Source organism: Acinetobacter sp. CFCC 11171 (assembly GCF_003268405.1).
Lineage (GTDB): Bacteria > Pseudomonadota > Gammaproteobacteria > Pseudomonadales > Moraxellaceae > Acinetobacter > Acinetobacter amyesii.
Map to the genome: position 1 here is coordinate 57,672 of NZ_LQXP01000006.1, position 57,671 is coordinate 115,342.

Here is a 57,671-nt window from a genome sequence, read left to right on the forward strand (position 1 = left end):
TGCCATGCAGCGAACAGGTGTACGAACACTGATCCATTTATCAAGTTTAGCGGTATATGGTCAGTCGTCGGCAGAATTAAAAGAAGACACAGAAATCAATTTTACCTATCCAAATCCCTATGTGAAATCTCAACAAATGGTGGAAGAAATTATACGGGATACGGCACGTACGGATAATGAGTGGAAAATTGCGATTTTGCGTTTAGGAAACGTCGCAGGTGCTTTCGAGCATGCAGTTTTAGGTGAGTTTGTAGCGCCATTGCCAAAAAATATCGTGCCACTAGCGATGCAAGTTGGGGCTTTACAACGAGATTTTATCGAACTTCGCAAACAAGCTAAAACTGGAGATGGTACTGTGGAACGGAGTTTCTTGCATGTACTCGACTGTTGTAAGGCGGTGTGGCAATGTTTGCAATGGTTGTCGCAGCAGCAATTCGCCTGTGAGGCCTTTAATATTTCAGGTGAGTTGGTTTCGATACAGCAACTATTAGATACGCTTTCAGAAGTGACACAGGCGGAGATTAAGACGGTCGAATCTAGTTTTTACCCCAGCCATGAATATGACCAGCTTGGGGCAAGTACACAGAAAGCGAAAAGTACTTTTGATTGGCAGCCTGAACAAGATTTAAAGAAAATGCTAGAAGATGAATGGCGTTTCTATCAACAAACATTAAGAGGTAATTAACTCGTCTTGTATTGGAAAAAATCATCATTGAGTATGATTTTCCTTATAAAATCACGATAAAGATTATCAAATAAACCATTTATAATTGATAATGGTTATTATTTACAAACCTAAGCAAGTTACCTAAACTGTATTTATCAGCAGAATTTGATTCTGCACAGACGTTCAAGTTTTATAGATAAGGATATGAGGTCATTTATGCAAACACGTATTGAACATGACACAATGGGCGATGTTGAAGTACCTAGCGATGCGATGTGGGGTGCACAAACACAGCGTAGTTTGCAAAACTTTAAAATTGGTGGTGAACGTTTACCACGTCCAATGATTCGTGCAATGGGTCTCGTGAAAAAATCAGCTGCGATCACCAACGCAGCATTGGGTCAAATCCCTCAGGAACTTTCTGGTTATATCGTTAATGCAGCCGAAGAAGTGATCTCAGGGCAGTGGGATGCACAATTCCCACTGGTAGTTTGGCAAACTGGTTCAGGTACGCAAAGTAACATGAACTGTAATGAGGTAATTGCCAATATTGCCAATCAAAAACTGGGTAATCCGTTGGGCTCACAAAAACCTGTCCATCCCAATGATCATGTCAATCGTGCTCAATCGACCAACGATTCATTCCCAACCGCAATTCATGTGGCTGCAAGTCTACAAATCAATGAGCTTTTAATTCCTGCAGTAACGAAACTGCGTAATACTTTAGAAGCAAAATCTAACGATTTTAAAGATATTGTTAAAATTGGCCGTACACATTTACAGGATGCAACGCCTTTAACATTAGGCCAAGAGTTTAGCGGCTATGTTTCACAGCTCGATCATGGTTTGAAGCGTTTAAATCAAGCTTTAGAAGGGCTGTATGAATTACCACTAGGCGGAACAGCGGTGGGTACAGGTCTCAACGCACATCCTGAATATGCTGTAAAAGCAGCAGCAGAACTTGCGAAACAAACGGGTCTGCCATTTGTAACTGCGCCCAATAAATTTGAAGCACTTGCAGGACGTGATGCAGCTGTATTCGCGTCGGGTGCGTTAAAAACACTTGCTGCAAGTTTAAATAAAATCGCTAATGATGTGCGTTGGTTAGCCAGTGGCCCACGTTGTGGTTTTGGTGAGCTACGCATTCCAGAAAATGAGCCAGGCTCAAGCATCATGCCAGGTAAGGTCAATCCAACTCAAAGTGAAGCCATGACAATGGTGGTTGCTCAAGTACTTGGAAATGACACAACCATTAATGTTGCCGGTGCATCGGGTAACTTTGAATTAAACGTGTTTATGCCTGTTATTGCCTTTAACTTATTGCAATCTATTCAACTCCTCGGCGATGCATGTAATAGCTTTAATGACCACTGTGCAGTAGGCATTGAGCCAAACCGTGAAAAAATCGATCATTTCTTACATGATTCATTAATGTTAGTTACGGCACTCAATCCTGTAATTGGTTATGAAAATGCTGCGAAAGTTGCTAAAACTGCATATAAAGAAGGTAAAACTCTAAAGCAAGTTGCGGTAGAACTCGGTTTAGTCACTGCAGAGCAATTTGATGAAGTGGTTCGTCCTGAGCAAATGGTTTCACCCAATACCAAATAAATTTTTTGAGATCATTCATCTAGAGTGTTTGAAAATAAAAAGAGAAGCTAACTCATACTTAGCTTCTCTTTTTATTGGATATATGATTGAATTATTTTTCAACTAGTTATTGCCTAACACAGATTCTTTGGATTCATATTCATCTTGAAATGTATGTATATAAACAGGACTGTTTTTTAAAAATAGGGCAACGAACAAAATGCAGCAAGGCCGGAGTATGAAGCAAGTAATTCATAGGATTGGGCTTTGAATTCATTGGCACACTTGTTAAAATGCCTTTCTTTTTCTGTTTTCGTTGCTATTTGACATTTGTTTGAATAAATATTTGCAAGACAGTGTTTTATTTAAGGATTTCCCCCAATGCTCACCATCTATTTGACAGATGTCCAAAAGAACGTTCAATTTAAAGACTATCCGGGCGAGCATCCTGTTAAATTTGTTTTGAATTTTAAAAAGATTTTCCCAAGTGTTATGGAGCTTTTGCTACCAGTTTTGCCTGAGAATGAAAATCTAGAAGAAATGAGCTGGGAATCAACAACGGCAGATTTTGAAAAATTCAAATTACTACTCAGTGGTTGGGGCGTAATCGAACTGCGTTTGAATGCTATTGCGCAATATAAAGACCGTGCTTATGCAGATAACTTGGTAAAAAAAGCTCAGCAAAAGCGCAAAGAATATAAAAAAGCACAGTCAAAATTACAAACTGTTGAACTGGATTATCTATTCATGCACGAAGTTCATGGTTTGATTGATGCAGAGTTGGTTGAGCTAGGTGAAAAATTCTATCTACCGACTTTACGTGAGCTTTGGAAAAACAAAGTGTCAGCGAATGTGCTAGAAGCAAAATTCTAAACTTCATAAGGTTTTAGTCGAAAAATCCTCCGCTTAGGAGATTTTTTATATGTACAGCAGAACTTCAGATTTACTTCGACAAGTGACTGTTTCATAGTGACCCATCAAGTAACTGAAGCATTCCAACATTTGGAAAGTCGCGATACTTATCATTCCAAATGTTTCTGACTCATCTGCACATTATATTCTAAAGGATCATTTTATATGTCAAATCAGTTTATTGACCTGATAAGCAAACGTCGCACTATTTATGCTATTGGGGACAATGTAAGCCTAAGCACAGAATATTTAACTGATTTGATCCAAACAGCGATTAAACAAAGCCCGTCTTCATTTAATTCACAATCTTCTCGTGCTGTTATTTTATTTAATGGTGAAAGCGAAAAATTTTGGGGCTTAGTCGCTGACAAATTAAAATCTTATGCAAAAGATGAAGCAAGTGCTGCGAAGACCACGGCGAAAATGGCAAGTTTTGCAGCAGGTTTAGGTACGGTTTTGTTCTTTGAAGATTTAGATGTGGTCAGTGGTCTACAAGCACAGTTTCCATCTTATGCAGAAAACTTTCCAATTTGGGCAGAACACTCAACTGCCATTGCCCAATTTGCGACTTGGACTGCGTTACACACCGAAGGTTTAGGCGCATCACTACAGCATTACAACCCAATTGTGGATGAACAAGTGCATGCTGAATGGGACATTCCTGCGCATTGGAAACTTCGTGCTCAATTGGTTTTTGGTTCAGTGGAAGGTGAAGCGAAAGAAAAAGGCTATATGGATGATGCAGCTCGTTTTAAAGTCTTCCAATAATTGCAACGTATAGCACTCAATTTTGATAAAAAAGGAACGAAAAATAAGTTCCTCTTTTTATTGTAGTTTTTATTGAAATAGAAAGGGTTGGACAAGATTTTCATCCGTGAAAACCTTGTCCAGATTAGCCCATTGAGGACTGAGCTAAACGGGTGACTAGAACCAACTTTCTTGCATGTTGAGGCAAGTATCATCAAGTTCTAGCAATAACTTGGCTTGATGTTCTATTTCAGGTAACTCCCAGCGGATAAAATATTGCGCGGCTTGTAATTTACCAGCTAAGTATTGTTGATCTTCAGCTAAATCGGAATGTTCAAATTTCACTAGGGCTTGATTAGCCATTTCAAGCCATAGCCATGAAATGATGACTTTGCCCATCATGTCTAGATACAACGCAGAATTTCCCAGTGCCTGATCGACACGACCTTGGGCGAGGACTTGTCCCAAACTTTGTGTGGTTTTCTTCACCGTGTTTAAATGCGCTGAAAAAATTGCTGCAAGCGCCTGAGTTTTAGCATGTTGAGCTTGATCAATTGTATTTTGCATACGTTCTAATAACAGCATCAAACCTTTACTGTTGTGCTGCCAAAGCTTACGACCCAACAAATCCAAAGACTGAATGCCAAATGTGCCTTCATGGATCGGATTTAAGCGGTTGTCGCGATAACATTGTTCAAGCGGATACTCACGAGTATAGCCCGCACCACCTAAAACTTGGATGGCTAAATCATTGGCTTTTGGACCATAGGCAGAAGGGAATGATTTGACGACAGGGATAATCAAATCTAATAACAACGCGCTGTCTTCATTGTTAGCGGCTTGATGTTCATCAATTAAACGTGCAGCAAATAGGCATAATGCAAGTGCGCCTTCCACATAGGATTTTTGTGCCAAAAGCATCCGTTTAACATCTGTATGTTGAATGATATTGACAGGTTTAGCGGCAGGATTTTTATCTGATACTATGCGACCTTGTGGGCGGTTTTTGGCATATTCGAGTGACTCTAAATAGCCACGGTATCCAATCATGGCTGCACCTAAGCCGACACCGACTCGTGCTTCATTCATCATCTTAAACATATATTTAAGACCAGCACCTGCTTCACCAATCAGATAGCCAGTACATTGATCTTTTTCACCAAAGCTCAGCACAGTCGATGTTGTACCTCGGTAGCCCATTTTATGTAATAAGCCAGCCAGTTGAACGTCATTGGCGCCTGCAAGTGAACCATCGCTCAGGGTTTTAAACTTCGGAACAATAAACAGAGATATACCTTTTACGCCCTGAGGTGCGTCTTGTATCCGAGCAAGGACCAAATGGACGATATTTTCAGTGATATCTTGGTCACCCCCTGAAATAAACATCTTTTGGCCTTTGATGAGGTAGGTACCATCGGCTTGCGGTATAGCTTTTGTAGTCAAATCACCTAAAGATGAACCCACATCAGGTTCAGTCATAGCCATCGTTCCTGCAAAGCGACCACTGAACATATGCGATACAAACCTATCTTTTTGTTCAGTCGTACCGAAAGCTTGAATCACATTTGCAGCCGCAGCGGTTAGAAATGAATAAGCCACTGATGAAGGATTTGCTGACATGAAATAAGCATTTACAGCCATGTTAATTAAAGTCGGAAGTTGCATACCGCCTGCATCATAATCATGCTGCGCACAAAGCAAGCCGGCATCTGCAAATTGCTTCCATGCCGTTTTGACTTCAGCAATGGTTTTAACCTGTTGACCATCAAACGTAGGTTCGTTTTGATCGGCTGTTGCGTTATGGGGTGCAAAAAAGTCTTGAGCAATACCTTGTGCAGTTTCTAGGATGCTTTTGAAGGTTTCAGCATCATGCTCAGCAAAACGTGGGTAATGCGTTAAGTCTTGCGCTTTAAACACGTCAAATAGCAAAAAATTTAAATCTTTGTCATTGATTAACTGCGCCATTGATCAATCTCTAATCGGGTCGAATTTTATGGCTTAAGCCTAGCAGTTGATTTTTAGATATAGAATTGTCAATAATGACACTTAATAAGTCAAAAATGACATTTGATAATTTGAAATTTAAATGAAGAAAATCATAATTTTAGCCTTTGATGGTGCTTTGGCTTCTGCGATTACAGGGGTTGTTGATCTATTTGCAATGGCGGGAGTCAGTTGGAACCGGATTCAAAAACAAAATGTGCAGCGGCTATTTCAGGTTAAAATTGCCTCACAACATGGTCAAGCAGTGCAATGTATCAATGGCATCAAGCTTTATGCAGATTTAGCATTTTCTGAAATAACAGATGCAGATATCATCATTGTTCCAACGATAGGCGCGCCGATCTTAGATGCTTTAGCGCAAAATTCAGCACTAATCGAGTTATTAAAAACTCGGCAATTGCAGAGCGGACTGATCGCAGGAAATTGTACGGGTAATTTTTTTCTGGCAGAAGCAGGGCTTTTAGATGGTAAGCAGGCAACGACGCATTGGGGCTTTCAGCAAATGTTTCGTGAACGCTATCCTTTGGTCAAACTGAACGCAGATCAGCTCATTAGCCATGATCAAAATATTTACTGTGCTGGAGGTGGCTTAGCATGGTTTGATTTGGGACTGCACCTGATAGAACGTTTTTATGGTTTTGAAACGGCAATCCACACGGCAAAATCATTTGTATTGGATTATCGTCGTGATAGTCAGTTGTCCTATTCATTATTGAAAATATCTAAACCGCATCAGGATGGTTTGGTGCAAAAAGTTCAAGATTGGTTAGAACAGCATTATCATGAAAATATTGTCTTAGATGATCTTGCGGCGCAGTTTAATGTGACAACGAGGACATTGATTCGACATTTTAAAACGGCTTTGGATATTCCTCCCAATCAATACTTACAATCAATACGGATAGAAGCTGCACGAAAGCGTTTAGAAGAAACGGGACACGCTTTAGATCTGATTATGCGAGAGGTTGGCTATAGTGACCCAAGCTCATTTCGACGGTTATTTCAAAAAAAAACGGGGCTGAGCCCCTTAGAATATCGTCGACGTTTCAGCCGACGATTTGATGTTTAGTTATAGTTTAAGCCGTTCGAACGGTATAACGACCATGTAAAATGTAGTAAGCACCAATACATGCAAAGGCAGCAAATGCGCTATACAAATACAATTGTGAGTAACCAATATGGTCGAGCAATTTACCGATAAAGTATGGTCCAAAGCCTAAGCCTGCATCCAAAAATATAAAGAAAGTCGAAGTGGCAAAGCCCATACGTTCAAGCGGTGCACTTTTCACGGCAACTGTTTGGCAGACCGACTGAATATTGCCATAACCGAGTCCAAGTAAGCCGGCACAAAGTAAAAGCATCCATGAACTCTGTGTGATACTGAGCAGTACCAATGCTACGCCCATAATCACAAAAGCAGGGTAGATCACAATATTTTCACCTTTACGATCCATCAACGGGCCTGTAAATGGGCGAGAAATTAAAATCGCAATGGCATACATCAAAAAGAAAAACGAGGCTGTTTCAGCCAAATCGATTTCTTTGGCATAGAAGTTAATGAAAGATAAAACACCTGAATAGCAGATTGAAGCGAAAAGCATGATGAATGATATCGGTAATGCTTTAGGTTCTACAAATTGAGCAATCCAACTCGGTTTTTTGACGGCTTCAACAGTATCGAAGGGTTTATTGATTTTGGGTAAATCGGGCACTTGAATCAGCAAGGCAACCAATAGGCAGCTCAATGCGATAATCGTAGAAACGATAAAAATCGCGTGATAACCAATGTGTAACATCATCCAAATGGCAAGAAATGGCCCAATAGCTGTACCTAAAGTACTACTCATGCTGTAGTAGCCAATGCCTTCACCGCGACGTGTCGCTGGTAAGATTTGGGCAATTAAGGTACCCAGCACTGTTGATGCCATACCCATCATAAAGCCATGCATAAAGCGTATGAAGAGCAACATGCCGACGCCAGACTGAATGAAGTAAAAACCAGAAAAAATTAAAAAGCCAATTAAACCAACGATCAGTGTCGTTTTACGTCCAAAGCGTTCTAGGAATTTGCCTACCAATAAACGCCCGACCAATGTGCCGACAATGAACAAGCCTGAAACTAAACCGGCTTGAGCAGTTGTCGCACCCAATTCAGCCACCGCATAGCCCACGATCACCACAACCAAGAGATAAAAGGTTAAAACCAATTGGAAGTTAATGGCGCTGACTAAAATAAAATTTCGAGTCCAAAGTGGTGCTTTATCTTGCATGATCATCACCTACAGTGCTTTGTTCAAGTTCTTGCATGAGACGGTGTAAAATTTGAATGGAGTGTTGGATATCTTGGCTAGCTAATGGCGCGATCAGGCGCTGCTCAAAGGCATCTATGTCTTTTGCACATTGCTGAAATAACTCACGTCCAGTCTCGCTGAGCATCATTTTCTTTTGACGTTTATCGTTAGTTTGTACATGACTCAAAATATCCATCTGCGCAAGAATTTTGACACGCTTAGTGATGGATGGCTTGGATACGTTTAAATATTCAGCCATTTCAATAGATGTACAAGCGGTTTTTTCACGGATGACAAACATGACTTGCCAAAGCGAATAGTTCAATTGATAGGGCAATAAAATCGTGTTGATTTCATCACTTATGAGACGCGCACAGCGCAGAAGTGAAGAGCGGAAACCTAATGAGGTATTCATGATAGTTAACTAGGGTAACTAAATTATCGCAACTGTACGCCTAATTTATTTTCAATTCAAGTGAACAACTCAAAGCATAAAAAACAGGTATAAAAAAACTGCGCGTACACAGGTTTTTTTGTATAACATTTCATTTAAAGCTTATCGTTCAATGCATATCGTTGAATTGATAACTTAAACAATGCGAGTTTATTCTACAGAAGCTTCTGCAGCAGCAATTGCAGCATCTTCTGCTGAGCTGTCTGCATTTTCTGAAATTTCTACACTTTCACCATCTGCATAAGCAAATTCTTCACCTTCTGATTCAGCTTGCTCTAAATAAGCCGCAAGTTGTTCATCTGTTAATTCTTCAGGTTCACCTTCAGACATCATTGCTTGTTCTTGTAATTGCGCTTGTTCTAAATTGCTCATCATACTTTGCATATTGAACATCAATGGGATCATGACCAATAAATAAACAATCATCAGGATTAGATACAATGACCCAATAACTTTCTCTGTTTGTTCCGTTGGACGTTTTATGCCATATTTATTTTCACCTTCGGTGCCTTTTGCAGCCATCACATAAATGCTAAAGATGGTTCCGACCAGTGGGATGAGAAAAATTAAACAGAGCCAACCGCTTTTATTTAGATCATGTAAACGACGAATCGTAATGCAGATCATTGCGACAAACATTGCAATAATGGAAACGACAATGAGAGCGATCGCACTGAGTCCTAAGAATGAATTAAAAAGTGCTTCAATACTACGTTCTGCTGAATTGAAAAATGCAAAAAGACCTAGCGCGACGCTGATACCCAATAGGCAGGTATAAATCATACTAATGATAAATAACCACGCTAAATAGGACAGGCGGCCAAAACGTCCTTCAGGAGACAGTGGATGATCGGCTTTTTGAATTTGAGGCTGAATATTTTGATCTTGTTGAAACGGATTCAATTCGCTTGAAGTAAGTTCAGTCATTATTATTCCAATTTTAATTATCTAATGTATTTTCTATGCCCCAAAGGGCAGCATTATTGTATAGCGAAGTAAAAAAAGGTCAAATATTAGACATGGCTAAGTCATCAAATATTCCTTAGCCATGCTGTAATGTGGTCTGTTATTTATGTAATTTACGATACTCTTTAGGGCGCATTGGACGACTGGCTTTCCACAAACCTTTCTTTTGTTTACGTGCTTTACTTTGTAAATTCATCATATAGTGCAAATGCTTTTGGTCACGGATGTATTCTTCGTACACCCACGCAGCACCACGTTTTACCATTTCTTCATTCATGCATTTACGATAGCGATAAATAACCCCAACGCAGCGGCCATAACGGTCTACATCAGTGATTTTTACGCGGATAAATTTCTTATAAACCATGGATTTGATCAGGCGGGCTGACTCTTTACCGTAAGCTTGTGTCGATTCTGGCGCATCCACATAAGCAAAGCGAAGTTTGGTTTTAGAACGTCTCAGATTCATCCGATAGCAGGTGAGGGTATCGCCATCACTAATATCGGATACACGGCAGAGGTAAGATTTTCCTTTCTTAAAAGGTTGAAAAAAATCCTTTAAGAATATAGTGACTTTATAGAGAACATAGACTGTGATCAGGCACAATACTGCACCTAACGCCATGAGCCAATTCGCGGAGAGATTTGAAAGCATACAAAATGATATGAACGAGCTCATATCGCATAAAAACAGGAATTTAGATTTTATAAGAACTCATGATTTATGGCTGTCGAATAAACCGGCGGTCAGTTAAAAATACATTAAATAATCAGCATTTGATCTATAAATATACAGCAAGTTTCATCACGCAAAATTCAATCTAAACCCATTTAAATAGCCTAAGCAAATTGATATACCATCATAAAAAATAGCCTAAGCAAATATTTTAGAAATTTCGCTTCGCAAAAAGACATGCCGTGAATTTAATTCCAAATCATTATGCCAATACATCCCTAATTTAATTTTCGGCAAGTCTACAGGTACATCAAAAATATTCAGTTCGGGAGCAACCTGTAAATGCGTCAAAATATTTTGCGGAATCGTCAATATCGCCTTGGGCTGCTGTGCCAACATTTGTAGCGCAGTAGAGTAATGCTGACAGCGTAAAAAAATCTCTCTAGAGTGTTTTTTACGATTTAAATAAATATCCTCGACTAATACACCTGCACGTCGGGAAGAAACCCCAATATGAGGAGCCGAAAGATAAATATGTTCATCCATTTTGGGATGTTGACTACAAACCACGAATTGGTCTTCAACTAAGGTTTGAAAATTAATCTTTTCACCAAAGTTTTGCTCAAGGTCAATCGCAAAATCAATTTGCTGTGCAGCAAGGTCAGCCACAATGGTTTTGCGATCTAATTTGATACTGGAAAATTGGATCTGAAACTGTTGCTGTTGAAAGTGTTCAACTAACTTGGGAAAAATGATCGGTTCAATTTCATCATGTACCGCAATTTTCAAGCTCTGTACCATTGAAGGAGTAAATTGTTGTTTTTGGATAGAAATACTTTGAATCGCAATAAGCGCATTTTTAATTACAGGATAAATCTGCTCGGCAAATGGCGTAGGAAGCATTTTTGCTCCAGCACGTACAAATAAGTCATCTTGTAAATGTTGTCTTAACCGTTGAAGTGCATGACTCGCTGCAGACTGAGTAATACACAAAATTTTTGCAGCTTTTGAAATGCTTTTTTGTTCATAAATTGCGATATAAAGTGGATATAAATTGATATCCATACGGTGGAAAACACCCATATCGATGACGGTATTTTTATGAATACTATTCATGTTCATCTATTGAATTAAATCATTTTGTTCATGTTAGATTTCAGGTTATGGTGTTGTAAAGCGTAAAGAACATAATATTTAAAGGATGTTGTCATGTTTGAACTTTCTGCACGTGCACAAGATTATATTGAAAGAACAAAAAAATTTATTAAAGATGAAATTGAGCCTGTAGAAACTGAGTTTTGGGCAGAAGTTCATGAGCTGAACCAAGGTGGCGATTGGACCAAATGGCAATGGCCGGCACAGTTAGAGGTCTTAAAAGATAAAGCCAAAGCTGCGGGCTTATGGAATATGTTCTTACCTTGTTCTGAACTTGGGCAAGGCTTATCTGTACAAGAATATGCACACATCGCAGAACTTTCAGGCCGTAGCTTACTTGCACCTACGGTATTCAATTGCAATGCACCTGACAGCGGCAATATGGAAGTGATTTGGCGTTATGGTACCGAAGAACAAAAGCAGCAATGGTTAACACCATTACTAGACGGCAAAATCCGTTCGGTATTTTGTATGACAGAACCTGCTGTTGCTTCAAGTGATGCCACCAATATGGAAGCTACGGCTGTCGTTGAAGGCGACGAAATTGTATTGAATGGCCGTAAGTGGTGGTCTTCAGGTTTAGGTGATCCTAATGCCAAAATCATTATTTTTATGGCGCATACACCAGATGAAAGCAAAGACCGTCATCATCAGCATTCTATGGTTTTAGTACCTGTTGAAACTGCTGGAGTCAAAATCGAACGTATGTTACCTGTGTTTGGCGACTATGATGCGCCACATGGACATGGTGAAATTAGCTTCACAAATGTTCGTGTTCCTGTTGCAAACTTCATTGGCGGCGCTGGTCAAGGTTTTGAAATTGCACAAGGTCGTTTAGGCCCAGGCCGTATTCATCATTGTATGCGTTGTATTGGTGCTGCCGAAAAATCGCTAGAACTGATGATTGACCGCGGTATGAGCCGTACTGCTTTTGGTAAAGAAATTTTAAAACTCGGTGGCAATTTAGAACGCGTAGCAGAAGCACGTGTTGCGATTGATCAGGCACGTTTACTGACTCTTTATGCAGCATATAAAATGGATACTCTAGGGAATATGGCTGCATTAACCGAGATTTCTGCAATTAAAGTAGTTGCGCCGAGTGTCTTAGAAAAAGTTGTCGATATGGCGATTCAAATCCACGGTGGTGCTGGGGTTTCTCGAGATACACCGCTCACAGGTTTCTTTGCGCAAGCACGTTCACTGCGTCTAGCTGATGGCCCTGATGAAGTGCATAAAGGTATGATTGCTAAATTAGAATTGGCAAAGCGCGGTTACAGCAGCCGCCGTAAAAAATAAACAAGTTGTAGTCACATATTTGGCATGGCAACCCTGAGTTGTCCATGCTATAAAACTATAGAAAATTATATTTTTATCATCATGATAGATTCAAGTTTAGGAAGAAAAGCATGTCAGTGATCGATGTAGGCGGTTCAGTTCGTGAGGGTGAAGAACTGGATGTACGTGCTGTAGGAAATTGGTTGATTGAACATGGCGTTGAAATAGAAGGGCCTGTTGAAGTCACTCAATATTCAGGTGGCGCATCAAATTGGACTTATCGCTTAAAATACGACAATGCTGATTTAATTTTACGTCGTCCACCGAAAGGCACCAAAGCCAAGTCTGCACATGATATGGCACGTGAGTATAACGTTCAGAAGGCATTATCTGAATTTTATCCTGTACTCCCTGAGATGGTGGCACTATGTCAGGACGAATCAGTGATTGGCTGTGATTTCTATGTAATGAAACGCGTAGAAGGTATCATTCCACGTGCAAACTTACCCAAAGAAATTAATTTTGATGAAAGCCAAGTTCGCGAATTATGCATCAATGTGATTGATAAACTCGTTGAGCTGCATCAAGTGCCTTATGAAGGCACTTCTTTAGAAAAAATAGGCAAGGGCGACGGATACTGTCGTCGTCAAGTGGAAGGTTGGGACGCACGCTATGAAAAAGCCAAAACCTTAAATGTTCCTTCTTTTAAATATGTCCGTAATTGGCTCAAAGACAATATTCCTGCTGACTCTAAAACCTGTGTAATTCATAACGATTGGCGTTTTGATAACGTGATATTAGATCCAAATGATCCTACCCAAGTGATTGGTGTATTGGATTGGGAAATGGCAACATTAGGCGATCCATTGATGGACTTAGGTTCGGCTTTGGCGTATTGGGTTGAAAGTGGTGATAACGCGATTTTTAAAGCCACACGCCGTCAACCGACCAACCTGAAAGGCATGTTTAGCCGTAAAGAAGTCGTTGAATATTACTTAGAAAAAACTGGTCTTAAAACGGACAATTGGACCTTTTATGAAGTGTTCGGCATTTTCCGTTTAGCCGTGATTGCGCAGCAAATTTATTATCGCTTTTACCACAAGCAAACCAATAATCCGGCATTTAAAGATTTTTGGATTGTGATCCATGCTTTGCATATTCGTGCCTTAAAACTTATTGGTTTGCAAAAACTTGAAGCCAATGACGTGGCACAAAAATATATTGAAAAAATGAAGGATATTTTAGGGAAATGACCACGATATATTTAATTCGGCACGGTCAGGCTTCTTTTGGTGCGGAAAGCTATGACAAGCTTTCTCCCAACGGTGAGCTACAGGCTAAGGTGCTGGGACAGTATTTCGACCGTATTTTAAAAGAAAGTCCTTATGTGGTTGCGGGCTCCATGCAACGTCATCAACAAACAGCCAATCTTGCATTGGCTGAATGCTTTCCAGAAGCACAAGTTGATACAGATAACGCGTGGAATGAATTTAATCATCAGCAAGTTTTTGCACAATATGAACCTCGATTTAACCAGCCGCATTTATTAAAAGAAGATGTATCTAAGCATGAAAACCCACGTGCTTATTTATCTAAAATTTTTGAAGGTGCCATTGAACGTTGGACAGGCGGAGAATTTCATCATGAATACGATGAATCTTGGCCACATTTTAAAAATCGAGTCGAAACAGCGCTAGAAAAGTTATGCACTCAACTGGCTGAAACCAAACCGCGTTATGCCGTTGTGTTTAGTTCAGGTGGAGTGATCTCCGTTGCAGTCGGTAAAATTTTAGGGCTGAGTCCTGAAAAAACATTTGCACTTAATTGGGCCATTGCCAATACCAGTATGACAACACTGCGTTTGGTTGGAAATGAACCGCAATTACTCAGTTTAAATGAACACCATTTTATAAAAGCAGTTGATCCAAATTTATTGACTTGGATCTAAGATAAACAAAGGAATTATCATGGCTAAAACAATTTTAATTACAGGTGCAAGCTCAGGGATTGGTGCAGGAATGGCACGCGAGTTTGCACAAAAAGGCTACAACTTAGCTATTTGCGCACGTCGTTTAGAGCGTCTAGAAACACTAAAACAGGAATTGGAAAGCCAATATGGCATCAAAGTGATTGCGAAAACCCTCGATGTCACAAATTATGATCAAGTGTTTGAAGTATTCCGTGCCTTTAAAGCAGATTTTGGCAGTATTGACCGTGTTATTGTCAACGCAGGTGTCGGTGAAGGTCGTCGTATTGGTAAAGGTAATTTTGAAATTAACCGTGCCACAGTTGAAACCAACTTTATCTCTGCTTTGGCGCAATGCGAAGCTGCGGTTGAAATTTTCCGTAGCCAAAATGCAGGGCATTTGGTGGTGATTTCGTCGATGAGTGCTATGCGTGGTATGCCTAAACATTTAACGGCTTATGGTGCAAGTAAAGCAGGTGTTGCTGCTCTAGCTGAAGGTATTCGTGCAGAGCTGATTGATACCCCAATTAAAGTGACGACTATTTTCCCTGGTTATATTCGTACGGAGATCAATGAAGGTGCGAAAAAACTACCATTTGAAGTCGATGAAAAAACGGGTTCACATCTTTTAGCAAAAGCCATTGAGAAAGCACCAGTTAAAGCTTATGTACCACAATGGCCTTGGTTGCCTTTAGGTCTTGCGATGAAAGTATTGCCGTTGAAGATCGTGAATAAATTGGGTTAAACCTTTATGCAATAATAAAGCTCCAATTTTGGGGCTTTATTATTCTCAAGTGATATTCGTCATCCTCTGTAGGCTAAAAAGGAATACATAAAACCTGTGATGAAAAGACATAAAAAGCAGCCGATTTTGCAAAGAAAAAATGGAGTAAATACTCAGATTATTTATAAATAAGATATTGAAAATAAATAAAATGTTGAATATTTGAACAGACGATGATTTGTTCTCAAAATAGCGATTTCCTTTTTTTTAATTTGCTTTAATGTACAACTGTTCATTAATTTTTAGGTTTGTACTATGTCTATGTCTTCCGATATGACAGATCAACAGCGAATTAACAAAGTCAGAACTGTCGTAACGAAAGCTGGTGAAGACTTACGTCAGCAATATCCCATTTTAAAACATCAAAACTTTATAGGCGCAGCCATCCTTATTTTTGCGCTACTAGGAATGTTGGGTTCAGCTTGGGCGTTTGCTGTTGGCATTTTACCGGCATGGGCTTGTGTGATTTTGGTGGCGATGTTTGCTTCACTGACACATGAATTAGAACATGACCTGATTCATTATATGTACTTTAAAAAGACGCCGTGGGCTCACCATCTCATGTTGGCCTTGGTGTGGTTAGCACGTCCGAATACCATTAGTCCTTGGGCACGTCGTCGTTTGCATCTCAACCACCATAAATATTCAGGTTCAGAATACGATTTGGAAGAACGGGGCATTAGTAATGGCATGCCGTGGGGTTTACGTCGTATATTGGTCATTAGCGATCAATTGATGACGGTTTATTTGCGCCCATTTCAAATGTTCAAGATGATTAGGACATTCATTGAAAAACAACCTGAAAAAGAACGTAAAACGGCATTCTTCTCTCAATTGACTGGATTTTTCCCTTTAAGTTTTGTTTATTACGGCATTTGGTATGTATTTGTCATTTATCATGTGGTGAATGGTATTGCTCCAATGTTAGGACAAAGTATTAGTTGGTCAGTCAATTTAGTGAAATTAATTCCGACGATTAATTTTTTAGCTGTGATTTGGATTATTCCGAACTTTATACGTTCTTTCTGCTTACAATTTATCAGCTCAAATATGCATTATTATGGTGATATTGACCCACGCGATGTCATTAAACAAACTCAGGTGTTAAATCCGTGGTGGTTGTTCCCAATGCAATTATTTTGCTTTAACTTTGGTTCGACCCATGCCATCCACCATTTTGTGGTCAAAGAGCCGTTTTATATTCGTCATCTAACCGCAAAAACTGCACACCAAGTCATGCGTGAGGTTGGTGTACGTTTCAATGATTTTGGAACCTTTAAACGCATAAATCGCTGGAATTAAATCAGTACTAGCTTCAAAAAAAGCCCTCAATTGAGGGTTTTTTTATGATCTAAACTTTTATAAATTACTTGTGTGCAAAAAAATGCTTGAGCGCATCTTGCAAGGCAACTTGCCATACCGCGTAGGAATGTCCGCCGATATATGATTGGTAATGCACATCATGACCTTTATTTTTTAAATCGGCTGCAACAATAGGTGAAGTCTCTAAAATACTCAGTTCATTATTATTTCGAGAGCTTTCATAACTATTGGCAGTAATAAACCAATGCTGTTTAGGTGGTGAGGTTTTATCACGAATGATTTTACTCATGCCATTAGGGAGGTCTGTCGGCGCATTATGCCACCAAAATGATCCAGATAACGGTACGACATGACTAATTTGATTTGGATTTTCTAAGGCTAAATAAGCTGAACTTAAACCGCCAAGACTTGACCCAAGTAGTACCGTTTTCTTCGAATCGACTTTTGCAGGTGCATTTTTTTGAATCCAAGGCATCAGTCATCACTAAAAAATGCTGAAAATTTAGTATTTGGTGTTAATTCTTTCGGTCGTTCCTGATCGTTCGGTGGAGAAACAAAAATGGCTTGAATTGGCGGTAACTGACCTTGCTCAACTAATATATCTAATGCCTTTGGAACATTCAGCAACTCGTTATATTGCTGACCATCAAAAAATATAGCGGTGATATAGCTTTGATTTTTCTTAGCTTTAGATTGGTAAATTTGGATTTTACGTGAGTTATTCAAAATTTTGCTGTCTAGAACAAACTCTTGTAATTGGGGCTGGTGCACATTTGGATATTGTTTTGGATCAATAAAAGACGGGGCATCTTTAAGCGCCACTAAATTTTCATTACGCAAGCCTGATGTGTCATCACTTGCGAGATAAGTCTTTTTATTGAAAGGATCAATCCGTTGTACCTGTATCACAGCACGACGCTGCATTCTTGATTCTTTAAGTTTTGGATTCAGATGCGGACAATAATTTGACAGATAGCCTTCTAAGTTCGGTAAATCGACAGCAAAGCTATAACTGCCAATATAACGATGATCAATAATCGATTCTTTAAACCAAATATCGGTATTTGGTAGGCGTGTTAACCATTCATGGTCATTACTTGGGCCACCAATAAGGCGAACATTATGCTGCGCACCTTTCCATAAGAAAACTATGCGGCTATGTTGTTCATCATAGTTTTCAATGATTGGTGTACCTATAAGCTCTACACGCTTCCAAAAATCTTCACGAATTTGAGCATGTTGTTTTGGATTTTGATTTAACTGATGTTGTAGGTTTAATAATATTTGGCTTTGCGCTTTGACATCTTCACATGCAGCAGCATAAGGGAAATGTTTTTTTTCTGTTGTATCGGTTGAAGCGGGTAAGTTTTGAGTTTGGGCAAAAGCAGAAGAAACAGCAAAGCTCATAGAACAAGCCAAAAAAAGTAGGGAAAGTTTTTTCATTGAAATAATAAAATAGGTAGAATGAAATTAGATAAATGATAATCATTATTAATATAAAAAACTAGCAATATGCCGCAGAATGGTGCTTTTAAAAAAAGAAAATGTAGAAAAATAACAATAGAGTCAATGCTTTGTTTTTTAAAATAATTAAAATAATGCAGTCGACAAGCTCTCAATCATTGCTAAATATTATGCTACTCAAAGTATCAACACTGCTGCTGTTACCTGCATTATTGATCCAAGGTTACCGTGTGAAAAAAAATACCCCACGTTTAGCAGAACCGATGGGAGAACGTTGTGGGATGAGTGGTCAGGGTAATAGACCATTATCGGTATTAATACTAGGTGATTCAGCAGCAGCAGGTGTCGGCGTCGAGCATCAGTCGGATGCGCTATTGGGACAATTGCTTAAAATTTTATCGCCTGATTATCAAGTTCATTATTGCCTTGAAGCCACAACAGGACATAACAGCCAGCAAATCATCAATGCTTTGGATAATGTCGCAAAGCAGAACTTTGATGTCGTGATCAGTTCTGTTGGTGTCAATGATGTCACAGCATTAAAACAGCCAGACCAATGGTTGAAGCTCCAGCAGCGTTTATATCAAGCTGTCGAGGAAAGGTTTCATCCACAGCTATTGATCATTTCAGGTGTGCCACCAATGGATGCGTTTCCAGCTTTACCGTTTCCATTGTCATGGTTGTTTGGACAATATTCGCAAAAGATGAATGCGATTTTAAAAAATTATGTTAATACTCAAGCGAATATGCGATTAATTCAATACGATTTACACGAGTATCGTGAAAAAAATTTAAAAATGGCCAAAGACGGCTTTCACCCGAGTAAAGAAATTTATCAGTTATGGGCTGAAAAAATAGCGAAACATATCACTGAACAATTTTCATAGATAATATATGATTCAATCACTTGGTGAAGTTACATCTATATGAGTAAAGATATTTCAGACGTGAATCCGCAAATCGAAACGCATCCTTTAGCGCCATTTTTGCCATCAAATGGGAAACTCTTGATGCTAGGGAGTTTTCCTCCACCCAAAACACGCTGGAAGATGGATTTTTATTATCCAAATTTCCAAAATGATATGTGGAAAATCTTTGGCCTATGTTTTTTTCAGGATAAAAATCATTTTCTCAATGTAGAGAGCAAGACTTTTAAAGAACAGCTCATTCGAGATTTTTTAAATGAAAAAGGTATAGGCATTTTTGATACGGCCTATCAAGTGATTCGTTTGAAAGGCAATGCATCAGACAAGTTTTTACAGATCTATCAGCCAACTGATATTGAGAAGCTACTTCAAAAAATGCCGAATTGTCACTATGTTATGACGACGGGAGACAAGGCGACTGATACTTTGATGCTCTCAATGCCAGAAAATACTGAAAAACCACACATTGGGCATGCTGTTCGTACCAAATTTGCAGGCAGAGATTTGACTTTATACCGCATGCCATCATCATCTAGAGCTTATCCATTGGCACTGGAAAAAAAAGCTGAGGCCTATCAAAGCTTATTTAAAGATATAGGCTTACTTTAGGGAAGTTTACGTTATTGTGAGATACCTTGAAATATATGTCTCATTTAAACAGGCAAACATTCAATGATTAAAAGGTGGCATCTTAATAATGGATAAACACCAACTCCTTAGCCATCATATTCAACATAATCCCAAAGGTTTAAACGCGCTTTAATTTCTTTGCGAATATTCGGCAGCATAGGCAGTAAAGTGCCATCGATCCATAAACTCAGAGTCTGGGATGAAACTTTTTTGTTTGCATCATTTACAATTTGCGCGCCTTTCACGATCACCAAAGTTTCTTCGCTAGCTGCAGTTTCAATGCCTTTAAATAAAAGCTGTAATTCATGACCTGTATCTTGAATTAACCATTCCAACTCAATTTGAATATTGTGATTAGATTTAAGTACAGCTTGGCCTTCAATCATGTCATTGTCCGATAAGCAGTCATGCTCAACCCGAACTTTCGACAAAAACCATTCTTGATGACCAAGGTCAGAGAGCGTTGTAAAAGGTGTTAAAATATCACTTAAATTAAATTGGCGGCTTAAATCAAAAAATTGCATTAGAAAACTTTAGGAGGAGATAAAACAAAATAAGAGGTGGATGTTAAAGCATCATCAAGTGTGAGTAAAACCTTTGCTTTTATTGAGATATTTTATGTATAAATAGCATTCAATCTATCTAAATTAAGTCTAAGAAAAATGAATTGCGAAAATAATATACACATAAATGATGTGCCCAGCCCCATAGACTTAAAAAATCCAATCGAAGCTAAACAGTGGGCAGCTGAAGTGAATCTAAAACGACCGTGGCGTTATGACATCTTTCAAATGTATGTTGACTCTATTTTGGCTTTCAACCCGAATGCCCGTGTACTTGAACTGGGTTCAGGTCCAGGTTATTTGGCTGAGTTTTTAATCAATCATTGTCCAAATATAGATTACACAGCATTTGATTTTTCCGAAGCTATGCATGACTTGGCAAAAGAAAAATTAAGTGCAGCGCAACGCTTAAAATGCAATTTTATAACAGGGGATTTCAAACAATCGGATTGGGAAGAATCACTTCACTTCAATCAAAACAGCACCTTTGATGTGATTGTTATTCATCAAGCTTTACATGAGTTGAGGCATAAGGCGTATGCAGCAGAGTTTCATCGGACTGTAAAAACGTTGTTAAATACACAAGGCGTGTATATTGTGTGTGATCATCTATATGCACCAAATGCTCAGCAAAATCATGAGTTGTATATGTCTGTTAAGGAGCATTTAGATGCGCTGAAAGCAGCCAATTATGGCCAAGTGGAATGTCTGGGTGAAGTCAATGGTTTGGTTATTTTCAAAAGCCAGCACTCATATGAACGAGACTGAACAAGAGCATTATTGAGTTGCTTGAAACTGCTTAAATCGTTCCTATTAGATCTTATCGATGAGAAAAACTTAACCAATTAGCAGTACATTGTCATTACATCATCCATTCAATAGGGAGGTATGACACTGCTTTTATACTAAATCGTTGGAATCGTGTTGTTTCTGGTTCATGAGTATAGGTTTTAATTGTTCCATTTTTTTGATGCTCTAACCAAATGATTTCGCCTTTTTCATCCAGTTTTAATTCATATGCAATTTGCGGTAAATACTGGTTTAATGCCGCCGAAATATCGTTTTGTAATCGATCAGACTTAACGACAAGGCCAACTTCCGAATTTAAATTTGCGGAACGTGGATCAAAGTTAAATGATCCAATAAACACCATTCCGTCGATATCGAAAAATTTTGCATGCAAACTAGAGGCATTTTTGCCTTTTGCGGGGATGATATTTCCAGTTATGACCTCATACCATGTGCGTTTTGAACGCTCTATATAAGGTTTAAATTCATATAGTTTCACGCCATTTTCGAGTAAGTCTTTGCGATATTTTTGATAAAACGCATGAACGACAGCGACGTCATTGGCTAAAAATGAATTGGTTAACACACGGACTTCTACATTTTTACCTGCAAGACCCGTCAGAAAGTCAGTTCCTTGTTGCGTGGGAACAAAATAAGCTGAAACCAATTCCATGCGTTCCTTGGGCTGTCCCATCAAGGTCGAAAATTGGTTATAAATTAATTCTTGCTCTTTAGCCTCACCACGAATTTTATTCGGACTATCCGCAATGAAATGTGCTTCGGCCCAATTCACCGGTCTTAGTTTAAGCTGAGCCGCCAGTTGTTGCTGTGCATAGTTAATGCGCTGTTGATCTTTAGTCAACGTTGTAGAGTTTTCTTGGTACGTTTGTCTTAATTGATTTAAGTCTTCTTTTGTACCTGCACCAATCCATTGCTGAACAGAATAACTTAAATCATCATTCCAAAAGTTCAAAAACACTTGATTGGCTTGTTGAATGGCTTCCCCATAGAAAAGGATATCCAAATCTGTAAATTGAAAACTTTCACTGGCATCAAAATATTCATTACTGATGTTACGACCACCAGTTACGCCTATAAAACCATCGGCAACAATTAATTTATTATGCATACGATGGTTAATATGCTTTAAGCGAAATACATAATCAATGACACGTAATTTTCTGAATTTATAGGGATTAAACAGTTTGATTGAAATGTTGGGATGTGCTGAAAGGGCTTGTAAGGTCGGATCGAGTTTCGTCCCGTTTTGATCATCAATTAGTAGCCTTACTTTTACCCCACGGTCAGCGGCATGCAGTAATTCTTGAAACATCAAATGCCCAATAGCATCATTTTCCCAAATATAATATTGCAAATCGATGGTGTATTTTGCGTTTCGAATCAAATGCAGGCGAGATGCAATGCTTAAGAAGGCATCATCTAAGGCTAAATAAGCCGTTTGTTTTTGTTGTAATTTTTCTAAATCCGTAGCAGACGTAATCCATTTTTCTGCATGTGATTGTATAGGGACATCTTTTTTTGACTGATTGCTAGGTAAGCTGCATCCAGTTAATAGGTTGATCGAAACAGTTAAACCGACAGTACAACTTATTTCACGTAATTGTATCATTCAAATAGCATTAATCATTCCTTGAAAAATTCATCATAACATCATGTTTTAAGGTTGTATCTAGGCTTAAAAAGAGGTTACTGTAACTCATCTGTTAATATAAGCCATACAGGATGTTTTTAGACATGAAATCACGTGCAGCCGTTGCTTTTGGACCGGGTCAGCCTTTAGAAATTGTTGAAATTGATGTGGCACCACCTAAAGCAGGTGAGGTTTTAGTCAAAATTAGCCATACAGGTGTGTGTCATACAGATGCATTTACATTGTCGGGTGATGATCCTGAAGGCGTATTTCCAGCAATTTTAGGGCATGAAGGTGCAGGTGTTGTGGTTGAAGTCGGTGAAGGTGTGACTTCAGTGCAACCGGGTGATCATGTAATTCCACTTTATACTGCAGAATGTGGTGAATGTTTATTCTGTAAATCGGGTAAAACAAATCTTTGTGTATCGGTACGAGCAACACAAGGGAAAGGTTTAATGCCGGATGGCACAACACGTTTTTCTTATAATGGTCAGCCGATTTATCACTATATGGGCTGTTCAACATTCTCTGAATATACTGTGGTTGCAGAAGTGTCTTTGGCAAAAATTAACCCTGAAGCGAACCACGAACATGTATGTTTGTTGGGTTGCGGCGTAACAACAGGCCTTGGTGCAGTTAAAAATACCGCTAAAGTTCAGGAAGGTGACTCAGTTGCAGTCTTTGGTTTAGGTGGTATTGGTTTGGCTGTGGTACAAGGTGCTAAAAAAGCCAAAGCAGGTCGTATCATTGCCGTAGATACCAATCCTGACAAATTCAAACTGGCTGAAGAATTTGGCGCTACAGATTTTGTTAATCCAAAAGATTATGATCGTCCAGTTCAAGAAGTGATTGTAGAAATGACGGGTTGGGGCGTCGACCATTCATTTGAATGTATTGGCAATACCAATGTGATGCGCTCTGCTTTGGAATGTGCTCACCGTGGTTGGGGGCAATCTGTGATTATTGGTGTGGCAGGTGCAGGTCAAGAAATTTCAACCCGTCCATTCCAATTGGTTACAGGTCGTACTTGGAAAGGCACTGCTTTCGGTGGTGTTAAAGGTCGTTCACAATTACCGGGTATGGTAGAAGAAGCCATGTCAGGCGAGATCAAACTTGAACCATTCGTGACCCATACCATGGGGCTGGATAAAATCAATGAAGCCTTTGATTTAATGCATGAAGGTAAATCAATTCGCTCTGTTGTACATTTTGAAGATTAAACTTTGATTTAAATATTTTTGATTAAACGACTAATCATTTAAAAATTAATGCGTTAATTTTCACTATTTAAAAACTAGGCTTTTGCCTAGTTTTTTTATTTGTGTCGTTATAACAAATCAAAACTTCAAATTAGGATTTGCAAAAAGTGACAAATTGTTAGACATAAAATGATAAAAAATGCCAAATGATAGATTTTGTCCCGAATTCACATGGTGGGAAATTAGCACTAAACATAAGGTAAGCATAATTTAAAAACAAATGTATATTAATGCATTATCCGAGGCAAAAAATGACAACTACAAGTTACAAGCCTGAGTGGATTCGGGAAGATTTTATTGATTTTATTGCAGAAAAATTTGATGCAATTTGGGCCTACAAACGTATAAAAGCACAATTGGTCAAATCACGTTGTGTGGGGATCGGGTTTTATGAACTGAGTTTTTTAGCGAATCACAACTTTAAAGCAGAAAATTATCGACCAGGCCAATGTGTTCTGGTGACAGTTGTAACGGATGGTGTACGGCATCAACGTAGCTATAGCATCGTCGAAATCAATACATCAGGTCATGTAGTAATCGCAGTCAAACAACACGGCAAAGTGTCCAACTACCTGACGCAATTAAAAACAGGTGATGTTGTTGAATTATCGCAACCGCAAGGTGAGTTTGGCCTAAAGCTAAATTCGGATCGACCAATTTTACTGCTTGCTTCAGGTAGTGGTATTACCTCAATCATGGCTTTGTTTAAACAAGCAATTCATCTTGAACGTGTGGTTGACCTGATTTATTTCAATCGAGATGATGCGTATTTGGATGAATTGATTCAACTAGCGAAGCAATCAAACCATGCACATTTACATGCGATTAATACGCTGAAAACTAAATTACATATCTCACCAGAGGTGCTAAACCACATGGTCCCCGATTTTAAGCAGCGAGATTGCTATGCCTGTGGTGCAGCGCCAATGATGCAAAGCATTGAGCAACTGTATCGTGAGTTTAAGCTTTCAGAATATTTAAATACTGAATATTTTCAGATGATTGCTGATGATTCAGTGCCTGCTCAACCTGTCACTTTTAGTTTAGCCCAACAAGATTTTTTAGCAGAAGGTAACTTACTTGAAAGTGCTGAAAAAGCCGGTTTAAAACCTGCGCATGGTTGTCGGATGGGTATTTGTAATACTTGTTCGTGTACGAAATTGCAGGGTTCAGTGAAAAACTTACTTACTGGCGAAATCGATCATGCGAATAACACACAAATCAAATTATGTGTCTCTCAGGCAATTTCACCTGTACGTATTCAACTCTAACCCAAGCCGCATAAAAACAAATCAGGGGCATCAACATGAATCAATCGATATATATTCGTCCGAATAGTAAGTCACGTTATTTATCTCCAGAACAAACTGCTGAATTTGGCGAAAAAGTTGAGCAAATTCGCCGTGAAATCATGCAGAGTGTAGGTGAAAAAGATGCAGCGTATATTTATAAAATTCGCAATTTTGTCCGTTATAGCGAGATTGCTTCTCGTGGCATGTTGATGTTTGCAGGTTATATTCCACCGGTTTGGTTAATGGGTACGGGTTTATTAGGTATTTCTAAAATCGTAGAGAACATGGAACTCGGTCATAATGTGATGCATGGTCAGTTTGATTGGTTAAATGACCCGAGTTTAAATGGTGCTAATTATGATTGGGATACCATTGCCACAGGTCAAGACTGGAAATATACCCATAACTATGTGCATCATACCTATACCAATATTGTGGGGATGGACCATGATGTCGGCTATGGCTTAATCCGTGTAAGTGAATCGCAAAAGTGGGAGCCACGTTTCCTTTTTAATATTCCACTGGCTGCCCAACTCATGGTTTTCTTTGAGTGGTATGTCGGCATTCAACGTTTACATTTAGAAGATGTTATTGCGTATAAAACCAAAAATTGGAAAGATGTATGGCATGAAGCGGCCGATGTACGTCAGAAAATTAAGCGCCAAGTGATTAAAGATTATGTGTTTTTCCCGCTTATTGCAGGTCCCAATGCCATTCCGGTATTTGCAGGAAATGCTGTAGCCAACGTGATTCGTAGCTTATGGGCTTCCGCTGTCATCTTTAATGGCCATTTTACAGAAGATGCGGAAAACTTTGAGATTAATAATACCGAAAATGAAACTCGAGCAGAGTGGTATCTCCGTCAAATTCGTGGCTCAAGTAATTTTAGTGGAACACAATGGTTGCATATACTCAGTGGTAATTTGAGTCACCAAATTGAACACCATTTATTCCCAGATATGCCTGCAAACCGCTATGCAGAAGCCGCACCTAAAATTAAAGCACTCTGTGAGGAATATGGTATTCACTACAACGAAGCCAGTTTTATCAAACAGTTTGCCAGCGTTTGGGTTCGACTCGCGAAATGTTCAGTGCCAAATGACTGGCGTGCCGAGCTTAAGGAACGTTCAGCTTCACTTCAGCAGCGCCTTAAACAAAAAATCATGAAGAAAATCGGGTGTTAAAATACAGTATTGTTTAGCAATATTGCCCTTAATGCTTCCAATGGATGATTTCTAAAGCATTAAATTCGCCAAAGTAGCGTTCATCTACTTTGGCTTTTTTAGATATATCTAGCGAGCGAGAGTTATTCAACTAATTGCACGCTATTCTGAATGCCACAAGATTCTACAAAATATGCATCATGTGAAACGAGGATCACCGCACCTGTATAATGCTGAATGGCTTGAGCCAATAACATTCTAGACTCTATATCTAAGTGATTTTCAGGTTCATCTAACAATAAAAGCTCAATATTCGGTGTTAAATAATTTAAGCCCAACAAGGTCACTTTTAAACGCTCACCACCACTTAAACAGTGAAATGGCAGTTCCGCTTTTTGACCACGGATTCTAAGTTGACCGAGTTGATTACGCCATTCCGTTGACGAAACCTCAGGATTAAACTTTGCCAAATTGTCCAAAACACTCAGTTCAGGTGATAAATTACTCAAGTTTTGATCTAAATACAGGGTATGCACAGACAAAAACGTTTCATGGCTAGACTGTGATGTGGTCTGACTCAAATACTTTAGAAATGTAGATTTACCAATACCATTTTTTCCTTTTAAATGAATTTTTTCACCTGCCTGTAAGGCCAAGTCGAAAGGCTGGTGCTGAGATGTTTTGCGATGAAAATGTTTAACTCTTAAGATTTCTCCTGTTTTTTCAGCGTGATGTTGAAAAACGAATTGCTGCTCTTTGACATGCTCAAGTTGTTGCTGTGACTGAATCAGTTGAGATCTCTTTTCTTCCAATTGCTTCTGCTGTTGCGTATGAACTGAAGCGAGGCTTTGACCGGCTTGTTCCTTTTTAAAATCGAGTAACACTTTGGCTTGGGTGCTTGACTTGCGTAGGACACGCCCTTGTTGTTCTCGTTTTTGCGCTTTCATCTGTGTTTCGTGTTGTTGTAATTTGAGTTGTTTTAACTCACGCTGCTGCTGTAAAGCATTACGCTGTAAGGCTTTATTTTGCAGATCGTTTTGTTGAACGTAGTCTTTATAGTTGCCAGTAACACGACTGAGTCCAAACTCATTTAAAGCATAGATATGCTCTACATGTTGCAGCAATTCTCGATCATGACTGACAACAAATGAACCGGCAGGATGGTTTTTTAAACGATCGATGAGCCAGAAACGTGAAGATGCATCTAAATGGTTACTTGGTTCATCCAAAAGTAAATAATGGTCAGTTTTTAAAAATAATGCACACAATGCCAATTTGGTTTTTTGCCCCTCACTCAGCTGAGCGACAGGGAAATTTAAATCTGTTGGTAGTGAAGCTTGCTTAAGTTGTTGCTGCCATAGTGCAGGACGGTGCCATTGGTTTTCAGTCAGCTCAAAGTCTTCAAAACTGGCATTGCCTATTTCGATACGTTGAAATGAGTCATATAAATCTTCCACACCGAGTGCAGAAGCAATCGTGTCAGCTTCTAGTCGAGAAAATTGTGATAAATAGGCATGTGGTACATTCCATGAAATTTCACCTTCATAGGGGAGATCTTTCAGATTTTGCTCATATAAGATTTTAAGGATGCAGGACTTTCCTAAACCATTGCGACCAATACATGCCGAAAGCTGTTGTTGATTGAGGTTAAATTTCAGGTTTTTAAAAAGTGTTTTTAAAGGAAATTCCAAGCTTAGTTTGGAAATTGTACAAGCTGTTTGAGTCATAGATGCACCTTGCGATAGCAAAGATGCGCAATACAAATAACTAATTTTATTCTATAAAAAAGACAATATTTGAGAAAATGCAGTCGAAGTCATTAGCCATGTGTTTGCACATCAAAAAAATGGATTTGATGATGAAAAAAACAGGGCTTACTTCATTGGCAAATACTCGAATTAAAAATAAATGGAAAAAAGCTTTAAACAGCCTAATGTTGTGCAGTCTAATAAATGTTTATTTATTAATCAATACATCAAATTTTAAAAATAGGTAGCAATAATTGGCAGTAGAGTTATTTAATACAACAAAATAGCAAAAAACTATTGTCAAACCGATGAATACAGCGTATTTTAATTTTCAGACAGATACTTTTTGATGAAATCAAGATGTTAAAGCAACCTTTAATCTCAAACGCATATTATTACTTCTGGCAGTTTAGATAATTGCCTGAACGCGTTCGGGCATGAAAAAGGTTGCCCACCAAGTTTATACCTGATCGGCAACCCTGATCAGGTTTTTTTATGTCTTGATTTTTATAATATTTTTGGAGAAATCTCATGTTTACAGTAAATAATTCATATTTTAGCAACGGTTATTGGTTTTACTTTAGTCAGTCTATGTCTAAAGCCTTGAAGTCCCAAAGTCCCATAACGCTCAGATAAAAGATCGGACTGTTTATACGTACAGTCCAAAGGAATAGAACCAATGAATGCGCTAAATACAGCTTTACAACAAACTCAAAATTCAGAAATTCAGAAATCTACACGGCCTAAAGAAACGCTTTTGAGCTTGCCACATCAACTGAAACAACAATTACCTTTATCAGTTCATGCTGCAGAACAAATTGCTGCACATCGTGCAACGATTCAAAATATTTTGACGGGTCAAGACCCGCGTCTAATGATTATTACAGGTCCATGTTCAATCCATGATCCGATTGCTGCTTTGGAATATGCTGAAAAATTAAAACAATTACAGGCACAGGTATCAGATCAAATTTTTCTTGTGATGCGCGCATACATTGAAAAACCACGTACTACATTGGGCTGGAAAGGCTATATGTATGACCCAAGTTTAGATGGATCATCTAATATGCAGTTGGGCTTAGAAAAATCGCGTGAGCTATACTTACAAATTATTGAAATGGGTTTGCCAATTGCCTCTGAAATTTTAAGCCCAATGGCGACGGGTTATTTTGATGACCTTTTGGCTTGGGGTGCAATCGGTGCGCGTACCAGCGAATCACAAATTCATCGTGAAATCTCGAGTCATATGCCATACAGTATTGGTTTCAAAAACGGAACAGATGGCTCAATCCAAATTGCTTTAGATGCCATTCAATCTGCTTCGCATCCACACCAGTTTTTAGGTATGAGTCAAACTGGCTTACCGTGTATTTTAGAATCTGTTGGTAACCCGCAAGCACATTTAATTTTACGTGGCTCAAATACAGGTCCAAATTATAGTTTGGCTGAAATAGACAAAATTCGCAGAAAAGTAAAAGGCGATTTACCAGCTTTAGTGATCGATTGTAGTCATGGCAATAGCCATAAAGACCCAATGAAGCAACCTGAAGTATTACGTACAATTGTAGCAGAGCGTGAGCATACCCAAGTGCGTGGAGTGATGTTGGAAAGTCATTTGGTGGACGGAAATCAAAAAATTAGTTGTGACATGACTTATGGTCAGTCTGTAACAGATGGATGCTTAGGTTGGGACAAAACCATTGATTTGATTCAACAGGTTGCGAATGAACTTCGTGCATCACAAATCAAACGTAGTGCTTAACAATCCAGAGCATATTCAGTCTGAATTGATGTAGCCCAAAGCCTTAGAATATTGATTGTTCTAAGGCTTTTATTTTGAAATTTACTTTATTGTTTACTGCGATATAAAAATTGAAAAATGGCATATTTCCTAAAATATATACTGATAATTCAGTATTTTATGTTTGAGTGAATCACACTTTTTATGCACAATAATATCTAAGCCCAATACAGCGCCTTAAATAATGACAATCTGTGCTTGGGTGTTTGAAATTTTATATTGGGGAAGTTGATGTACACTGCTGAATTGCTGGAAGAAGCACGCCGTTTTATGTTCCACATGTTAACAAAAGTGGTTGAATATGGTGGTTCTGATTTATTTATTACGGCAGATTTTCCACCAAGTATTAAACATCAAGGCATGATGAAACCCTTTGGGCAGCAAGAGCTTGATGCTGAGAAAACAAAGCTTTTCGCCTATAGTCTGATGAATGAGAAGCAGCGCAAAGAATTTGAGAAAGAATTAGAATGTAACTTTGCGATTAGTGTGCCAAACGTTTCGCGTTTTCGTGTCAATGTATTTCAGCAACAGTTACATGTAGGTATGGTCATTCGTACCATTACCGCAGAAATTCCAAATTTTGAAAAGCTTAAATTACCGGCTTCGCTTAAGCACGTGATTATGGAAAAACGTGGTTTGGTTTTAGTGGTTGGTGGTACAGGTTCAGGGAAATCAACCTCTTTAGCGGCGCTGATTGATTATCGAAATGAAAATAGTGCAGGCCATATCATCACTGTTGAAGACCCAGTGGAATATGTTCATAAACATAAAAAATCTATGATTACGCATCGTGAAGTTGGTGTAGATAGTCATTCGTGGCATAACGCCTTAAAAAATACACTACGACAAGCGCCAGATGTGATTTTAATCGGTGAAATTCGTGACACCGAGACTATGGAACATGCGATTGCCTTTGCTGAAACAGGGCATTTATGTTTAGGTACGCTACATTCAAATAATGCCAATCAAACCCTAGATCGGATCATCAACTTCTTCCCAGAAGAGCGAAGAAATCAATTGCTTATGGATTTATCGAGCAATATGAAAGCGATTGTTTCTCAGCGTTTAATCCGGACTGAAGATGGTAAAGGACGCCGTGCAGCCGTTGAAATCATGTTAAACACGCCGCTTATTTCAGATTTGATTTTGAAAGGTGAGTTTCATGAATTAAAAGCGATCATGGCAAAATCTCGTGAACTTGGGATGCAAACTTTCGACCAAGCTTTATTTGATTTATATAATGACGGCGCAATTTCTTATGAAGAAGCCTTAAGAAATGCTGATTCAACCAATGAACTACGTTTGCAAATTAAACTAAAAAGTTCACGTGCAAATGGTACTTCAGCGGCTGCGCAATCGTTTAGTATGGTTGAAGAAAAGAAAGAAGAACCTGAAAGTACCGAAGCTTCGGAAGAAATATAAGCTGCATATTCATGCAAATGGTATATAAGCCAATTCAGCCATCATATTGAAATAAAAAAATCAGCCCTCAGGCTGATTTTTTAGATATTAGAAATATTTACAGGCCAGCTTCATATTGTTCGCTGGTCAATAAAGCATCTACATCAGCCATATTGTCTGGTTTAATTTTATAAATCCAACCTTTGCTATAAGGCGCATCGTTTACAAAATCTGGATCATCTTCAAGGTCTGGATTGACTTCAACAACCACACCAGAAACCGGAGCATGAATATCAGAAGCGGTTTTTACCGACTCAACCACACCCGCTTGTTCGCCAGCAGTGATATGTTGACCAACATCTGGTGCTTCAACATAAACTAAATCACCCAATGCGTCTTGTGCATGATCAGAAATGCCTGTAACAACAAGGTCACCTTCAATTCGCACCCATTCATGTGTACTTGCGTACTTTAAATCTGAAGGATGATTCATTGATAACTCCTTAAATCCATTAAATTCATTTTTGGCATGAGTTATACATGCTTTTTACTTAAAACAAAAGACTTATAAGTACGGATCTTTACGCCAATTGCTTGGGCTACGACCACTCCAACGCTTAAAAGCACGGCTAAAATTGGCGACATCGCTATAGCCCAATTCATCAGCAATTTGCTCTAAGGTAAAATCAGTCCGTGATAGAAGCGAAGTAGCATGACGGTAGCGAACTTCGTCAACCAATGTTGAAAATGAAGTCCCTTCGGCAGCAAGTTGGCGTTTAAGGGTTCGATCGGACATGTGTAGCCGTTCAGCAACACTTTCAATACTTAAATAGTGCTGTTCGGAGTTGGTTAAAATGTCACGAACGCGCATGGCAATACGGTGACGTTCGCCCAAAGCGGAGAGTTCAGCTTCACATTGATTAATCGCGATTTGACTGGCAATCGGGTCTGCATGGACCAATTTATTGGTTAAATATTGCTTATCAAAACTAAGTAAGAGATGTGGCTGATCAAATCTAAATTGGTGGCGTGGATATTTTGCAATAAACCGCTCAAAACCTTCAGGTTGAGGGAAATCAAAATCAATTTCACCAGCAGAATAATCCACACCGGTAATTGCCTTGCCCATGCTGATCATGCCAAAAATTAAGGCAATTGAAATCTCAGTACGTAAAGGCTCAATTGTAACGTCGGTTTGTAGTTGAACAGTCGCTTTGGATCCAAATGTCGAGAAAAAAAGCTGTAAAAAGGGCATGCGTAACTGAATAAAACGGTTTGCCAAGACTAAGGCATCGGTTATGTCATTCGCCGTCATGATGGCATAGCCAATAAAACCATGAATTGAGATGCGCATTTGGTTGCCCAAATGAAAACCTAAAGTTGGCTCACCAGTTAATCGTAGTGCGTGCTCTACCAATTGATTGGCGATGGGTGTTGGAATACGGAAATCTGGTTCAGCCAATTGTTCGCTGTTTAATCCGAAGGGACTAAATAATGTCTCTGCAGTGTAGCCCCATCGAGAGACCACATCTAATAGGAGCAATCCATATACTCCGGGAATACCCTGATCCTGACGGGAATTAATTGTTTTCATAGCGTTCCGTTGCAATGCGGGTTTTTCTTCTGTTCAAGCTTATATTGGCATGATTCTGTGTTGTATCCCACAAAAATTGTTGGACAAACTGACTAGGCTCAACTATTTATAGCGGCCTACCTTAGCGTTGTAAAGTAGGCCGTTAAGGATTAATTCGGTTTAAAATCTTTGGAAAAGACCACAATTTTGGTCGTAGACATATACAGAACGTCATTGTGCTGATTGAGCGCTTGCGTAACATAGGTCACAATGCCGCGGTCTGTCTTACTTTTCGATGGAGTAATTGCTGATATTTCAACTTCTACACGAATTTTATCCCCCGGACGTGTTGGGCGCGGCCAACGCAGACTTGATTCAGAGCCAATTAAGCCATAAGCCACAGGGAAACATTCAGTCCATAAGCGCATTGTTACAGCAGCAGTATGCCAACCACTTGCCGCTAGCCCTTGAAAGATCGGGTGTTGTTGGGCTTTGACTTCATCTGTATGAAATTCCTGAGGATCATAAGCGTTGGCGAATTGCTTGATTTCTTCAACGGTCATTTCATATTCATGACTGCTAAAGTGATCACCAACTTTAAGGTCTTCCAGATACAGCATTTTCATCTTCCTTTGATTCTACTTTATGTTGTTCTATTAAAAATCCACCGGTTTGACGCTGCCACAAGTGTGCATAAATACCATTCAAAGCGACAAGCTCTTCATGGGTACCTTGCTCAGCAATACGTCCTTGATCCAAGACAATCAATCGATCCATTTGCGCAATTGTTGACAGTCGATGCGCAATGGCAATCACAGTTTTGCCTTGCATCAAATCATCTAAACTCGATTGAATCGCAGCTTCGACTTCTGAATCGAGCGCACTTGTGGCTTCATCTAAAATTAAAATCGGTGCGTCTTTTAAAAATACTCGAGCAATCGCAATACGTTGACGCTGACCGCCAGATAATTTAACACCACGTTCACCAACAAATGCGTCATAGCCACGTTGGCCACGTAAATCGATCAATTGAGGAATGAATTCATCAGCTTTCGCTTTGCGTACTGCATCATACATTTCTTCATCAGTCGCATTCGGACGGCCATATTTAATATTTTCTTCAACCGTGCGATGCAATAACGAGGTGTCTTGGGTCACCAAAGCAATATTTTTTCTCAAGCTATCTTGGGTAATATCTTCTATATTTTGGCCATCAATCGAAATACGACCATGGTTGATATCGTAAAAGTGGAGTAAAAGTTGAATTAATGTCGATTTTCCGGCACCTGAACGCCCGACTATACCGATTTTTTCACCTGGTCGAATGGTTAAATTAAATTGATTGATGACCTTTTTATCATTATAAGCAAAACTGACATCTTCAAATTTAATTTCGCCTTGCTGTACTTTTAAGTCGGTTGCATCAGGTTTATCTTGAATATGAATCGGGCGGCCCATAGTCTTCATACCATCTTGAATTGTCCCGACATTTTCAAAAAGGGCAGATGTTTGCCACATCATAAACTCGGAAATACTACTGAGTTTTAAAATCATGGCGGTCGCTGCTGCAATGACCCCAAGCTCAGCTTGACCATCCATCCAGAGCCAAACGGCTGTTCCAAGTACGCCACCATATAAAACAATGATCAGCAAATTCGTCGCGATGTTGTATTTTGCAGCAAGTCGCATTTGCTTATACACCGTCACCATAAATTCTTTCATTGAGGCTTTAGCGTATTGGCTTTCACGGCCTGCATGGGCAAACAATTTCACCGTTTGAATATTGGTGTAGGCATCGGTGACACGACCAGTCATTACTGCACGTGCATTGGCTTGTTCATTTGAAATTTTGCTTAATTTTGGGATGAAATAGCATGCAGAACCAATAAATAAAGTCAGCCAAAGTAATAAAGGAATAATCAATAGTGGCGATATAGCACCTAAAATCACGGTGATCGAAATTAGGTAAATGAAGACATAGGCCAACATGTCACCAAGAATAATCCAAAACTCACGTACAGCCAGTGAAGTTTGCATAACTTTGGCAGATAAGCGACCAGCAAAGTCGTTGTGGAAGAAATCTAAACTTTGTTTCAGTAATAAGTTATGAAACCTCCAACGCAGGCGCATTGGAAAGGTACTATATAAAATCTGATGTTTAATAATAGTTTGAAGGCAAGAAAAGAAGATATTAGCTAATAAAATAAAGCTCAAAATGGTCAGATTGGTCTGGTGCTGCTGTAAAAAGGTTTCAGGTTGAGACTTACTGATCCAATTAACTAATTCGCCAATTTTGGAATAAAGCAGTGCTTCAAAACTCGCTACACCTGCTGTACAGAGTACCAATAACAATAGGTATTTTTTTACACCCGTCGCAGCTTGCCATACAAAGGGGAAAAATTTTGTCGGCAATGGTTTATTCAAGTCCTGTTCAGGATAAGCGTCAACTAAATTTTCAAACCATTTAAGCATGCAGATAACCTGAGAATTTTGCTGTAATTAATCTTTCTTTCTTCAGCTCTGAGTGTAATGGATTCGCTGGTTTTTCTCCATTTTGATTTGTTTATTTACTTAAAAGCTTGGCTGCAAAAGTTCATAGAATTAAAATGTACAACCCGATTACGACCTTGGCGTTTTGCTTCGTATAGAGCAATATCGGCCTGTTTAATTAACTGATCAAGTTTGGCGTGGTCAGGGTCAATTTTGGAAACACCAATGGAGATCGAAAATTTCACCAATAGACCATCCATATGAAACTGATGTTGTTCCATTTTATGTCTTAACCGTTCAGCAATTTTTAATGCATCTTCTGGGACTGTATAAGGCAAAAGTACAATAAATTCTTCACCCCCGAAACGCGCCAATATATCGTAAAAACGCATTTCTTTCCGTGCAATTTCAGCAATTTGGCATAACACTTGATCGCCGACATCATGTCCGTATTGATCATTAATCGCTTTAAAATGATCGACATCAAAAATCAAAAGACTGGTACAGACCGTCATTGGGGTTTCTTGGATTTTTTTATTTGCAGCATGTACAAATTGGCGACGATTGCTTAACTGGGTTAATTCATCCGTATGGGCAATTTTGCGCAGGGTATGAAAGTTCCAGTCATCTAGCAGCGCTCTTAGAAACGTTTTACGAGAGTTGAGCGTAGAGTTCCAGCAGATATACATACTGAACAGCAGCACAGGAACGTACACCAATAAAAATATTGTAAAATCACCAAAATCATTAATGCGCCATGCGCCAAAAAGGATCGCTGCCGAGATCATGGCAGAGGTGATGATCGAAGGGCGAAAATGCACATGAATACTTAAATTACCCAATACGATCAAAATAATGGCGGCATATTGATAGCTATGAACCAGTTCATTTTTCGACTGAAGTAATATCTCAAACCAGAGGATTGCAGAAAGGCAAGTCGCTAGTGGTAATATTAAATCGAGCAATTTAATCTGTTTGATATATTTAAACAGAACATAGTTCAGGCTAAATGCACCAATAATGGCAATGATACGAATCACACCTGAAAGCATTTCTACGTCTGGCAGCACATAGCGATCTGCCCAAAAATAGATTAAAAAGGCCAACTGAGCGAAATAGTTGACCTGTTTTAAATAGTCTTTCTGGTTATAGTACAAAAACTTGTAATAAGCATTTTTAAACTGTGCCGGAATACGTGCAATCGGGTCGGATAAAGCACGCTCAATACGGACACGATTCTCTAAGTCACATGCTTCTGCCTGTATGAGCGTATGTTTGGCAGAAGTGCGATTCATCGATTCTATGAGTAATTGTGATTCGTTTTTAACTGATTTCCGAGAAGGTTGATTGGGGCCTTCCATGATCAAGTTCCTATTTTAGAAGCGTTTTTATGCAACTGTTAACAAATAGTATCTAAAAATGTCTACATTTGTATCGTATTTGTTCTGATTTTTTTAATTATTTTAGCTGTTTCGGATGAATTATATTTTTAAGGAATTGAGCGATTAGCGCATTTATCTGATTCGCTTTTATTCCTTGTATCGCATGATCTAAAGTAATTGCGGAAGTAGAGGGGGGTAACCGATAGCCCCATGTATATTCAAAAGCCATTGTGACTTTTTTAATTTGCAGAATTTCTTCTTTGAATATACATGGGGAGAGGAAAGTTTAGCTCTTAACTTTTATCGGCATTTGGTTGAACGAGGTCTTTAAAATCGGCACTAGAAGGAGCTTGATAGATTTTAAGACCAAACTCAGGTGTGATTGCAATCAGATGGTCAAAGATATCAGATTGAATCGCTTCATAATCTTTCCATGCAATTGTTTTACTAAAAGCATAAATCTCTAAAGGTATGCCTTCACTCGTGGGTTGTAACTGACGCACCAAAATCGTTTGGTGTTGGGCAATGCCTGAATGCTGTTGTAAGTAGAATTCTACATAGGCACGAAAGGTCCCAAGATTGGTTAAACGGCGCTGATTATATTTCGATTGATTTGAAAGTTGCTGATTAAACTGAGCAAGCTCTTCATGCTTATGATCAAGATATTGATCTAATAATAAAAATTCTTTGAGTTTGTTTTGCTCATCCTGTGTCATGAAATGAATAGAGCTTTGATCAATATAAAGTGAGCGTTTGATACGACGAACACCTGACTGAGCCATACCACGCCAGTTTTTAAAGGTGTCAGTCACCAGTTTATTGGTTGGAATCGTGGTAAAGGTCTTATCAAAGTTCTGCACGGTAATGGTATGTAATGACATATCAATGACATCGCCATCTGCATTAAGCGACGGCATCTCAATCCAGTCACCAATTCGCACCATATCATAAGAAGAAATTTGTACCGAAGCCACCAGTGACAAAATGGTGTTCTGAAAAACCAACATAAGCACGGCCGCCATAGCACCAAAGCCTGCGAGTAATGTAAATACATCTTTTTTCAGGAAAGTACCTAAAATCATCAGCCACACACCAAAAAAATGATCAATTTGACCAACTGCAAATAGCCTTTAATCGGTTTGTTTCTAGATTTTGGATTACGTTGGTAAATCAGATTAAAAATATTCAGTAATTCAGAAATTGCCAAAGCAATGGTCAAGAAGATAAAAGCCTGACAAGCCATCTGTACGATTGAAGTAAATTTCACAGATAAATGTGGGACTGTAGTTATGCCATTTAAGATCACAATTGCTGGAACAATGTTAGCAAAGCGTTTAATCACACTATGTTCTGACAAAATTTGACTATGGCTAAAGGCCATTTTAGATACGAGCTTTCGAATACCGCGTACCACAATTTGCTTGGCGATAAAATTTGCAATGATGGCAAAAATAATAATGAGACTGAGCGATGTCAGCATTTCTAACCAAGGGTATTGATCTGACCAATCTTGAATATTTTTAATGAACTGAAATTTTTCCAAAATTATCCTACTCTTATTGAAGTAAATGAAAGGTTTAATGATCAAACTATTGTAATTATGATGATTATATAAGCAATTTTATACTCGTAAACTTTACGGAGTTACGACATGTATAGTCCATAATGTTACTTATTTTGTGCTAAAAATGATTTTTTGAAGGTATAACCTAATTGATGAAGCAAAATAGATAAATGTTGAGCTAAAAAAAGCTCCCTAATTGGGAGCTTCATTAGTGATATGAAATGCTTACCACATTAAATCATCAGGAATTACATAAGCTGCATATGGATCTTCTTCATCCGTGGTTTGCTCATTCACTTCAGAATTATTTACAATAATAAAGCCTTCCATTTTCGCATTAATACGGTCGGCTAATTCTTTTGGTAAAAAAGCATAGTTGCTATTTTCACGTGCAATAACAAGACTACCCGCAACAAGGGCATTATAAATTTGCTGATTGATATAAAGCTTTTTGATTTTGGCATCATCGATAAATTGATAGGTCGATTCGCCATCGGTATCACGAATTTTATGCTGATTAATCATTTGCATGATGGCAGCTTTTAATTCTTTTTCTTGCAAAACTGCTTTACGATCTTGCTCTAAAGCATGATCTTTGGCCATTTTCTGCTGCTGATCTTGCTCAATTTTCGCCTTGATTTCAGCATCTTTACTTTCACCAGTACGTTTTTCATGTATGGCTTGTTTAGACAATTTTTTTGCCTTTTTATTATCGACCAGACCTGCTTTAAGCAGTTGCGCCTGTAATGCATTTTTAACCATAATACGTTCCAACTAATCGTGTATATGTCGATAATGAAAATAGATGATCCAATATACTGCGCTCATGACTAAACTGAGTGCGGCAGGAATCAGGAATGCGTTTAATTTTAAATAAGGATAAAGCCAACTGGCAAGTATGCCACCAACGATAAATCCCGCCAAAATTAATAAATGTAAGACCACACGTTTAGACTCAACCGGAAGTCCACGGGCTTTATAACCCAAAGCCAAACCTAAGTCCGTCAAAACACCAGAAAGGTGTGTGGTACGAATAATGGTACCTTTATAGTGGCTAACCATTGCATTTTGTACACCCATAGCCACACATGCCCAAAGCAAAGCGTAACGTGGAAAATAGGGCAATAGTAGCCAACACAGGACAATAAAAAAAGCCACCAAGCTTAATGGGACGCCATAACGTCTGGTTAAGCTAAAGTGACTATTTCCAAGAATAAGCCCACTATAAAATGAGCCAAGCACATAACAGAGTAAGACTAAAATCAAATAAATAATCGTATTTGGCTGCCATGCAATGAAGGCCATGGCTAACATACTGACATTACCGGTCATGTGAGATACTGACTGGTGCAAGATGGTCACCAGTCCAAGTACATTAATCATTCCCGCATTCACTGCGAGGAAAAAAGCACCCAGTTGTATCCAAAGCGGTAAAGTCTGTAAAGGCATGGCCTCGCCTTAAAAAGTATCCAATATCAGGATATTATCTTAAACCACGGTCTACTGCAGCTGTAAATAATACGTCAGTCGAAGAGTTTAAAGCGGTTTCAGTTGAATCTTGGAGTACGCTAATAACCATACCAATGGCTACAACTTGCATCGCGATATCGCTTGAAATACCAAACAGGCCACAAGCCACTGGAATAAGTAATAATGAACCACCAGCCACACCTGAAGCACCACATGCAGAAACGGTAGCAACGACTGATAAAATCAACATAGTGGTGAAATCAACCGAAATACCTAAAGTATTCACTGTTGCTAAGGTAAGTACAGTAATTGTCACTGATGCGCCTGCCATGTTAATCGCAGCGCCAAGCGGAATCGCAACACTTGCAGTAGATTCAGGGACACCAAGACGCTTCGCAAGGTCAAGGTTTACAGGAATGTTTGCAGCAGAACTACGCGTAAAGAATGCAGTGATACCACTTTCACGTAAACATTGGAAAACCAATGGGAACGGATTTGAGCGGGTCATAAATGCCACCATTAGTGGATTGATGACCAAGGCAACAAAGAACATGGTACCAATTAAGACCGCAAGTAAGTGTGCATAGCTGATCAGTGTTTTCAAACCTGAGTCGGCAAATGTAACAGCAACCAAACCAAAGATACCGACAGGTGCAAAGTTAATCACTAAACGGATTACTTTATTCACCGCATCAGCAGCATCGGATAAGAAAACTTTGGTGGTATCTGATGCATGGCGAAATGCAATACCCAAGGCAACAGCCCAAGCCAAGATCCCAATGAAATTTGCTTCAGAAATGGCTGTAACAGGGTTTGCGACAAAACTTAATAATAAGTTTTTAAAGATTTCAGCAAGACTGCCTGGCGGAACAAGATTTTCCGCAGCAACATCCAAAATTAATGTACTTGGGAATACGATACTGACAATCACGGCACTAAGCGCTGCCAAGAACATACCCAAAGCGTACATCAATATAATTGGTTTAATGTATGCATTACTGCTACCCACTTTGAAATTTGCAATGGATGACAGCACAAGTACAAAGACCAGTATCGGTGCTACGGATTTCAATGCCTTAATGAATAAATCACCAAGCAAACTTAAATAGGGTGCAACGCCTGGAACAACAACAGCAACCAATACACCTAAAATAATGGCGATAATAATTCGGGTTACTAAACTCAAGCGTGTAAATGCTGAAAACATAGGAGAGCCTTGTCAGAATTACAATGACAAAATGATGAAAATTAGCCCTGTATTTTATACGAAAATGTCGAATGCTTAAAAAATAATTTAATTTAAAAATAAACCTTTGTTTTTTATAATCTATTTTTGTGTATTAAAATGTGAACCCTTCAAAACTCACTGTTTATCAAATTCGCATTGATTAAACAGTGAGCTAATAGGCCTTTAAATTTGGTACTCAGAACTGGCTGTCGCAAGCTCTGTAACGGCTTGATAGTGGGTGAGAAAAATTTTACCACTCAAATGCGTGAGTAGTTTTGAGTGCTGCAATTTGTCCATGACAGGGCCTTTGACCTCGGAAAAATGCAGTCGAATATCTAATTTTGATAATTCAGCATTTAAATCTTCCAACATTTCTAAGGCACTGAGGTCAATTGAACTGACGCTTGAGCAGTTGATAACAACATGTTCTAGGTCAATATTTTCACTGACTTCATTGATCAGGAAACCTTTAAGCGTATTGGCATTTAAAAACGAGATATTTTCATCTATACGGAGCGAGAGAATATGTGGTGCGGTATAGACATGATGGCGCTGTACATTGCGGAAGTGCTGTGTGCCCTCGACTAAACCGATCACCGCAATATGTGGACGACTGATGCGCCATAACAACAGAATAAAGGTAGAAATGATGCCAATAATGAGACCTGTAGAAATATCGATACACACCACACCGAAAAAGGTCACCCACATCGCTATACCATCAGCTTTTGAATAACGCCATGTATCCACAAAAGGTTTAAAGTCGACTAATTTCCAAATAGAAACAATAATCGTGGCCGCCAAGATCACTAAAGGTAAGTCTTGGAAAAAACCAGTGAAGTAGAGACTGACAACGATAATCAGCAATGACGACAACACGCCAGCCATCGGTGTTTTTGCACCTGCATCTGCATTAACCACTGTACGCGATAAGCTACCTGTCACAGGAAAGGCAGAGCTAACACCTGCGCTTAGATTGGCTAAACCTAAAGCGATCAACTCTTGGTTACTATTGAGTTGGCTGCGTTGTTGTAAGGCAGTGGCTTGGGCGATAGACAGTGACTCAACAAAACTGATCATGGCAATCATTGTTGCACCGGGCAGTAAGGTTTGTACCAATTCCCAGTTCCAATGTGGAAAGCTTAAGGGTGGAAATCCTGAAGGAATTTCACCGACGGTTTTAATGCCGACATTTTGCAGGTCAAATAACATCACCGATGCAATTGAGATCACCACGAGTATCAATGGAAGTGCTTTACTTAGAAAGGCAGTAGAGCCGAATCTAGATTGGATCGATTGAGTGGCCAATATTTTCGGCACATAGATTAAAAACAGTATGGCCAGCACACCAAAGATGAGTGAAGCAAAGTGAGTCAAACTCAGGTATTCCCACAGACTTAAAACAAACTCAGGGATGTTGTTGGCTTTTAGCGGGACATCGACGAGAAACTTAAACTGACCTAGTGCAATGAGCAGAGCCGAAGCAATAATGAAGCTTTTAATGACAGGATGACTGATCAGCTGAATTAAAAAACCAAAACGTAGTACACCTAGCATCAGAGAAATCAGGCCGACCATTAAGGCCAAAAGTGTAGCGGCTTCAATATAAACAGGCGAACCAACTTCAAATAGCGGATTGAGCGTGGCGAAAGTCATCATCGAAATGATTGCCACAGGGCCAATCGATAAGGTTGAGCTTCCACCAATGAGTGCGTAGACAATCATCGGTAAAATACTGGCATATAAACCCATGATTGGGGGTAAACCTGCCAGCATGGAATACGCCATACCTTGAGGGACTAACATGGCAATCACGATCAGCGAAGCAAGTACATCAGATTTAAATTTCACAGTGCTGTAGTGCTGTAACCACTGCCAAGCAGGAAATTTCTGTAAGAAATGAGGTTTTAAATCTGACATAAAATTATCTAAATCACAATTTCATATATATTATGCATAAAAAATGCTAAGAAGTCTTGTGCAATAAATTTTGACCGTACAATATTGCAGTACATTTGTGGGATATATAAGAAACCATCATTCTAAATGAATTAATGAAAAGTATGAGCTGATTTAAAGCTTTGGATATTCGAAATAGATATAGATATTTTGAAGAAGTATTGCGGTAAATTAAGGTATTGAATTGCTGTCCATTGCGATAATTCATCTGTAGTAGTGCAAGAACAGCATGTCTGGCTTGAAATTTTAAAATAACTGAGTGTTATTTATAAGATTGGTTGCAATACAATTGGTAAAGAGTATTGAGAACTTGAACTAAATTTGCATCTTTAATTGAATAATAAATTTGCTTACCATCACGACGCGTGGTCACAACATCACTTTTACGTAACATCATTAATTGTTGTGAGAGGGTTGGCTGTTTAATATCAGTGATTTCTTCAATCTGAGACACATTCAATTCTTGCTGTGCTAGATGACATAAAATTAGTAGACGATCCGTATTTGCCAGCGACTTTAAAACGCCCACGACTAATTCGGCAGAATCACGCATAGTAGTGATTTCCAGATCGGTATTCATTGGATATGTCCATACGATTAACAACAGCTCAAGTATACGGATATCACAGCTTAATACATTGAATAAATAAGACAATTTCTATGGTTTTTTATGAAATCAAATATCATTAATTTTTATAAGTTTAAATTTAGTTAATCAGTTAAATTTATTGCTTGATTTTAGTGCAAGCTTTCACAAAATGCACATAAATATAAGACATTAGCTTAAAAAATCATGCACACTTTGAAAATAATTGTATCATCTAAAGATCGTATTCAATAAATACACAAGGGATAAATAGTCATGACAACAGATTCAGCTTTTCCAGCAACGAGTAATTTAGGTATCGCAGTATATAGTAATAACGCTGAAGCGATTGGTAATACACCTTTAGTTCGTATTAATCGTGCGATTCAGTCAGAAGCAACGGTCTTGGCTAAAGTTGAAAGCCGTAACCCAGCATTTTCAGTGAAATGTCGTGTAGGTGCAGCTCTCATTGCAGATGCAGAAGAAAAAGGTTTATTAAAACCGGGTATGCATATTGTAGAACCTACAAGTGGCAATACAGGCATTGCTTTGGCATTTGTTGCAGCAGCGAAAGGTTATGCAATTACATTAACCATGCCAGCAAGTATGAGTATCGAACGCCGTAAGGTGTTGAAATCTTTTGGTGCAAATCTCGTATTGACTGAACCTGCTAAAGGCATGAAAGGTGCAGTCGAAGAAGCACAGCGCCTCGTTGCCGAACATCCTGAAACGTATTATTTACCACAACAGTTTGAAAACCCTGCAAACCCTAAAATTCATGAATTGACCACTGGCCCAGAAATTTGGGAAGCAACTGGTGGTAAAGTGGATATTTTAGTATCGGGCGTAGGTACAGGTGGTACGATTTCTGGCATTTCAAGTTATTTTGAAAAAGTGAAAAATCAGCCGCTTTATTCTGTTGCGGTAGAACCTGCTGAATCTCCGATTATTGCCCAAGCGAAAAAAGGCGAAACACTTACTCCTGGGCCACACAAAATTCAAGGGATTGGCGCTAACTTTATTCCGGGTAACTTAGATCTAGACCTTGTTGATGAAGTGATCGGTATTGAAAGTGCTGAAGCAATTGAGTGGGCGCGTAAAACGGCAACTCATGACGGTATTTTAGTGGGTATCTCTAGCGGTGCTGCTATGGCTGCGGCGGCAAAACTTGCTGCACGTCCTGAGAATGCAGGCAAAACCATTGTGGTCATTTTACCGGATGGTGGTGAACGTTACCTTTCTTCAGTTTTATTTGAAGATATTAGTGCTGACTAATAATTCTGACATGAAAAAAAGCCCATTCAATTGAATGGGCTTTTTTATTGATGATTTTGCTATTTGTACGTGTCTTAAGCCGCGTCTTGATCATCGTTTTTGGGATTTTGTTGTTTAATTTTTCGTTTAGGCGGTTCATGTCCTAACTTTCTAGCGATGTATTTAAACAGGAAGCCTAAGAGTATGCATATCGTGACAGCAGGGATAACCACTTGAGTGAGCCAAACATCAATATGATCTAGACTCCAACTTAAAATTAAAAATAAAAAAGCACACAAATATGCGCAGTTAAAGCAAATGTTCGACAGTTTGTACATGCGAAAGAGAGTAATTCGTTTGGTGGTCACGAATCTCTATCTTACTGAATAATGAGGAAATGTGTAGTTTTAATATCAGAAAAACAAAATAATTGAATAATCATTATTCAATATTATTGATTATGTTTTTAAATCTTCGCAATTCTTTATACCTTAAAGAAAAGCCTTGCTGTGAGTCAGAAAAACTTGACCTTCCAATTGTGGTAAAGTTTAAGCTATAGCCTAAAACAAGCACATATAATTGGGGTGTTGCCATGACAGATTCGACAGAACGCAAACTTTTTGATGGCACACTTGCTATTGAAGGGATGACCTGTGCTTCTTGTGTGGCACGGGTGGAAAAAGCCTTAAAAAAAGTCGATGGCATCACTGATGCTCAAGTGAATTTAGCCACTGAAACAGCACATGTTCAGAGTGATAAAAATGTGGATTATCCTGCTGTAATTCAGGCCGTTGAAAAGGCAGGTTTTGGCGTTGCACAAAAGCAGATTGAACTTGAAATTGAAGGGATGACTTGCGCATCGTGTGTTGCACGTGTTGAAAAAGCATTAAAGACAGTTCCAGAAGTCATAGATGCACAAGTGAATTTGGCAACTGAAAAAGCCACGATTACGGTATTGGCATCTGTTGAAAATTCTGCATTGGCGAAGTCCGTAGAAAAAGCAGGTTTTCATATTGCACAGCCCAATATTGAATTAAATATTGACGGTATGACCTGTGCTTCATGTGTAGCACGAGTCGAAAAAGCCTTAAATGCTGTTGATGGTGTCAATAAAGCAACTGTAAATTTAGCCAGTGAAAAAGCTTTTGTTCAGGCGCCAGTTTCAAAAACACAGGAATTGATCGCGGCAGTTAAAAAAGCGGGATACAGTGCGACCGTTGCTACACAACTACAACCGACAATGGCAGAAAAAAAAGCCGATGAAGCTCGGTTACTCAAACGTGATTTAATCATCGCATTGGTACTCGCTGTTCCTGTTTTTATCTTGGAGATGGGATCACACATGATTCCAGCGTTTCATCATTTTATTGCGCATAATTTAGGGACACAAAATAGTTGGTATATTCAGTTTATATTAACCACTTTGGTGTTAATCCTACCCGGAAGACGCTTTTATCAGCACGGCATACCAGCACTTGCGCGACTTGCCCCGGATATGAATTCTTTGGTCGCAGTCGGGACTTTATCTGCTTATAGTTTTTCTTGTGTTGCAACATTTGCTCCGCAATTATTACCGCAAGGTACGGTTCATGTGTACTTTGAAGCAGCCGCAGTAATTGTGGCGTTGATTCTTTTGGGTCGTTTTATGGAGGCGAAAGCCAAAGGTAAAACATCGCAAGCTATTCAATACTTAGTCGGCATGCAACCCAAAACAGCACGTGTAGAGCAATCTGGTACCTTTATAGATTTGCCGATTAGTGATGTTAAAACAGGTATGTTGATTGAAATTCGGCCTGGTGAACGTTGCCCAGTCGATGGTGCTGTAGTGTCTGGGAACAGTTATATTGATGAATCCATGATCAGTGGCGAGCCAATTCCTGTCGAGAAAAAAGCCGGTGATGAAGTTGTCGGTGGTACGATTAACCAAAATGGGGCATTGAAAATACAAGCCACTGCGGTAGGTCAAGATTCTGTTTTGGCACAAATTATCCATATGGTCGAACAAGCTCAGGGTTCAAAATTACCGATTCAAGCTTTGGTGGATAAAGTCACGTTATGGTTTGTACCGGTGGTGATGGCGTTGGCCTTGATCACCTTTTTAGTTTGGTATGTTGTAGGACCTGAACCGAGTTTAACCTATGCCTTAGTCAATGCTGTCGCAGTTCTGATCATCGCATGTCCATGTGCAATGGGTTTGGCAACGCCAACATCTATTATGGTCGGTACAGGGCGAGGTGCAGAACTTGGAGTATTGTTCCGTAAAGGTGAAGCCTTACAACAACTCAAAAATACTCAAGTGGTTGCAGTCGATAAAACAGGGACATTGACGGAAGGTAAACCGAAACTGACAGATTTTGAAGTCACTGAAGCTTTTGATAAAGATCGCGTATTTCAGTTATTGGTCTCTGTAGAGCAGAAATCTGAGCATCCGATTGCATATGCCATTGTTCAAGCTGCAAAAGAGATGCAAGTGCAACTTTTAGAGGTTGAGCATTTTGATTCCGTGACTGGTGCTGGGATTCAGGCCGTTGTTGAAGGACAAAGCATTTTTATCGGTGCAGATCATTTGATGCATAAACTTGGTTTAGATACACAAATCTTTTCATCACTGGCGGAACGCATGGGCAATGAAGGGAAAACCCCGCTCTATGTATCGATCGATCAACAGCTTGCTGCCATTGTTGCTGTTGCCGACCCGATCAAAGCCACAACCTTCGCAGCCATTCAAGCTTTGCATGATTTAGGGCTGAAAGTGGCCATGATTACAGGCGACAACCGACATACCGCTTCTGCCATAGCACGACAGTTGAAAATTGATCATGTGATCGCTGAAGTGATGCCAGATCAAAAAGTGCAATCTGTACAACAATTGCAAAAAGAACATGGTGTCGTATGTTTTGTCGGCGATGGTATTAATGATGCGCCTGCACTTGCACAAGCAGATGTGGGCATGGCAATTGGTACAGGGACAGATGTGGCGATAGAGGCCGCGGACGTTGTGCTTATGTCGGGTAATTTACAAATGGTACCGACGGCGATCGCACTGAGTACTGCGACGATGAATAATATTCGCCAAAACCTATTTTGGGCATTTATTTACAATGCAGCATTGATTCCTGTCGCTGCAGGTGTGTTATATCCATTCTTTGGCATATTGCTTTCACCTATGTTCGCCGCAGGTGCAATGGCACTTTCATCGGTGTTTGTTGTGTCAAATGCCTTACGTTTAAAAGCATTTAAAGGGCCAGTTTTTCAGGAGTCTTGAGATGAATATTGGACAAGCAGCGAAAGCTTCGGGCATTTCTGCAAAAATGATCCGTTATTATGAATCGATTGGGCTGTTAAATAATGCACAGCGCACCGATGCCGGCTATCGAGTTTACTCGGAAGCCGATATTAAAACCTTGAGTTTCTTAAGACATGCGCGTGATTTAGGTTTTTCTTCTGAACAAATGAAAGATTTACTTGGGCTTTGGAAAAATCAAAGTCGGCAAAGTGTAGAAGTTAAAGCATTGGCGTTAAAACATATCCAGACCTTAAATCAAAAAATCGCAGACTTACAGGCCATGGTTGAGATCTTGCAACAATCTGTAGATGGCTGTGCCGGTAATGATCAAGCCGATTGTACGATTTTAAATCAAATCGAAACGGGCATGGCTGAGTGCTGCCATACAGCAAAGATTTAAATCCGCTTGACCTTACAATCGTGGCAAGGTTTATAGTGTTGTTATTAGAAAAGAAGGATGAATATCATGAAATTTCGTATTGATAATATGACATGCGGTGGTTGTGCCCGTAGCGTAACAGCAACGATTAAAGACTTAGACGAAAATGCAACGGTCACTATTGATGTAGCTACAAAATTAGTTGACGTTGAATCTAGTGCCAGTGCAGAGCAATTGATTAGCGCTTTAACCGAAGATGGCTTCCCACCTGTGATTGCATAACCTAGATATTGTTTAATGAAAAAAAAGCCGAACAATTGTTCGGCTTTTTTATTTATAAATCAATTCTATACGGCTGAAATTTTATCTGGCGTCATCAGCGCCTGATTAATATATAGCTTGATTAAGCGTTCACGTGAACCGATTGATTTTTGATAATGCGTTGAATTGAGGAGTAGGGATGCACCATAAGTGACCGTCCAAATATAAGATAAATAATCACGTATCGACATTGCGCTTTCAAGTGATTTTAGATAATCACTGGTCATATCCTTAATTTCAATAATACGTTCTTCACGAACACGATAGAGCTCTTCAAATAACTCTTTTAATTTACGTTCATTATTGGTTAAGCGTTCTTCAATGACATGTAATAATATAGTTCTATTAGAATTCAACATATTATAAAGCATATATTGTGAAACATAAGTTTTAATATCATGATTATATTTTTTTGAAATTTCTAATAATCGTTTTTCATTTAAGATAATCAGTTCTAAATATAATTGGTTTTTACTTTTAAAATGTTTATAAATCGTGCCTTTGGCAATATCTAGTTCACAAGCTAACTCACTTAAGGTGATGTCTTGATTATTATCTAATAGCAGGGTTTCTGCCATGGCTAAAATTTTTTCCTTGCGAAGGATAAAATTTTGTTGGCGTACTGAACTCATGATAACTGTTCCATAAACATCTTGAGGGTGAACAAGCCTAGCTTAAGCTAAATCTTGTGAATCTTACATTCCACTATGGTCTCAAATATTACATAAATTGGTTTAAAAATAAACACATTAGTAGAGTGCGTAAAACATATAGAATTCATAGCATAAAATTAATGTCAATAAAACTGAACCCTTGAGGTCATTTTTTTGAAATAAAATTCCATTTTTATTTTTTTTAATTTATTGTCTTTTCGCTTTTACAACAAAAGCAGCATTTAACAAAACGGTCTTGGTTGTTATGTTATTAATACAATCTAAATTAAACATGATTATAGGTACTATTATGTTTGGTTTTAATCAATTACCAATTATAAATTTAGTCAATTCAATAAATTTATTTAATTGTAATAAAATAATGCTGCTCAAAATATCAGGTGGTTATTTTCCACTTGTCGGTAAAAACACGTTATCTATATTCTTTTTAGATATCTATCTGAAAAAACAGATCTTTAAAAAATCCACACAAAATTGATTTGATGATTTTGTGCGGGAGCGTGCAACTTTAAAAAAAGTACTTTGTCAAAGACGCTGACAAAGCCTGTAGAAAAGGAAAGTACAATGCCAATATACAATGCGCCGTTAAAGGACATGGACTTCATCTTAAATGATGTATTCAATGCAGATGAGTTCTGGCAGTCAAATGAAAACTTAGCTCATATTGATATGGCGACTGCAAATGCCATTTTAGAAGAAATGGCTAAGTTTTCTAAAAACGTTATTCTAGACTTGAACCGTACTGCAGATGAAGAAGGTGGTGCGCAGTTTAGTAATGGTGTTGTTACTACGCCTACAGGGTTTAAAGACGCTTTTAAACAATTCGCTGAAGGTGGCTGGGTTGGTTTAGGCGCTTCTGAAGAATGGGGCGGCCAAAACATGCCGAAAATGTTGACAGTACTTGCTGACGAAATGATTTGGAGTACCAATCCATCATTTATGTTGTATCCACTACTGACTGTGGGTGCAGGTATGGCGATTAATGACCGTGCTTCGCAAGAGCAAAAAGAAACCTATCTTCCAAAATTTTATACGGGTGAATGGTCAGGCACTATGTGTTTAACTGAACCACATTCAGGGACTGATTTGGGGATCATTAAAACCAAAGCAGAGCCGAATGAAGATGGTTCATTTAATATTACAGGCACGAAAATTTTCATCACTAGTGGTGAACATGATCTGTGTGAAAACATCATCCATCTTGTGTTAGCAAAAACGCCAAATGCACCTGCGGGTTCACGTGGTATTTCATTGTTTATCGTTCCAAAATTCCATGTCAATGCCGATGGCTCAGTCGGTGAACGTAATGCTGTTTCAGCGGGTTCAATTGAACACAAGATGGGTATTAAAGGTTCTGCAACGTGTGTTATGAACTTTGATGGTGCCAAAGGTTATATCGTTGGTAAAGAAAACGAAGGTCTTGCGGCGATGTTTGTCATGATGAACTATGAACGTTTATCGATGGGTATCCAAGGGATTGGCGCTGCAGAATTTGCTTACCAAAATGCTGCACAGTATGCGACTGATCGTCTACAAGGTCGTTCTGCGACAGGTGTGAAATCTCCTGAAAAACCAGCAGACTCTATTTTAGTACATGGTGATGTACGTCGTATGTTGTTGAATGTACGCGCCAACAACGAAGCATCTCGTGCATTTGCTGTGTATGTTGGCCAGCAACTGGATATTACAAAATATTCAACTGACGAAGCTGCTGTGAAAAAAGCCAATGACCGCGTGGCTTTATTGACACCTATTGCAAAAGCCTACCTAACAGATACAGCCCTACAAGCTACTTTAGAAGCGCAAATGTGCTTTGGTGGTCATGGCTATATCCGTGAATGGGGCATGGAGCAATGCATTCGTGACTTACGTATTTCGCAGATTTACGAAGGCACAAATGGCGTACAAGCGATTGATTTAATTGGACGCAAAACCACGAAATGTAATGGTGCATTTATTGCCGAATACATTGCTGAAATTCGTGATTTTGCTGCAACCATGGCTGATTCAAAAGTTAAATCTGCAGCATTGCAAGTTTCTGACGAAGTTGAAGCATTAACGCAATTCATTGTAGAACAATCTAAGACCACCCCAGACTTTAGCAGTTCGGTGGCAGTCGATTACCTGCACGCTGTTGGTTTACTCAGCTTCGTTTATATGTTTGCACGTATTAGCAAAGCTGCGGCTGCAAAACCAGAGAGCTTCTACCAAAACAAATTGGTACTCGCAGATTTCTATGTTGAGAAAGTTCTACCTGACCTTGCTGCCCGTGCTCAACGTATTAAAGCAGGTTCTGAACTTATCATGCAGCTATCTGAAGAATACTTCACCGCTCAATCTTAAGGTTTCATCGAAACCACTGTGAAAAACATTAAGATGGAAAATCTGAGGAACCAGTCATGGTTCCTTGGGGTTAAAAGATTTAAAACAGGATGAAATAAGAAATGATTGTAATTGTAGATGGCGTACGTACAGCGATGGGTGGTTTTCAGGGTTCACTTTCATCTTGTACAGCCCCAGACTTAGGTGCTGCAGCGATTCAAGCTGTTGTTGCACGTGCAGGTTTAGAACCTACAGATATTGACGAAGTTATTTTTGGCTGTGTATTACCGGCTGGTCTTAAACAAGGTCCTGCACGCCAAGCGATGCGTCAAGCAGGCTTACCAGATACAACGGGTGCCACCACGATTAATAAAATTTGTGGTTCAGGCATGAAGGCAGTGATGCAAGCAGCTGATGCGATTAAAGCCGGTTCGGCCAATATTGTGGTTGCAGGTGGTATGGAGTCGATGTCAAATGCGCCATATTTACTTGAAAAAGCGCGTTCAGGCTATCGTATGGGTCATGGTAAAACCACAGACCACATGTTCCAAGAAGGCTTAGAAGATGCTGAGACAGGTTTATCGATGGGTATTCTGGCACAAGATATGGCAGATAAAAAAGGCTATACCCGTGAACAGCAGGATGCTTTTGCCATCAACTCACTCAATAAAGCCGTTGCAGCGATTCAAGGCGGTTTCTTCAAAAATGAAATCGTGCCAGTTACTGTTAAAAGCCGTAAAGGTGACGTCGTTGTTGACACAGATGAACAGCCATTAAGTGCTAAGCCTGAAAAAATCCCAACACTGCGTCCTGCATTCAAAAAAGACGGCACGATCACAGCTGCCAATGCCAGCTCAATTTCTGACGGTGCATCTGCTTTGGTGGTTACATCAGAAGAAACGGCTCAAGCACGTGGTTTAACACCACTGGCAAAAGTCGTTGCTTATGCTACAAATTCACAGCATCCGTCAGAGTTCACGATTGCTCCAGTCGGTGCTATTGAGAAAGTACTTGCACAAGCCGGTTGGGATGCACAAGAAGTTGACCTGTGGGAAGTCAATGAAGCATTTGCCATGGTTACAATGCTGGCGATTGATGGATTTAACTTAGATGAAGCAAAAGTGAACATTCATGGTGGTGCTTGCTCACTTGGTCACCCACTAGGTTCATCAGGTTCACGTATTATTGTGACGCTGATTCATGCCTTAAAACGCACTGGCGGTAAAAAAGGTGTCGCAGCACTGTGTATTGGTGGCGGTGAAGCAACTGCAATTGCGGTTGAACTGATTTAATTTGCCTCAATTTATATAAGTAAGCTTTTAGATAAGTACGTTTTTAGATAAGCAATAACAAACGCTATCTCAGTTCGCTGGGATGGCGAAAAAAGATGTTTATTTTGAGATATTTATTTTTTGAGATTTAATTATGAATGGTTTAGATCGCATTCGCTTACTCTCCCTTCGCGACAAAGTAATGTCTGCTGAAAAAGCGATTGAGTTAATTCAAGATGGTTCAGTGGTTGGTTTAAGTGGTTTTGGTGGTGCAGGTGAGGCAAAGACGGTTCCATTGGCACTTGCAGATCATGCAGTTTCACATCCTCTTCGTATCACGTTGGCAACGGGTGCTAGTTTAGGAAATAGTATCGATGGTCGCCTCAATGCGGCGCATGCGATAGAACGTCGTTATCCGTATCAGGCAGATCCTGGTTTACGTAAAGCCATTAACGCTGGCGAGGTCATGTATATTGACCAACACTTGTCTGAAATGGCCGATAATATTCGTCATCATAATTTACCGCGCATTAATGTGGCCGTTATTGCAGCGACTGCAATTACAGAAGATGGTCAAGTTATTCCGACAGGTTCATGTGGTAACTCAGCCAATTTCATTGAAATGGCAGATCATGTGATTATTGAAATTGATAATACGATTAACCCAGTGCTCGAAGGTGTACATGATATTTATGTGCCGAAAGCGCGACCAAACCGTGGGCCAATTCCACTGACTCAGGTCGGTGAACGTATCGGTACGATTGGGATCAATGTCAGCCCCGATAAGATTTCAGCTATTGTGTTGAATGATCTGCCAGATACCCAGTTTAAAATGGATGAACCTGATGCTGAAACCCTAGCGATTGCTCAGCATCTGATTGATTTCTTTGAAGGTGAAGTAGCAGCAGGACGTTTGCCTGAAAATTTAGGGCCGCTACAGTCAGGTGTGGGTTCGATTGCCAATGCTGTATTTGCTGGTTTTGAGCATTCGAATTTTCATGATTTGGAAATGTATTCAGAAGTACTACAAGACTGTACTTTCCAGCTAATTGATTCTGGAAAAATGAAATTTGCCTCAGGCTGTTCAATGACGCTGTCTGAGCCTTGCGCACAGCATGTGATGAACAATTTTGATCAGTACAAAGACAAAATTGTGTTACGTCCACAAGAGCTATCTAATAACCCTGAAATCATTCGACGTTTAGGCATAATCGCGATTAATACTGCGCTTGAGTTTGATATTTACGGAAACGTAAATTCGACCCATGTGACGGGTACCAAAATGATGAACGGAATCGGTGGTTCAGGAGACTTTACTCGTCATGCGCACATTGCCATTTTCGTGACTAAGTCGATTGCAAAAGGCGGTGCGATTTCATCTGTGGTGCCAATGGTGAGTCATACCGACCATACTGACCATGACGTTGACATCGTAGTTACAGAGCAGGGCTTGGCAGATTTACGTGGTCTTTCACCACGTGAGCGCGCACGTAAAGTCATTGAAATCTGTGCACATCCAGATTATCGCGCAGCATTGTTGAGCTACTTTGAACGCGCATGTGAGCTTGGTGGTCAAACGCCGCATATTTTAAAAGAGGCTTTGTCTTGGCATGCCACTTTTGAAGAAACCGGTTCAATGCGTCAAATCGTATAAATCTAAAGATTGAAAATATTTAAATAAGCCCACGATCAAGTGGGCTTATTTATTATGAAAGACTACAAATGTTTCAAAACATGACAAAAGAAAAACAGCAGGACTTGGTTTGCAACTTTTGCACAACATGAACGGTCTTAAGTTCTCTTCAAGGCTTTCTATAATGCAAAACTCATTGACAAAGAAGGGTCAGTATTTTGAAAAAGATTCAATTATTTCCTGCGATGTTGTTCGCAGTTCTCCTCACTGCATGTAAACAAAGTCCAGCGCCTGATTATGCTGGAACATGGCAAAATACCGCAGTAGATCCGCAACTTGAAAATGCGCTGATTATTAGTAAAAATGGTGAAAACTATTTCATTACCAATACTTTAAAAGATAAACAAAGTGGTAAATCTGAAAAGAAAAATCCTGTACCTGCATCTGTCGCTGAATCTGGTTTACTGGCTGTAAACTCTGGGACAGGTGCTGTTGAATTTGCGATTGACGAAAAAACGGGAAATTTAGTCGGGTCTGGATCCATTTATAAAAAAGTAAAATAGATCAATTATCTATTGATGCAAAAATATCAAAAGCAGCCTCTAAGTTGGGCTGCTTTTTAACTTTTAAGCGAACGCTTATTTACTTTAACTTAGTTCAGAACCGAAGAGAAATCATGGATAAAATAATCCGCTTTATTTTTGATTTGCTCAATTTCGTGCTCTGAATATGCATCATACACGGCAACCACTTCAATGCCTGCTGCATTTGCAGCTTCTACACCAATGAGTGAATCTTCAAAAATTAAACATTCTTCAGGTCGAACTGCAAAATGTTCAATCGCCTGTAAATAGACTTCAGGATGCGGCTTAATATTTTTGACACTTTCACGGGTCAGGATCAGATCAAAGCTATTTTCAAAATGCAGCATTGGATAGATGTTAATATTTTTTTGATATCGATAAATATTTTGCAGGCTGGTAGTGGTGGTAATTGCCACCTGAATGCCTTGCTGAATGAGCTGTTGAACAAATAACGCTGCATGTGGTTTAAGCAAGATGATATGTTCTAAAAAATGCTGTGAAATGGCATAACGTTGCTGTTTGATTTCATCTGCCGTATGTTGTTCAATCTTATAAGTATCTTTTAGATAGTTACAGTACATTAAGTAAGGGTCTGGTGTATTTTTAAATAATTGCAGCTGAATGTCACGTTCACGTTGAATTAAACCCAGTTGGATGGTTTGTCCAGTTAACTGTTGAATCAAATCTGCGTCGACCTGATTCCACACGCCAACAGAGTCGATAAGTGTGCCATCTAAATCAAAACAAACCAGTTTTTTTCCTTGAAGCATGTTGATATCCAAATTCGTGCTGGGTCTATTATGCGGACTGATTGGGGTGTTGAAAAGCCAAATGCAACTGAGCAGGCTAAACTGGCGTTTCATCTGCAATAAAAGTAATATTTCGTTATTGGCTTTTTGTATAATTCAGCAGATGATGCACAGCATAACTTGCAATATTTAATTAGGGATTAAATCTTTCGTGTTTGAATTGGACTGTAAACTTCTTAGCATTTTTTTTCATGTTTATAAGTACAAAAATGTGTCACAAGCTGCTGAACACTTGCAGATGAGTCAGCCTACAGTCAGTAATATTTTAAATAAAATACGACAGCATTATAACGACCCCTTATTTTTACGTATCGGCAATGAAATGGTGCCTACGGAGTTATCGCGTCAATTATTTCCTTTAGTCAGCGAAGCCTTGAGTAAAGTTGAAGCTATTAATAATTTTACGATTAATTTTGATCAAGCCATTTCAGATCAACAATTTACTTTGGCCATGACCGATGTTTCGCATTTGGTTTTATTGCCTAAAATCAGCCAATATCTAAAAAAACACGCGCCACAAATACGTCTAAATGTACGCCCGATTACCACTGAAACCAGTTATCAGATGGCGAATGGTGAAATTGATTTAGCATTGGGGTTTTTACCGCATTTGGAAAGCGGCTTTTATCAGCAAAAACTGTTTGAGCAATATTATGTGGTGATTGCAGCTAAGGATCATCCACGATTAACGGGTGACACCATTACAACTGAGCAATATTTATCAGAGTCGCACATTGATATTGATGCAGGGATGGGGCATTACCATATTGAAAATGAGCTGCTTAACCTTGATTTAAAACGTAATATTTTGATGCGTTTACCTAGTTATTTAGGTGTAGGCTTAGTCGTGCAAGACACTGATGCGATTGCTACTGTGCCTTATTACTTGAGTGAAGTATTGCTTTCGCGCGGTAACTTAAAAATATTTGACGCACCGATTGCATTTCCAACCTATGGCGTGAAGCAATATTGGCATATGTCCTGCCATCATAAAACCAGCCATCAATGGCTACGTCATATGTTCCATGAAATCTTAGTGAAGTAAAAAATATCATTAAAAGATCTCGCGCAGAAAATTGATTGCTAGACGTTTAGTGAATAAAAGCATAAGTATTCCACTAATCGATAAATGCAATTTTGTGATAAATATTGTCAATTAACTTATTTTTCATCATAAAGCTGACTGATTAGTATGTGAATCAGTTATCACTTTTTTATGAAAAAAATATGAGCGGCAAATCTAAACCTTTAATTATTACGGCGATCGTCATTGTGGCGATCGCTGCTTTCGTATATTTCCAAGCTAAAAAATCTACTCCTGACACTTCAACGGCTGTAATTGCGCAAAAAGATCAGAAAGCGGTAGTTATTGCCTATCAAACTGGTGTT

51 protein-coding genes and 2 pseudogenes (2 of these 53 cut by a window edge) are annotated in these 57,671 nt (G+C 39.1%); 29 read left to right on the forward strand and 24 right to left on the reverse strand.

All coding sequences use genetic code 11. The annotated features are described in order from the left end of the window. From AVJ20_RS04770 to AVJ20_RS04785, 4 genes are all read left to right on the forward strand, one after another. Nucleotides 1–685 carry the 3' portion of an SDR family NAD(P)-dependent oxidoreductase gene (locus AVJ20_RS04770; RefSeq protein ID WP_111884340.1) on the forward strand. Its footprint begins 323 nt before the window's first position, so the window shows 685 of its 1,008 coding nt (coding positions 324–1,008); its start codon lies off the left edge, out of view; the stop codon is at nt 683–685. 198 nt (nt 686–883) lie between these two features. Then, a complete protein-coding gene (gene fumC / locus AVJ20_RS04775) occupies nt 884–2,278 on the forward strand; it encodes a class II fumarate hydratase (RefSeq protein ID WP_111884341.1) in 1,395 nt (464 codons plus the stop codon). 360 nt (nt 2,279–2,638) lie between these two features. Beyond that, nucleotides 2,639–3,130, forward strand: a complete 492-nt coding sequence (locus AVJ20_RS04780; protein WP_111884342.1) for a hypothetical protein — start codon at nt 2,639–2,641, stop codon at nt 3,128–3,130. 204 nt (nt 3,131–3,334) lie between these two features. After that, nucleotides 3,335–3,937, forward strand: coding sequence for a nitroreductase family protein (locus tag AVJ20_RS04785; RefSeq protein WP_111884343.1), 603 nt, complete (start codon nt 3,335–3,337; stop codon nt 3,935–3,937). Nucleotides 3,938–4,093: 156 nt separating this feature from the next. Here the strand turns inward: AVJ20_RS04785 and AVJ20_RS04790 are convergent, their stop codons facing one another. Beyond that, nucleotides 4,094–5,881 carry an acyl-CoA dehydrogenase gene (locus AVJ20_RS04790; protein ID WP_111884344.1) on the reverse strand — a complete coding sequence of 596 codons (1,788 nt, stop codon included), beginning with the start codon at nt 5,879–5,881 and terminating at the stop codon, nt 4,094–4,096. Between the two features lie 121 nt (nt 5,882–6,002). Here AVJ20_RS04790 and AVJ20_RS04795 point away from each other — a divergent pair, with 121 nt between their 5' ends. Further along, nucleotides 6,003–6,989, forward strand: a complete 987-nt coding sequence (locus AVJ20_RS04795) for a GlxA family transcriptional regulator (protein ID WP_111884345.1) — start codon at nt 6,003–6,005, stop codon at nt 6,987–6,989. A 7-nt stretch (nt 6,990–6,996) separates the two neighbouring features. Here the strand turns inward: AVJ20_RS04795 and AVJ20_RS04800 are convergent, their stop codons facing one another. From AVJ20_RS04800 to AVJ20_RS04820, 5 genes are all read right to left on the reverse strand, one after another. After that, a complete protein-coding gene (locus AVJ20_RS04800; protein ID WP_171319202.1) occupies nt 6,997–8,196 on the reverse strand; it encodes an MFS transporter in 1,200 nt (399 codons plus the stop codon). Further along, nucleotides 8,180–8,626 carry a MarR family winged helix-turn-helix transcriptional regulator gene (locus AVJ20_RS04805; protein ID WP_171319204.1) on the reverse strand — a complete coding sequence of 149 codons (447 nt, stop codon included), beginning with the start codon at nt 8,624–8,626 and terminating at the stop codon, nt 8,180–8,182. The genes AVJ20_RS04800 and AVJ20_RS04805 overlap by 17 nt, the downstream gene beginning before the upstream one ends. Before the next feature lie 189 nt (nt 8,627–8,815). Further along, nucleotides 8,816–9,592 (reverse strand): DUF805 domain-containing protein, encoded by a 777-nt coding sequence (locus AVJ20_RS04810; RefSeq protein ID WP_111884346.1) that lies wholly within the window; start codon nt 9,590–9,592, stop codon nt 8,816–8,818. Nucleotides 9,593–9,731: 139 nt separating this feature from the next. Further along, nucleotides 9,732–10,286 carry a thermonuclease family protein gene (locus AVJ20_RS04815; RefSeq protein WP_111884347.1) on the reverse strand — a complete coding sequence of 185 codons (555 nt, stop codon included), beginning with the start codon at nt 10,284–10,286 and terminating at the stop codon, nt 9,732–9,734. Between the two features lie 219 nt (nt 10,287–10,505). Continuing rightward, nucleotides 10,506–11,423, reverse strand: a complete 918-nt coding sequence (locus AVJ20_RS04820) for a LysR family transcriptional regulator (protein ID WP_111884348.1) — start codon at nt 11,421–11,423, stop codon at nt 10,506–10,508. Nucleotides 11,424–11,516: 93 nt separating this feature from the next. Between AVJ20_RS04820 and AVJ20_RS04825 the strand changes: the two genes are divergently transcribed. From AVJ20_RS04825 to AVJ20_RS04845, 5 genes are all read left to right on the forward strand, one after another. Beyond that, a complete protein-coding gene (locus AVJ20_RS04825; RefSeq protein WP_111884349.1) occupies nt 11,517–12,758 on the forward strand; it encodes an acyl-CoA dehydrogenase family protein in 1,242 nt (413 codons plus the stop codon). 110 nt (nt 12,759–12,868) lie between these two features. Beyond that, nucleotides 12,869–13,990 (forward strand): phosphotransferase family protein, encoded by a 1,122-nt coding sequence (locus AVJ20_RS04830; protein WP_111884350.1) that lies wholly within the window; start codon nt 12,869–12,871, stop codon nt 13,988–13,990. Next, nucleotides 13,987–14,685 carry a histidine phosphatase family protein gene (locus AVJ20_RS04835; RefSeq protein WP_111884351.1) on the forward strand — a complete coding sequence of 233 codons (699 nt, stop codon included), beginning with the start codon at nt 13,987–13,989 and terminating at the stop codon, nt 14,683–14,685. Before AVJ20_RS04830 ends, AVJ20_RS04835 begins: the two co-directional genes overlap by 4 nt. A 19-nt stretch (nt 14,686–14,704) precedes the next feature. Then, entirely contained in the window at nt 14,705–15,448 is a 744-nt protein-coding gene (locus AVJ20_RS04840) for an SDR family oxidoreductase (protein ID WP_078190968.1), read from the forward strand. A gap of 294 nt (nt 15,449–15,742) precedes the next feature. Further along, a complete protein-coding gene (locus AVJ20_RS04845) occupies nt 15,743–16,789 on the forward strand; it encodes a fatty acid desaturase (RefSeq protein ID WP_111884352.1) in 1,047 nt (348 codons plus the stop codon). Between the two features lie 64 nt (nt 16,790–16,853). Here AVJ20_RS04845 and AVJ20_RS18620 read toward each other — a convergent pair whose 3' ends face one another. Both AVJ20_RS18620 and AVJ20_RS04850 read right to left on the reverse strand, forming a co-directional pair. Next, on the reverse strand, nt 16,854–17,285 hold the full coding sequence (locus AVJ20_RS18620; RefSeq protein WP_228157156.1) for an alpha/beta hydrolase: 432 nt from the start codon (nt 17,283–17,285) through the stop codon (nt 16,854–16,856). Further along, on the reverse strand, nt 17,285–18,217 hold the full coding sequence (locus AVJ20_RS04850) for an enterochelin esterase domain-containing protein (protein ID WP_228157157.1): 933 nt from the start codon (nt 18,215–18,217) through the stop codon (nt 17,285–17,287). The genes AVJ20_RS18620 and AVJ20_RS04850 overlap by 1 nt, the downstream gene beginning before the upstream one ends. 227 nt (nt 18,218–18,444) lie before the next feature. On the opposite strand from AVJ20_RS04850, the gene AVJ20_RS04855 reads away from it, so the two are divergent. After that, nucleotides 18,445–19,161: an SGNH/GDSL hydrolase family protein gene (locus AVJ20_RS04855; protein ID WP_111884353.1), complete on the forward strand. Its 717-nt coding sequence runs from the start codon at nt 18,445–18,447 to the stop codon at nt 19,159–19,161. A 39-nt stretch (nt 19,162–19,200) separates the two neighbouring features. Next, a complete protein-coding gene (locus AVJ20_RS04860) occupies nt 19,201–19,809 on the forward strand; it encodes a uracil-DNA glycosylase family protein (RefSeq protein ID WP_111884354.1) in 609 nt (202 codons plus the stop codon). Nucleotides 19,810–19,916: 107 nt separating this feature from the next. Here the strand turns inward: AVJ20_RS04860 and AVJ20_RS04865 are convergent, their stop codons facing one another. Then, nucleotides 19,917–20,354, reverse strand: coding sequence for a hypothetical protein (locus AVJ20_RS04865; protein WP_111884355.1), 438 nt, complete (start codon nt 20,352–20,354; stop codon nt 19,917–19,919). Nucleotides 20,355–20,516: 162 nt separating this feature from the next. On the opposite strand from AVJ20_RS04865, the gene AVJ20_RS04870 reads away from it, so the two are divergent. After that, nucleotides 20,517–21,161, forward strand: coding sequence for a class I SAM-dependent methyltransferase (locus AVJ20_RS04870; protein WP_228157160.1), 645 nt, complete (start codon nt 20,517–20,519; stop codon nt 21,159–21,161). Nucleotides 21,162–21,255: 94 nt separating this feature from the next. Here AVJ20_RS04870 and AVJ20_RS04875 read toward each other — a convergent pair whose 3' ends face one another. Next, on the reverse strand, nt 21,256–22,812 hold the full coding sequence (locus AVJ20_RS04875; protein WP_111884356.1) for a phospholipase D family protein: 1,557 nt from the start codon (nt 22,810–22,812) through the stop codon (nt 21,256–21,258). A gap of 125 nt (nt 22,813–22,937) precedes the next feature. On the opposite strand from AVJ20_RS04875, the gene AVJ20_RS04880 reads away from it, so the two are divergent. The 3 genes from AVJ20_RS04880 to AVJ20_RS04890 all read left to right on the forward strand — a co-directional run bounded on the left by AVJ20_RS04880 (nt 22,938) and on the right by AVJ20_RS04890 (nt 26,568). Then, complete coding sequence (locus AVJ20_RS04880; protein WP_078193885.1) at nt 22,938–24,053, forward strand: S-(hydroxymethyl)glutathione dehydrogenase/class III alcohol dehydrogenase; 1,116 nt, start codon at nt 22,938–22,940, stop codon at nt 24,051–24,053. Between the two features lie 290 nt (nt 24,054–24,343). Then, nucleotides 24,344–25,363 carry a flavin reductase family protein gene (locus AVJ20_RS04885; protein ID WP_111884357.1) on the forward strand — a complete coding sequence of 340 codons (1,020 nt, stop codon included), beginning with the start codon at nt 24,344–24,346 and terminating at the stop codon, nt 25,361–25,363. 35 nt (nt 25,364–25,398) lie between these two features. Beyond that, nucleotides 25,399–26,568 carry a fatty acid desaturase family protein gene (locus tag AVJ20_RS04890; RefSeq protein WP_111884358.1) on the forward strand — a complete coding sequence of 390 codons (1,170 nt, stop codon included), beginning with the start codon at nt 25,399–25,401 and terminating at the stop codon, nt 26,566–26,568. Nucleotides 26,569–26,690: 122 nt separating this feature from the next. On the opposite strand, the gene AVJ20_RS04895 is transcribed toward AVJ20_RS04890, so the two are convergent. After that, complete coding sequence (locus AVJ20_RS04895; RefSeq protein ID WP_111884359.1) at nt 26,691–28,274, reverse strand: ATP-binding cassette domain-containing protein; 1,584 nt, start codon at nt 28,272–28,274, stop codon at nt 26,691–26,693. Between the two features lie 700 nt (nt 28,275–28,974). Between AVJ20_RS04895 and AVJ20_RS04900 the strand changes: the two genes are divergently transcribed. Both AVJ20_RS04900 and AVJ20_RS04905 read left to right on the forward strand, forming a co-directional pair. After that, the gene (locus tag AVJ20_RS04900) at nt 28,975–30,057 is read left to right on the forward strand and encodes a 3-deoxy-7-phosphoheptulonate synthase (protein WP_111884360.1); all 1,083 of its coding nucleotides are present in this window, start codon (nt 28,975–28,977) and stop codon (nt 30,055–30,057) included. Nucleotides 30,058–30,327: 270 nt separating this feature from the next. Then, nucleotides 30,328–31,518, forward strand: coding sequence for a PilT/PilU family type 4a pilus ATPase (locus tag AVJ20_RS04905; protein ID WP_111884361.1), 1,191 nt, complete (start codon nt 30,328–30,330; stop codon nt 31,516–31,518). A gap of 97 nt (nt 31,519–31,615) precedes the next feature. Here the strand turns inward: AVJ20_RS04905 and gcvH are convergent, their stop codons facing one another. From gcvH to AVJ20_RS04960, 11 genes and pseudogenes are all read right to left on the reverse strand, one after another. After that, nucleotides 31,616–31,990, reverse strand: coding sequence for a glycine cleavage system protein GcvH (gene gcvH, locus AVJ20_RS04910; protein WP_078193810.1), 375 nt, complete (start codon nt 31,988–31,990; stop codon nt 31,616–31,618). A gap of 72 nt (nt 31,991–32,062) precedes the next feature. Then, the gene (locus tag AVJ20_RS04915; protein WP_111884362.1) at nt 32,063–33,091 is read right to left on the reverse strand and encodes an AraC family transcriptional regulator; all 1,029 of its coding nucleotides are present in this window, start codon (nt 33,089–33,091) and stop codon (nt 32,063–32,065) included. Between the two features lie 149 nt (nt 33,092–33,240). Beyond that, on the reverse strand, nt 33,241–33,690 hold the full coding sequence (locus tag AVJ20_RS04920; protein WP_111884363.1) for a MaoC family dehydratase: 450 nt from the start codon (nt 33,688–33,690) through the stop codon (nt 33,241–33,243). Beyond that, nucleotides 33,668–35,542, reverse strand: a complete 1,875-nt coding sequence (locus AVJ20_RS04925) for an ABC transporter ATP-binding protein (RefSeq protein WP_111884364.1) — start codon at nt 35,540–35,542, stop codon at nt 33,668–33,670. Before AVJ20_RS04925 ends, AVJ20_RS04920 begins: the two co-directional genes overlap by 23 nt. A gap of 95 nt (nt 35,543–35,637) precedes the next feature. Further along, nucleotides 35,638–36,921, reverse strand: a complete 1,284-nt coding sequence (locus tag AVJ20_RS04930; RefSeq protein WP_228157158.1) for a GGDEF domain-containing protein — start codon at nt 36,919–36,921, stop codon at nt 35,638–35,640. A gap of 314 nt (nt 36,922–37,235) precedes the next feature. Further along, nucleotides 37,236–38,485 (reverse strand): annotated as a pseudogene (locus AVJ20_RS04935) (mechanosensitive ion channel family protein). Between the two features lie 246 nt (nt 38,486–38,731). After that, the gene (locus AVJ20_RS04940) at nt 38,732–39,268 is read right to left on the reverse strand and encodes a DUF2058 domain-containing protein (RefSeq protein WP_078193805.1); all 537 of its coding nucleotides are present in this window, start codon (nt 39,266–39,268) and stop codon (nt 38,732–38,734) included. Nucleotides 39,269–39,280: 12 nt separating this feature from the next. Then, nucleotides 39,281–39,955 (reverse strand): YoaK family protein, encoded by a 675-nt coding sequence (locus tag AVJ20_RS04945; protein ID WP_111884365.1) that lies wholly within the window; start codon nt 39,953–39,955, stop codon nt 39,281–39,283. 34 nt (nt 39,956–39,989) lie between these two features. After that, entirely contained in the window at nt 39,990–41,183 is a 1,194-nt protein-coding gene (gene sstT / locus AVJ20_RS04950) for a serine/threonine transporter SstT (RefSeq protein WP_111884366.1), read from the reverse strand. Nucleotides 41,184–41,387: 204 nt separating this feature from the next. Next, nucleotides 41,388–43,124: a SulP family inorganic anion transporter gene (locus tag AVJ20_RS04955; protein WP_111884367.1), complete on the reverse strand. Its 1,737-nt coding sequence runs from the start codon at nt 43,122–43,124 to the stop codon at nt 41,388–41,390. A 301-nt stretch (nt 43,125–43,425) separates the two neighbouring features. After that, nucleotides 43,426–43,743, reverse strand: a complete 318-nt coding sequence (locus tag AVJ20_RS04960) for an ArsR/SmtB family transcription factor (protein ID WP_078193801.1) — start codon at nt 43,741–43,743, stop codon at nt 43,426–43,428. Between the two features lie 282 nt (nt 43,744–44,025). Here AVJ20_RS04960 and cysK point away from each other — a divergent pair, with 282 nt between their 5' ends. The 5 genes and pseudogenes from cysK (at nt 44,026) to AVJ20_RS04985 (ending at nt 48,950) form a co-directional block, all read left to right on the forward strand. After that, the gene (cysK, locus tag AVJ20_RS04965; RefSeq protein ID WP_111884368.1) at nt 44,026–45,024 is read left to right on the forward strand and encodes a cysteine synthase A; all 999 of its coding nucleotides are present in this window, start codon (nt 44,026–44,028) and stop codon (nt 45,022–45,024) included. A 625-nt stretch (nt 45,025–45,649) separates the two neighbouring features. Continuing rightward, a pseudogene (locus tag AVJ20_RS18980) lies at nt 45,650–45,757 on the forward strand (cation transporter); the annotation flags it as partial. A 72-nt stretch (nt 45,758–45,829) separates the two neighbouring features. Next, nucleotides 45,830–48,268: a heavy metal translocating P-type ATPase gene (locus AVJ20_RS04975; protein ID WP_416240536.1), complete on the forward strand. Its 2,439-nt coding sequence runs from the start codon at nt 45,830–45,832 to the stop codon at nt 48,266–48,268. A 1-nt stretch (nt 48,269) separates the two neighbouring features. Beyond that, a complete protein-coding gene (cueR, locus tag AVJ20_RS04980) occupies nt 48,270–48,689 on the forward strand; it encodes a Cu(I)-responsive transcriptional regulator (RefSeq protein ID WP_111884371.1) in 420 nt (139 codons plus the stop codon). Between the two features lie 66 nt (nt 48,690–48,755). Continuing rightward, entirely contained in the window at nt 48,756–48,950 is a 195-nt protein-coding gene (locus AVJ20_RS04985; protein WP_078190942.1) for a heavy-metal-associated domain-containing protein, read from the forward strand. 65 nt (nt 48,951–49,015) lie between these two features. On the opposite strand, the gene AVJ20_RS04990 is transcribed toward AVJ20_RS04985, so the two are convergent. Continuing rightward, nucleotides 49,016–49,621, reverse strand: coding sequence for a TetR/AcrR family transcriptional regulator (locus AVJ20_RS04990; RefSeq protein ID WP_078190941.1), 606 nt, complete (start codon nt 49,619–49,621; stop codon nt 49,016–49,018). 606 nt (nt 49,622–50,227) lie between these two features. Between AVJ20_RS04990 and AVJ20_RS05000 the strand changes: the two genes are divergently transcribed. The 4 genes from AVJ20_RS05000 to AVJ20_RS05015 all read left to right on the forward strand — a co-directional run bounded on the left by AVJ20_RS05000 (nt 50,228) and on the right by AVJ20_RS05015 (nt 55,452). Further along, a complete protein-coding gene (locus AVJ20_RS05000; RefSeq protein WP_111884373.1) occupies nt 50,228–52,006 on the forward strand; it encodes an acyl-CoA dehydrogenase C-terminal domain-containing protein in 1,779 nt (592 codons plus the stop codon). 101 nt (nt 52,007–52,107) lie between these two features. Beyond that, complete coding sequence (locus AVJ20_RS05005) at nt 52,108–53,277, forward strand: thiolase family protein (protein ID WP_078193795.1); 1,170 nt, start codon at nt 52,108–52,110, stop codon at nt 53,275–53,277. A 133-nt stretch (nt 53,278–53,410) separates the two neighbouring features. Then, a complete protein-coding gene (locus tag AVJ20_RS05010) occupies nt 53,411–54,910 on the forward strand; it encodes a succinate CoA transferase (RefSeq protein WP_171319206.1) in 1,500 nt (499 codons plus the stop codon). Between the two features lie 224 nt (nt 54,911–55,134). Then, nucleotides 55,135–55,452 carry a hypothetical protein gene (locus AVJ20_RS05015; RefSeq protein ID WP_111884393.1) on the forward strand — a complete coding sequence of 106 codons (318 nt, stop codon included), beginning with the start codon at nt 55,135–55,137 and terminating at the stop codon, nt 55,450–55,452. 89 nt (nt 55,453–55,541) lie between these two features. Here the strand turns inward: AVJ20_RS05015 and AVJ20_RS05020 are convergent, their stop codons facing one another. Further along, on the reverse strand, nt 55,542–56,243 hold the full coding sequence (locus AVJ20_RS05020; RefSeq protein ID WP_111884375.1) for an HAD family hydrolase: 702 nt from the start codon (nt 56,241–56,243) through the stop codon (nt 55,542–55,544). Nucleotides 56,244–56,433: 190 nt separating this feature from the next. Here AVJ20_RS05020 and AVJ20_RS05025 point away from each other — a divergent pair, with 190 nt between their 5' ends. Together AVJ20_RS05025 and tauA are read left to right on the forward strand one after the other, a co-directional pair. Further along, nucleotides 56,434–57,327 carry a LysR substrate-binding domain-containing protein gene (locus AVJ20_RS05025; protein ID WP_111884376.1) on the forward strand — a complete coding sequence of 298 codons (894 nt, stop codon included), beginning with the start codon at nt 56,434–56,436 and terminating at the stop codon, nt 57,325–57,327. Between the two features lie 182 nt (nt 57,328–57,509). After that, nucleotides 57,510–57,671, forward strand: partial view of a taurine ABC transporter substrate-binding protein gene (gene tauA, locus AVJ20_RS05030; RefSeq protein WP_111884377.1) — the start only. The gene runs 873 nt beyond the window's last position; the window shows 162 of its 1,035 coding nt (coding positions 1–162); it begins with the start codon at nt 57,510–57,512; its stop codon lies off the right edge, out of view.

Coding starts and splice junctions, on each gene's coding strand:
- fumC (WP_111884341.1), top strand. CDS start 884: ATGCAAACACGTATTGAACATGACACAATGGGCGATGTTGAAGTACCT.
- AVJ20_RS04780 (WP_111884342.1), top strand. CDS start 2,639: ATGCTCACCATCTATTTGACAGATGTCCAAAAGAACGTTCAATTTAAA.
- AVJ20_RS04785 (WP_111884343.1), top strand. CDS start 3,335: ATGTCAAATCAGTTTATTGACCTGATAAGCAAACGTCGCACTATTTAT.
- AVJ20_RS04790 (WP_111884344.1), bottom strand. CDS start 5,881: ATGGCGCAGTTAATCAATGACAAAGATTTAAATTTTTTGCTATTTGAC.
- AVJ20_RS04795 (WP_111884345.1), top strand. CDS start 6,003: ATGAAGAAAATCATAATTTTAGCCTTTGATGGTGCTTTGGCTTCTGCG.
- AVJ20_RS04800 (WP_171319202.1), bottom strand. CDS start 8,196: ATGATCATGCAAGATAAAGCACCACTTTGGACTCGAAATTTTATTTTA.
- AVJ20_RS04805 (WP_171319204.1), bottom strand. CDS start 8,626: ATGAATACCTCATTAGGTTTCCGCTCTTCACTTCTGCGCTGTGCGCGT.
- AVJ20_RS04810 (WP_111884346.1), bottom strand. CDS start 9,592: ATGACTGAACTTACTTCAAGCGAATTGAATCCGTTTCAACAAGATCAA.
- AVJ20_RS04815 (WP_111884347.1), bottom strand. CDS start 10,286: ATGCTTTCAAATCTCTCCGCGAATTGGCTCATGGCGTTAGGTGCAGTA.
- AVJ20_RS04820 (WP_111884348.1), bottom strand. CDS start 11,423: ATGAATAGTATTCATAAAAATACCGTCATCGATATGGGTGTTTTCCAC.
- AVJ20_RS04825 (WP_111884349.1), top strand. CDS start 11,517: ATGTTTGAACTTTCTGCACGTGCACAAGATTATATTGAAAGAACAAAA.
- AVJ20_RS04830 (WP_111884350.1), top strand. CDS start 12,869: ATGTCAGTGATCGATGTAGGCGGTTCAGTTCGTGAGGGTGAAGAACTG.
- AVJ20_RS04835 (WP_111884351.1), top strand. CDS start 13,987: ATGACCACGATATATTTAATTCGGCACGGTCAGGCTTCTTTTGGTGCG.
- AVJ20_RS04840 (WP_078190968.1), top strand. CDS start 14,705: ATGGCTAAAACAATTTTAATTACAGGTGCAAGCTCAGGGATTGGTGCA.
- AVJ20_RS04845 (WP_111884352.1), top strand. CDS start 15,743: ATGTCTATGTCTTCCGATATGACAGATCAACAGCGAATTAACAAAGTC.
- AVJ20_RS18620 (WP_228157156.1), bottom strand. CDS start 17,285: ATGCCTTGGATTCAAAAAAATGCACCTGCAAAAGTCGATTCGAAGAAA.
- AVJ20_RS04850 (WP_228157157.1), bottom strand. CDS start 18,217: ATGAGCTTTGCTGTTTCTTCTGCTTTTGCCCAAACTCAAAACTTACCC.
- AVJ20_RS04855 (WP_111884353.1), top strand. CDS start 18,445: ATGCTACTCAAAGTATCAACACTGCTGCTGTTACCTGCATTATTGATC.
- AVJ20_RS04860 (WP_111884354.1), top strand. CDS start 19,201: ATGAGTAAAGATATTTCAGACGTGAATCCGCAAATCGAAACGCATCCT.
- AVJ20_RS04865 (WP_111884355.1), bottom strand. CDS start 20,354: ATGCAATTTTTTGATTTAAGCCGCCAATTTAATTTAAGTGATATTTTA.
- AVJ20_RS04875 (WP_111884356.1), bottom strand. CDS start 22,812: ATGATACAATTACGTGAAATAAGTTGTACTGTCGGTTTAACTGTTTCG.
- AVJ20_RS04880 (WP_078193885.1), top strand. CDS start 22,938: ATGAAATCACGTGCAGCCGTTGCTTTTGGACCGGGTCAGCCTTTAGAA.
- AVJ20_RS04885 (WP_111884357.1), top strand. CDS start 24,344: ATGACAACTACAAGTTACAAGCCTGAGTGGATTCGGGAAGATTTTATT.
- AVJ20_RS04890 (WP_111884358.1), top strand. CDS start 25,399: ATGAATCAATCGATATATATTCGTCCGAATAGTAAGTCACGTTATTTA.
- AVJ20_RS04895 (WP_111884359.1), bottom strand. CDS start 28,274: ATGACTCAAACAGCTTGTACAATTTCCAAACTAAGCTTGGAATTTCCT.
- AVJ20_RS04900 (WP_111884360.1), top strand. CDS start 28,975: ATGAATGCGCTAAATACAGCTTTACAACAAACTCAAAATTCAGAAATT.
- AVJ20_RS04905 (WP_111884361.1), top strand. CDS start 30,328: ATGTACACTGCTGAATTGCTGGAAGAAGCACGCCGTTTTATGTTCCAC.
- gcvH (WP_078193810.1), bottom strand. CDS start 31,990: ATGAATCATCCTTCAGATTTAAAGTACGCAAGTACACATGAATGGGTG.
- AVJ20_RS04915 (WP_111884362.1), bottom strand. CDS start 33,091: ATGAAAACAATTAATTCCCGTCAGGATCAGGGTATTCCCGGAGTATAT.
- AVJ20_RS04920 (WP_111884363.1), bottom strand. CDS start 33,690: ATGCTGTATCTGGAAGACCTTAAAGTTGGTGATCACTTTAGCAGTCAT.
- AVJ20_RS04925 (WP_111884364.1), bottom strand. CDS start 35,542: ATGCTTAAATGGTTTGAAAATTTAGTTGACGCTTATCCTGAACAGGAC.
- AVJ20_RS04930 (WP_228157158.1), bottom strand. CDS start 36,921: ATGGAAGGCCCCAATCAACCTTCTCGGAAATCAGTTAAAAACGAATCA.
- AVJ20_RS04940 (WP_078193805.1), bottom strand. CDS start 39,268: ATGGTTAAAAATGCATTACAGGCGCAACTGCTTAAAGCAGGTCTGGTC.
- AVJ20_RS04945 (WP_111884365.1), bottom strand. CDS start 39,955: ATGCCTTTACAGACTTTACCGCTTTGGATACAACTGGGTGCTTTTTTC.
- sstT (WP_111884366.1), bottom strand. CDS start 41,183: ATGTTTTCAGCATTTACACGCTTGAGTTTAGTAACCCGAATTATTATC.
- AVJ20_RS04955 (WP_111884367.1), bottom strand. CDS start 43,124: ATGTCAGATTTAAAACCTCATTTCTTACAGAAATTTCCTGCTTGGCAG.
- AVJ20_RS04960 (WP_078193801.1), bottom strand. CDS start 43,743: ATGAATACCGATCTGGAAATCACTACTATGCGTGATTCTGCCGAATTA.
- cysK (WP_111884368.1), top strand. CDS start 44,026: ATGACAACAGATTCAGCTTTTCCAGCAACGAGTAATTTAGGTATCGCA.
- cueR (WP_111884371.1), top strand. CDS start 48,270: ATGAATATTGGACAAGCAGCGAAAGCTTCGGGCATTTCTGCAAAAATG.
- AVJ20_RS04985 (WP_078190942.1), top strand. CDS start 48,756: ATGAAATTTCGTATTGATAATATGACATGCGGTGGTTGTGCCCGTAGC.
- AVJ20_RS04990 (WP_078190941.1), bottom strand. CDS start 49,621: ATGAGTTCAGTACGCCAACAAAATTTTATCCTTCGCAAGGAAAAAATT.
- AVJ20_RS05000 (WP_111884373.1), top strand. CDS start 50,228: ATGCCAATATACAATGCGCCGTTAAAGGACATGGACTTCATCTTAAAT.
- AVJ20_RS05005 (WP_078193795.1), top strand. CDS start 52,108: ATGATTGTAATTGTAGATGGCGTACGTACAGCGATGGGTGGTTTTCAG.
- AVJ20_RS05010 (WP_171319206.1), top strand. CDS start 53,411: ATGAATGGTTTAGATCGCATTCGCTTACTCTCCCTTCGCGACAAAGTA.
- AVJ20_RS05015 (WP_111884393.1), top strand. CDS start 55,135: ATGTTGTTCGCAGTTCTCCTCACTGCATGTAAACAAAGTCCAGCGCCT.
- AVJ20_RS05020 (WP_111884375.1), bottom strand. CDS start 56,243: ATGCTTCAAGGAAAAAAACTGGTTTGTTTTGATTTAGATGGCACACTT.